The sequence below is a fragment of the Variovorax sp. SRS16 genome, assembly GCF_901827165.1.
Taxonomy (GTDB): domain Bacteria; phylum Pseudomonadota; class Gammaproteobacteria; order Burkholderiales; family Burkholderiaceae_C; genus Variovorax.
In genome coordinates, this window is record NZ_LR594666.1 from 2,016,008 (window position 1) to 2,070,663 (window position 54,656).

Sequence of the window (54,656 nt, forward strand, 5' to 3'; positions counted from 1 at the left end):
GCGCGTGCTGCTCGAACTCCACAACCACGTGCTCACCCAGGTGCTGAGCGCGCCGGCGATCGACTTCGACACTGTCTACGACGAGGCCATGGTTCATGCCGAACTGCTGCGGCCGATGATGGCCGACGTCTCGCGCGAGCTCAACGATGCGCACCGCGCGGGCGCCAACCTGTTGTTCGAAGGCGCACAGGGCACGCTGCTCGACGTCGACCATGGCACCTATCCCTACGTGACTTCCAGCAACTGCGTGGCCGGCAATGCGGCCGCCGGATCGGGCGTCGGTCCGGGCATGCTGCACTACATCCTCGGCATCACCAAGGCCTACTGCACGCGCGTGGGCGGCGGTCCGTTCCCGACCGAGCTCGACTGGGCCACGCCCGGCACCGTGGGCTATCACCTGAGCACCGTCGGCGCCGAAAAGGGCGTGACCACCGGTCGCAGCCGGCGCTGCGGCTGGTTCGACGCCGCGCTGCTCAAGCGCTCCGCGCAGGTCAACGGCCTGAGCGGCCTCTGCATCACCAAGCTGGACGTGCTCGACGGACTGGAAGAACTGCAGCTGTGCACCGGCTACGAGCTCGACGGCGAATACACCGACATCCTGCCGATGGGCGCCGACGAGATCGAGCGCTGCACGCCGGTCTACGAAAAGCTCGAGGGATGGAGCGAGAGCACCGTGGGCGTCACGCAGTACGACAAGCTGCCCATCAACGCGCGCCTGTACCTGCAGCGCATCGAGCAGGTCACGGGCGTGCCGATCCACATGGTGTCGACCAGCCCTGATCGCGATCACACCATCATGATGCGCCATCCGTACCTCGCGGACTGAACAGAACAACACCAGCAGGAGACATTCGCATGTTGACCGAAGACGGCAAGCACCTCTACGTGAGCTACGACGAGTACCACAACCTGATCGAGAAGCTCGCGATCAAGGTGCACCAATCGGGCTGGCAGTTCGACACCATCCTGTGCCTGGCGCGCGGCGGCATGCGGCCGGGCGACGTGCTGTCGCGCATCTTCGACAAGCCGCTGGCGATCATGTCGACCAGTTCCTACCGGGCCGATGCGGGAACGATCCAGGGCCATCTCGACATCGCGCGCTACATCACCACACCCAAGGGCGAGATCGCGGGCAAGGTGCTGCTGGTCGACGACCTCGCCGATTCCGGCCACACGCTGCACGCCGTGGTCGAGATGCTGCGCAGCAACTACAAGCCGATCACCGAGATGCGCAGCGCGGTGCTGTGGACCAAGGCGCTGTCCACCTTCACGCCGGACTACTCGGTCGAGTTCCTGCCGACCAACCCGTGGATCCATCAGCCCTTCGAGGGCTATGACGCGATGGGCGCCGAGAAGCTGCTGGAGAAGTGGTCGGTCTGACGGTCGACTAGCATCGCGGGATGCGCAAGCCCAACACCGACCTCATCCATCATCCCTACCGTCCGCCGGCGAATTTCGCGGCGCCCCAGCCTGGCGTGTTCAAGGCCTCGACGGTCTTCTTCGCCGACGTCGCCGCGATGCGTGCGCGCGACTGGAAGACCAAGGCCGGCTACACCTACGGCCTGCATGGCACGCCGACCACCTTCACGCTGGAAGAGCGGCTCGCGACGCTGGAAGGCGGCACCGAGTGCCTGCTGGTGCCGAGCGGGCTGGCGGCGATCACGCTGGTCGCGTTCGCGCTGCTCAAGACCGGCGACGAGGTGCTGATTCCCGACAACGCCTACGGCCCGAACAAGGCGCTGGCCACGGGCGAGCTGGCCAATTTCGGCATCAGCCACAGGCTCTACGATGCGATGGACCCGTCCGATCTCGCCGCCAAGCTGTCGGACCGCACCCGCCTGGTCTGGATGGAGGCCGCGGGCTCGGTCACGATGGAATTCCCGGACCTGCCCGCGCTCGTGGGCGTGTGCCGTGCGCGCGGCGTGATCACCGCGCTCGACAACACCTGGGGTGCCGGGCTGGCCTTCGCGCCCTTCGATTTCAACGGCAGCGGGCAGGGCGTCGACGTCTCGGTGCATGCGCTCACCAAGTACCCGAGCGGCGGCGGCGACGTGTTGATGGGCAGCGTCGTCACGCGCGACGAGCGCCTGCACCGGGCCCTGAAGCTCACGCACATGCGCATGGGCTTCGGCATCGGCGTCGGCGATGTCGAGATGCTGCTGCGCTCGCTGCCCAGCATGGCGCTGCGCTACCAGGCGCACGACCGCAGCGCGCGCGAGCTGGCGCGCTGGCTCGAAGGCCGCGAGGAGATCGCGCAGGTGCTGCATCCCGCGCTCGATGGTTCGCCGGGACATGCGCACTGGCTGCGCCTGTGCGGCGCGGCCGATCTGGCGGCCGGGCTGTTCTCGGTCGTCTTCGACGCCAGTTTCAGCAGCGAACAGGTCGACCGTTTCTGCGACAGCCTCGAGCTGTTCCGCCTCGGTTATTCGTGGGGCGGCCCGATCAGCCTGGTCGTGCCCTACGACATCGGATTGATGCGTGATGCGACGGTCGCCCGCTGGCCGCACAAGGGCACGCTCGTGCGCTTTTCGGTCGGCCTGGAGGACGTCGAGGACCTGCGCGCCGACCTGGAACAGGCCCTCGCGGCCCTCTGAACCGCGCCGGTTATCGCGTACAGTCGCATCAGTGCAGTCACCCGGACTGCCGCGCCCCCAAGGAGATGCAGTGGCAACACCAAATTACGGCTACGAGAAGCGCCAGAAAGAGCTTGCGAAGAAAAAGAAGAAGGAAGAGAAGCTGAGGGAAAAGGCCAACCGCAAGCTGGGGCCGAGCACCGATGGGCTGGCGCCGGGCGACCCGGAAACCGACGTGGCCTCGCTGGAGCGCGACCCGCCGACCGTACCGACGGAGCCGACCAAGAACGGTTGAGCCGCCATCCGCGGCACCGGCCGCAACAGACAGCCCGAACAAAGCCGCCCAGGCCATGGCCTGCGGCGGCTTTTTCGTGGCGCCTGCGACCCCGCTATCGGGGCAGCAGCTTGCGCAGCGCCGGCCAGACGTTGTCCAGCAGGCGCGGCTGCGCGGCGGCGATCGGATGGATGCGGTCGGCCTGGAACAGCGTCGCGGCATCGGGCGCATCCGCCACGCCCGCGAGCAGGAAGGGCACCAGCGCGGCCTTGGTGGCGGCGGCCACGTCCGCGAAGATCGCACCGAAGCGGCGCGTGTAGTCGCTGCCGTAGTTGGGCGGCACCTGGATGCCGACGATCAGCACCTGCGCGCCCGCGGCCTGGGCCGTCTTCGTGATCTGCAACAGGTTGTCCTGCGTGCTGGCGAGCGGCAGGCCGCGCAATGCATCGTTGGCGCCGAGTTCGAGCACCAGTTGCGTGGGCTTGTGCTGCGCAAGCAGGCTGGCCAGCCGCGCGCGCCCGCCCGAGGTGGTATCGCCGCTGATGCTGGCGTTGATCACGGTGGCCGCGATCTTCTGCTCCACCAGGCGCTTTTGCAGCAGTGGCACCCAGCCTTCGCCACGCTTGAGGCCGTATTCGGCCGACAGCGAATCGCCGAGCACCAGGATCACGGACGCCTTGCCGGACGCACTCGCAGCCAGGGCCGAGGCATCGACCCAAGACCCCGCAATGCCGCCCAGCGCGGCGGTCAAGATAAAGTGGCGTCGATTCACCAAGCGAAACCTTTCAATGTCCTCATTCCGACCCGATGGCCGATCCGAAGCAATTGTTGCCGTCGAGCACGTTTTCAAGTCGGTCACCGACTCTGCCGGCACGCTGGACATTCTGCAGGACATCGATTTCACCCTCGGCACGCGGGAGACTTGCGCCATCGTCGGCGCCTCCGGCTCGGGCAAGAGCACGCTGCTGTCGATCGTCGCCGGGCTCGACACGCCCACGCGCGGCACGGTGAAACTCGCCGGCGAAGACCTGTTCGCGATCGACGAGGACGAGCGTGCCGCGCTGCGCGCGCGCAAGGTCGGCTTCGTGTTCCAGAGCTTCCAGCTGCTCGGCAACCTGAGCGCGCTCGAGAACGTGATGCTGCCGCTCGAGCTCGCCGACCGCAAGGACGCGCGCAAGGCCGCGACCGAGATGCTCGGCCGCGTCGGCCTCGGCCAGCGCCTGGGCCACTACCCCAAGGTGCTCTCGGGCGGCGAGCAGCAGCGCGTGGCGCTGGCCCGCGCCTTCGTCGTGCAGCCGGCGCTGCTGCTGGCCGACGAGCCCACCGGCAGCCTCGACTTCGCCACCGGCGAGCAGGTGATGAAGCTGATGTTCGACCTGAACCGCGAACTCGGCACCACGCTCGTGCTCGTGACGCACGACCGCGGGATTGCCAGCCGCTGCGAGCGCCGCATCACGATCGATGCAGGCCATGTGAGCCTGGACGAGCACGCCGGGCCCGTCCAGGCTGCCGCTCGATAATCTAGGCATGTCTTCTCCCAAAGTGATCTTCGGCTTTCATGCCGTGGGCGTGCGCATCAAGACCGCGCCGAAATCGGTGATCGAGGTGCTGTTCGATGCCAGCCGGCGCGATGCGCGCATGCGGCAGTTCGTCGCGCGGGCGCAGGAAGCCGGCGTGCGGCTGGTCGAGGCCGACGGGCTGCGGCTGTCCAAGCTCAGCGGCAGCCATGGGCACCAGGGCGTTGCCGCGCGCGTGGAGCCGGTTGCGCAGACCCATTCGCTCGACGAACTGCTCGAAGGCCTCGAAGCCGCCGGCACGATGCCGCTGCTGCTGGTGCTCGACGGCGTCACCGATCCGCACAACCTCGGCGCCTGCCTGCGCGTGGCCGACGGCGCGGGCGCCCATGCGGTGATCGCGCCCAAGGACCATGCGGCCGGCATCAACGCCACGGTCGCCAAGGTCGCGAGCGGCGCGGCCGAGACGGTGCCTTACTTCATGGTGACCAATCTCGCGCGCACGCTGGGCGAGCTCAAGGAACGCAGCATCTGGTGCGTGGGAACCAGCGACGACGCACCCGGCACGCTCTACCAGTGCGACCTGAAGCGGCCCCTCGCGCTGGTGCTGGGCGCCGAGGGCGAAGGCATGCGGCAGCTCACGCGCAAGACCTGTGATGCGCTGATCAGCATTCCGATGGCGGGCGCGGTCGAGAGCCTGAATGTCTCGGTGGCGAGCGGCGTGTGCCTGTACGAGGCCATGCGCCAACGCACGGTCTGAGCACCCGGGCGGCGCGGCCTCAGCTGCCGTAGTGTTCGAGCGCCAGCGCGCGCAGCAGCTGCACCGCCAGCCGGCCGGGCCGCGTCGCCGGCCTGGCCTTCGGCACCGCCAGCACCAGCCGGTTGCGGATGGCCGGCGCGTAGATCGCGGCCGCGTGCAGCGGCTGGTCGTAGGTCCACAGCCGCAAGGCGCTGTTCGGCAGCACCGTGTGCGAGACGCCGCGCGCCACCAGCGACAGCACGGTCTGCACGGAGTCGACCTCGGCCACGATCGACAACGGCAGGCCGCGCGGCCGCGTGTAGGTCTCGAGCAGCTGCCGCAGTGCGTTCGGGCCGCTGGGCATCACCAGCGGCAGCGCCGCGACCTCGGCCAAGCGCATGCGGCGCGGCAGCGCCTTGGGTCCGATCAGCACCAGCGGCTCGCGCGTCAGCGTTTCCTCCTGCACCTGCGGCGAGTGCGGCGGATCGAACAGCATCGCCATGTCCAGCTTGCCGGCCACCAGCCATTCGCGCAGCCGGATGCTGAGGGCCTCGACCACGCTGATCACGGCATCGGGATAGGCCGCGCGAAAGCGCTCGATCAGGTCGGCGGTCAGCACGTGGGCCACGCGCGGCGGCAGGCCGATGGTGACGCGACCGCGCGGACTCGCCTGGCGCTCGCGCATGTCGGCGCGGGCGCGCTCGGCCAGCTCGAAGATGCCGCGCGCATGCGCGAGCAGGGCGTGCCCGGCCTCGGTCGGCTCGGCGCCGCGGCCGGTGCGCACCAGCAGCGCCTGGCCGACTTCCTGCTCGAGCAGCAGCACCTGCCGGCTCAGCGCCGGCTGTGACATGTGGAGCGCCGCTGCGCCGCGGCTGAAACTGCCGGCCGCGGCGACGGCGGCGAAATAGTGCAGGCGGGCGACGTCCATGGGTCATGCATCTTACGGATAGCTGATATTGGTGAAAAGCAAGTCGACGGCGCGCTTCGCCACCGCACAATGAAGCCAGCCCATCACCTGCGCCATGACCCGCGCCATCGCATGCAGACCACGCTGACCTACAACCGCCATCCTTCGACGCCTTCGCTGCGCCTGCCGCCGGGCGCCTGCGATGCGCATGTCCATGTGTTCGGGCCGGCCGCGCGCTTCCCGTTCGCACCCGAGCGCGGCAGCACGCCGGCCGATGCACCCAAGGAGACGCTGTTCGCGCTGCATCGCCAGCTCGGCATCGCGCGTTGCGTGATCGTGCAGTCGCTGGTCCATGGCTTCGACAACCGCGTGGTGGAAGATGCGATCGCGGCCGGCGGCGGCCGCTACCTGGGCGTCGCGCTGGTTCCGCTCGGCATCGACGATGCGGAACTGGCGCGGCTCGCGGCCGCGGGCTTTCGCGGCGTGCGCTTCCATTTCATGTCGCGCGGCGGTGGCGCGTCGGGCGTGGAGGACGTCGTCGCCTTCACGCGGCGGCTCGAGCCGCTCGGCATGCACCTTCAGCTGCACTTCGACGGCGCCCTGATCCACGCGCTGGCCGCGCCGCTCGCGCGCAGCGCGGTGCCGGTGGTGATCGACCACATGGCGCGCGTCGACGCATCGCTCGGCCCGGACCATGCCGACTTCGCGGCCCTGCATGCGCTGATGAAGAACCCGCTGTTCCGCGTCAAGGTCAGCGGCGTGGACCGCATCTCCGGTGAGCGCAGCTACGCCGACGGCGTGGCGCTGGCGCACATCCTGGTACGCGATTTTCCCGAGCGCTGTTTCTGGGGCACCGACTGGCCGCATCCGAACCACCATCACGTGCCGGACGATGGCGTGCTGGTCGATCGGCTGGCCGACATCGCGCCCGATGCCGCGCTGCGCGAGCAATTGCTGGTGCGCAATCCGCAAGACTTCTACCGTTTCGACCAATGAGTGCGGCGCTGTTTCAGCCCTCTGCGCGCCGGCTCGACGGCAAGGTTGCGCTCGTCACCGGCGCCGGCTCGGTCGGGCCCGGCTGGGGCAATGGCCGTGCGATCGCGGTGCGCTTCGCGCAAGAGGGCGCGCAGGTCTTCGGCGTGGACCGCGACAGCGATCGCCTCGCCGAGACCGTGGCGCGCGTGGCCGAGGCCGGCGGCGTGCTGGCCACTGCGACGTGCGACGTGACGGACAGCGAATCCGTCGCCGCCATGGTCCAGGCCTGCATCGCACGCTTCGGCCGCATCGACGTGCTGGTCAACAACGTCGGCGGCTCGGCCCGCGGCGGGCCGGTGGAGATGTCCGAGGCGGTGTGGGACGCGCAGGTCGACCACAACCTCAAGAGCGTGTTCCTCAGCTGCAAGCACGTGCTGCCGCACATGGTCGAACAGGGCGGCGGCGCGATCGTCAACCTGGCATCGACTTCCGGCCTGCGCTGGACCGGCTCGGCGCAGATCGCCTATGCATCGACCAAGGCCGCGGTGATCCAGTTCTCGCGTGTGCTGGCGGTGCAGTACGCAGGGCAGCGCATTCGCGTCAACACCGTGGTGCCGGGTCAGCTGCACACGCCGATGGTCGAGTCGCGCCTGGCCGGCCAGCGCGCCGGCGGCGACGTCGAGGCATTGCTGGCGCAGCGGCAGGCGCGCATCCCGCTGCCTTTCATGGGCGATGGCCGCGACAGTGCGGCGGCGGCGCTGTTCCTCGCGTCCGACGAGGCGCGCTTCGTGACCGGCACCGAGATCGTGGTCGATGGCGGAATGTCGGTGCGCTGCGACTGAACGCCGAACCAGACAACAACAAGGAAACTTTCATGAACCACCTGGGGCGCCTGCTGCGCCGGATCTCGCTGGGCCATCTGGCCCTCGCGCTCGCCGCCGCGGCCTGCATGCAGCCGGCGTTCGCGCAGGAAAAGATCACGCGCATCGTGGTCGCGTTTCCGCCCGGCGGCCCGGTCGACTTCGTGGCGCGCGCGCTGAGCGAGCAGCTCGGCAAGGCACTCGGTCAGCAGGTGATCGTCGAGAACAAGGCCGGCGCCAACGGCGCGATCGCGGCCGAGTACGTCTCGCGCGCCGCGCCCGATGCCGAGACGCTCTGGCTCACCAGCGTGGGCGCGGTGGCGATCAATCCCTCGCTCTACGACAAGCTGGCCTACGACCCGGCAAAGGATCTCACGCCGGTCTCGCTGGTGGTGCGCAATGTCGAGGTGCTGGTGGTGGGCGCCGATGCGCCTTACGCGACCGGCGCCGAGTTCGTGGCTGCGGCGAAGCGCAGCAAGCAGCCGTTGACGCTGGCTTCGTCCGGCACCGGCAGCGTGCCGCATCTGGCGATGGAGCTGTTGTCGGATGCCACCGGTACGCCGCTCCTGCACGTGCCGTACAAGGGCGCCGCCCCGGCCATCGCCGACGTGATCGCAGGCCACGTGGACGGCTTCTTCGGCGACATCCCGGGCCTCATCGGCCTGATCCGCGGCGGCAAGCTCAAGCCCATCGGCCTGGCCGCCGGCAAGCGCCATCCGCTGTTGCCGGACGTGAAGACCTTCGAGGAGATGGGCATCCATGGCGTCGATTCGGACAATTGGTATGCGCTGTTCGCCGCCAAGGGCACACCGGCGGCCGAGATCGCGCGCATGAACCAGGCGCTGCGCCGAGCGCTCGAGACGCCGTCGGTGATGAAGCGGCTGTCGGAGTCCGGCGCCGAGCCCGCGCCCTCGTCGCCGGCGGAACTGGCCGCGCTGCTCGCCAAGGATTCGGCCAAGTGGTCCGCCGTCGTGCGTGCCAAGAACATCAAGGCGGATTGAATGCGCATCGCACCCATCACCCCCGGCAGCCGGCCCGAACTCGCCGCGCAGGAAGCGCGGATCATGGCCGAGCGCGGCCGCATCTCGCCGCTCTACCAGGTGTTGCTGAACAGCCCGCCGGTGGCGCACGGCTGGGAGCAGATGCTGTCGGCGGTGCGCAACCGCAACAGCCTGCCCGCGCATCTGCGCGAGCTGGTCATCCTGCGCGTGGCCGTGCTCAATCGGGCCGACTACGAATTCGATGCACATGTGCCGCACGCGCTGGCGGCCGGCGTGCCGCAGGCCACTATCGACGACCTGCAGATGCAGCCGCTGCCGGACGCGATCGCGCTGTCGTGTGACGAGCGGCTGGCGCTGGAACTCACCGATGCGATGACGCGCGACATCGAGGTGCCCGATGCGCTGTTCGAGCGCGTGCGTGCCGCTTTCGATGCGCAGGCGCTGGTCGACCTGACGGCCACTGTCGCGGCCTACAACATGGTGTCGCGCTTCCTGGTGGCGCTGCACATCGGGCATTGAGCATGCCGACGAATGCCGCGCGGGTCCTGCTGCGCATCCGCACGGCGCGCGACGCCGAAGCGCGCATGGATGCCGACTGCCGCGCCTTCTGCGATGCCGCGCCGTTGCGGCTGGAGCGTGTTGCATGCGCTTCGGCATCGGCGATGGCGTATGTTTATCTGCAGCCGATGCAGGAGGTCGCGACCGGCGATCTTCCGGCGTTGGCCGAGGCCTTTGCCCAGCGCTGCGATTGGGCCGGCGAGGTGCTGGCTTCGCGGCTCGAGCCGGTGTTCGACGTGGCCGGCGCGTCGGTGGCCGAGCCGGCCGCCTTTCACTACGTCGTCGAGATGGACCCCGAGGCCGGCTGGATGCCTGAGCTCACGCGCTGGTACGACACCGAGCACATGCCGGGCCTGGCGGCCGTGCCGGGCTGCGTCCGTGCACGGCGCTTCCTCAACCAGGGTCATGGGCCGTTGTCGCTGGCTTGCTATGACCTCGTGTCGGAGGAGACCTTGGGCTCGCCGGCCTGGCTCGCGGTGCGCGCGACCGCATGGAGCGACATCGCGCGACCGCATTTCATGAACACGCGCCGCACCATATTCCGCGTGCCGCCGCACGCGGCCCGGACGGATTCGAGGACAACCTAGAGACTGGCGAATCCAGTGTCGCCGGTATGGTCGCGCGCGGCCCAGTCGCTGATCCAGTCCCGGGCCTTGCGCTCCAGCGCATCGCAGGCGCTCGCGGCATCCGGGAAGTGGCCGGACAAGGCGATGCGGCAGCTGTGGACGCCGTCGCGCCACAGGTCGGCATGGCCGGCGAGCTGGCCCTCGCTGGGCTGCGCCGTGAGGCAGATGCGGATTTCCCAGCCTTCGTGCTCGATCCGCTTGACCTCGTCGTCTTCGTCCATCGTTCCTCCAACCATGTTTTTCGATGCCCGACGGTCGCGGCGCGGACATGCTTGGGTCGGATCGTAGCGGCAGCCGAATGCCGCTGCCGGAAAAGTGCTACCTACAGCAAGGTGAAGAAGCGCATCACGACCTGCGCGGGATGCCGCACGCCCGCGCCGACGAACATGCGCTCCCCGATCCAGCGCAACGAGGGCGACGCCGTCTCGAAGCTCGGGCTGCACCGGAAGTAGATCTGTGCCGGGTCCACCGGTTCCCCGCGCAGCAGCGCCGCCATGACCTCGGGGGGTGCCGCGCGCACGGCGCGGTTGTGGACATAGATCAGATCACCGGCATCGGTCTCGAGGCCATAGCGCGCGTCGAGTTCCGACAGCGTGTCGGATGCGATCAGCTGGAAGTCAGTGCCGCCCGGCAGCACGCGGGCGCGCCATCCGTTCCCGTGCGCCTGGCCGCCCGTGATGGGGACGAGCCGGCGCAGGCCGCGCGCGCTTTGGCTCAACACCTGCGGCGTGCCGACCTCGACCGTCAGGTCGGCGAAATACGCGAGAGCAGGTGCGGCGAGAGGGTCGAGCCCCGGCACGGCTCAGGTCTTTGTCGTCTCGGCGCTCGCCTTGTCGAGCGCCGCCATGGTGTCGGCATCGAGCTGCAGGCGCGTGGCCGCCGTCAGCTCGTCGAGCTGCTTCACCGAAGAAGCGCTCGCGATCGGCGCCGTGATGCCCGGCCGGGCGATCTGCCATGCCAGCGCGACCTGGCCCGGCGTCGCGCCGTGCGCGTTGGCGGCGGCATCGAGCGCGCCGAGGATGCGCAGGCCGCGTTCGTTGAGGTACTTCTTCGTCGTGTTGGCGCCGCGCGCGCTCTTTGCGGCATCGGCCTCGGTGCGGTACTTGCCGGTCAGGAAGCCCGCGGCCAGCGCGTAGAAGTTGATGACGCCGACACCGCGCTCCAGGCACAGCGGCCCCAGCGCATCCTCGAACACCGCGCGGTCGTAGAGGTTGTAGAGCGGCTGCAGGCTCTCGTAGCGCGGCAGGCCGGTGCGCTCGGCCAGGTCGAGCGCCTCGGCCAGGCGCGGCGCCGTGTAGTTGGACGCGCCGATCGCGCGCACCTTGCCGGCCTTGATCAGCTCGGCATAGGCGCCGAGCGTGTCTTCGAGCGGCGTGTCGGCATCGTCGGCGTGCGACTGGTAGAGATCGATGTGGTCGGTCTTCAGCCGCCGCAGCGAGGCCTCGACCTCCTCTCGGATGTAGGCCGGCGAGAGTCCCTTGCGGCCGTCGCCCATCGCCATGCCGACCTTGGTCGCGAGCACCACGCGGTTGCGCTTGCCGGTCTGCCGAAGCCATTTGCCGATGATGGTTTCCGATTCGCCGCCGACATGGCCGGGCACCCAGGCCGAGTAGACGTTGGCGGTATCGACGAAGTTGAAGCCGGCATCGAGCCAGGCATCCAGCAGCCGGAAGGAGAGAGCCTCGTCGACGGTCCATCCGAAGACGTTGCCGCCGAAGGCGAGGGGCGAGACTTGCAGGCCGGAACGGCCGAGGGGGCGAAGCTGCATGGTGATGGGGTTCCTCTTGAAAGATCAGACAAAGCCGATGGCGCCGAGCAGCGCGCCCGCGCCCAGCAGCCAGAGCAGATGGAGCCGGGTGCGCCACACGATGAATGCCGCGACGCCGGTGAGCAGCCACAGATGCCAGGCCGGCGCGCCGCCCGCGCGGTTGCCCGTGGCCAGCACCCAGCCGGTCGCGACCAGCAGGCCGACCACGATCGGCGCCATGCCCTGCTTGAAGGCGCGCACGCCGCGCCGGGTGCGGTTGCGATGGGCCCAGCGGGTCGCGATGTAGGTCAGCGTGGTGCTGGGCACCATGATGCCGATCATCGTGACCGCGAGGCCGAACAGGCCCAGCAGCCAGGCGTGCGGGCCGGCGCCGATGCCGCCGGCCGCATTGAGGCCGACGTTCCAGCCCATCAGCGCCACGAACAACACGTTGGGTCCGGGCGCGGCCTGCGCGATCGCGATCGAGGAGGTGAACTGCGCATTCGTCAGCCAGCCGTGCTGGTCGACGAGGTAGCGGTTCATGTCGGGCACGGTGGTGATGGCGCCGCTGATCGACAGCAGCGACAGCAGCATGTACTGCGCGAAGAGCGCCAGCCAGTCCTGCCAGTGCATCACGATCGTCACGGGCCGATCTTTCGCCAGGTCCAGAGGCAGCTCGCGCCGCCCAGCACCAGCAGGATCCAGCCGAGCGGAACGCGCACGATCGCGATGGCGGCGAACGCCAGGGTGACCAGCGCCAGGCACACGCCGAAGCCGAGCGGGTGCCGGCGCATGGCCGGCACCAGTTTGACGCCGGTGGCCGCAATCAGGCCGCCCGCCACCGCGCCCATGCCGCGCAGGGCACCCGCGACCTGCGCGTTGTCGGCGTAGTGGCTGTAGAGCACGGCGAGCGCCAGGATCACGCACAGGGGCAGCGTCAGCATGCCGGCCACGGCGGTGACGGCACCGCGCAGTCCGAAGTGGCGGTCGCCGATCATCAGCGCGAGGTTGATCACGTTCGGCCCCGGCAGGACCTGGGCCACGGCCCAGTCCTCGAGGAATTCATCGGGCGTGAGCCAGCGCTTCTTCTCGACGATCTCGCGCTGCACGACGGCCAGCACGCCGCCGAAACCCTGCAGGGCCAGCCAGGTGAACGAAAGGAAGAGGTCGCGCAAGGACTCGGGTCGCGGGCGACTGACGGGCGCTGCTGCCGTGGGGAGGGTGGGAGCCGTCTGCATTGCCGCCGATTATCGCGGCGCCGCGTGACCGGCGACTGCGCGGGGACTCTGCCGACACACGCGGCCTGTGCATGCTGCGACACTCGGGCCATGCAGGCACGTGCACTCTACGATCTCTTCAAACAGGCCCTGTCTTCCTGGAAGGCCGACTATGCGCCGAGCATGGGCGCGGCGCTGGCCTACTACACGGTCTTTTCGGTGGCGCCGCTGCTGCTGATCGTGATCTCGGTGGCCGGCCTCGTGTTCGGCCAGGAAGCGGCGCGCGGCGAGATCATCACGCAGCTGTCGGGCCTGATGGGCGAGCAGGGCGCGCGGGCGGTGCAGGGCATGCTCGAGGCCGTCAACAAGCCGCGGGAGGGCATCGTCGCGACGGTCGTCGGCATCGGCCTCCTGCTGCTCGGCGCGACCACGGTGTTCGGCGAACTGCAGGATGCGCTCGACCGCATCTGGCGCGCCCCGGCGCGCGACGAAGGCAAGAGCCTCTTCAACGTGCTGCGCGTGCGCCTCCTGTCCTTCAGCATGATCATGGGCATCGGCTTCCTGCTGATGGTGTCGCTGGTGGCGAGCGCGGCGCTGGCGGCGCTCGGCAAGTGGTGGGCGCCGATCTTCGGCGGCTGGGCGATGCTGGCGCAGGCGGTCAACTTCGTCTTCAGCTTCGGCATGGTCACCGTGGGCTTCGCGATGATCTACAAGATCATGCCGCGCGTGCGGGTGCAGTGGCGCGACGTCTGGGTCGGCGCCGCGGTGACGGCGCTGCTGTTCGCGATCGGCAAGCACCTGATCGGCCTCTACATCGGCAAGAGCAGCGTCGCCTCGGGCTACGGCGCGGCGGGCTCGCTGGTGGTGGTGCTGGTGTGGGTCTACTACTCGGCGCAGATCTTCCTGCTGGGCGCCGAGTTCACCTGGGTCTATGCGCACAGCTACGGCTCGCTCAGGCACACCGAGCGGCCCGAGGCGGCGTCGACGCCGACCCGCGGCGAGCCGCCCGCGAGGCCGGCCGCCTGAGCGCCGCGCGGCCGGACAACGCTCAGCGCTGCGGCATGTCCTTGGTCGAATAGCCCAGGCTCACGGTGGCATCGTCAGGGATCGCGGGCATGGTCGCATTCCAGTCCTGCCAGGCCTGGCGCATCGCAGCCAGCCGCTCCGGATGCTTCTTGCCCAGGTTGGCGCGCTCGCGCTCGTCGCCCGGGATGTTGAACAGGTACTCGTTGCCGTCCACCTGCAGGTACTTCCAGTCGCCCTCGCGCAGCGCGCGCTGCCCGCGGTGGTTCATGCGCCAGTGCAGCGGGCGCGCGAAACGCTTCGTCGCATCGCGCAGCACCGGCATCAGCGACACGCCGTCCAGCGGATAGCCCGCATCGGGCGCCACGCCCGCCGCATCCAGCAGCGTGGCCGACCAGTCCATCGTCATGCAGGGCTGCGCGCTCTGGCCGCCGGATGCGATCACCTGGGGCCAGTGCGCGATCCACGGCACGCGGATGCCGCCCTCGGTCAGGTCCATCTTGCCGCCCACCAGCGGCCAGTTGTCCGAGAAGCGCTCGCCGCCGTTGTCGCTGGTGAAGACCACCAGCGTGTCTTCGGCGATACCGTGCTTCTGGAGCGCTGCCATGATCCAGCCGATGCCCTCGTCCATGTGATGGATCATGCGCCGGTAGGTGTGGATGTTGCCGCCGGCCAGGTCGAACAGGTTGTCCTTGATGGCCGGCGCCTTGGCTGCATCCTCGCGCGTCTCCCACGGCCAGTGCGGTGCGGTGTAGTGCAGGCTCAGGAAGAAGGGGGCTTGCTGCTGCGCCATGCGCTCGACGTAGTCCACCGCGCGGCGCGATAGCAGGTCGGTGAGGTAGCCGTCTTCCTGCTTGTCCTCCTCGCCGGACCACAGGTCGTGGCGGCCGGAGGAATCGCAGTGGGTGAAGTAATCCACGCCGCCCGACATCGGGCCGAAGAACTCCTCGTAGCCCGAGCGCAAGGGGCCGAAGGCCGGCGGAAAGCCCAGGTGCCACTTGCCGATGAGGGCGGTGCGGTAGCCCGCGTCGCGCAGCAGCGAGGGCAGGGTGGGATGCGCAGGCGGCAGGCCCAGCGACGTGCTGCCGCGGCTCTTGCTGTTGATCGGTTCCTCGGCCGCGCCGCGCAGGCGGTACTGGTAGCGCGCGGTCATGAGGGCGAAGCGCGTGGGCGAGCACACGGGCGAATTGGCATAGCCCTGCGTGAACTGGATGCCGTTGGCGGCCAGGCCGTCGAGCACGGGGGAGACGGGGCCGAAGGCCGCATCGCGGCCGCCGTAGCAGCCCAGGTCCGCGAAGCCGAGGTCGTCGGCCACGATGAAGATCAGGTTGGGGCGCTGGGGCATGGGGTGACTCAATCGGCTTTCATGCCGGTGGATTTGACGATCTTCCCATAGCGCACGCTGCTGGCCGCGAGACGGTCGGATGCGGCCTGGCCGGTCTCGCCGAGCGCCACCATGTCGAGGCTCGCCAGGCGGCTCTTGAGTTCCGGCGTCGCCAGCGCCGTCTGCAGGGCGCGGCGCAATGTCTCGACCACCGGCTCGGGCGTCGCGGCCGGCACCATCGCCATGTAGAGCACTTCGAACTCGAGGTTCTTGAGACCGAGCTCGCCGACCGTGGGCACGTCGGGCAGCAGCGGCGATCGCTGGCTGCCGGTAACGGCCAGCGGCTTCACCTTGCCGCTCTGCACCTGCGGAAACAACCCCGGCGTGGCGAGGATGCCCGCCTGCACTTCGTTCGACAGCAAGGCCAGCACGGCCGGCGCGTTGCCCTTGTAGGGCACGTGCGTGATCTTGGCGCCGGTCGCCTGGGCGAAGATCTCTGCCGCGATGTGGCCGGGGCTGCCGTTGCCGGCGGAGGCGAAGGTGACATCCTGCGTCTTGGCGCGGGCCACGAAGTCCGGCAGCGTCTTGACGCCGAGCGAAGGATTGACGCCGAAGGTCAGGCCCGAGGAGCTGAAGATCATCAGCGGCTTCAGGTCCTTCGGGGCGAAGGGCATGGACGCATAGAGGTGCGGATTGATGGTGACGGTGGTGTCGATGGTCAGCAGCACCGTGTAGCCGTCGGCCGGGCTCTTGGCGACGGCGTCCGCGCCGATGTTGCCGCCGGCGCCGGGACGATTTTCGACGACGAAGGGCTGCTTGAGCTCCTTGTTCAGCGGTACGGCCAGCGCGCGCCCCAGGATGTCGAGCGGACCGCCCGGCGGGAAGTTGGTGATGAACTTGACCGGCTTCGAGGGATAGGCGGCGTCGGCGCGGGCCGCGCCGGCGCCCAGGCTGCCGACGACGAAGGCCGCGCAGGCCAGCAGGCTGAAGAGGCGCTGCGGGCCGCGCAGGGAAGAGGGATGGGTCATGCGGGAGTCTCCGGGATCGATGGCCTGCCATGGCGAACGGGCGTCGTCGCGGCGACGTGCAGGCCACGGCACTTTAGAAGCTCGGCGGTGACGGCACAACTGAAAGCTGTTCTGCCTGCTATTCCTGCTTGTTATATTTGAAATCCTCATTCCAAGCGCCACGGATTTTCCAGCCATGAACTTTGCTCGCCTCAAGCTGCGCCATCTGCAGTGCCTCGCCATGGTGGCGCAGGAACGCAATCTGGTCCGCGCAGCCAAGGCGATGGCGCTCACGCAGCCCGCAGTCTCCAAGACCATCGCCGAGCTCGAGGACATCGTGGGCCGCCGGCTCCTGGTGCGGCGGCGCCGCGGCGTCGATCTGACGCCGGCCGGCGAGGTGCTGGTCCAGCATGCGGTGGCCACCTTGCGCGGGCTGCGCGAAGGATTGTCGCTGGCGCTGGACCAGCCGGAGGTCGATCAGATCCAGGTCGCGGTCGGTGCCTTGCCGAACATGGCGGCGGGCTTGCTGCCGGCGGCCGTCGCGTCGCTGACCGCATCGGAGCCCGCGCTGCGCGTGCGCGTCGTCAGCGGAACCAATGCGCAATTGATGACGCAGCTGCGGCAGGGCGAGATCGACCTCGTGCTCGGCCGGCTCGCGCAGGCTTCGGCCATGGTCGACCTGGCCTTCGAGCAGCTCTACAGCGAACCGCTGCTGCTGGTTGCGCGCCCCGCGCATCCGCTCGCCGCACTGCGCCGTCCGGCGCTCGATGCGCTGGCGGATTTTCCGCTGGTGGTGCCGGTCCACGGCACGCTCATTCGCGATACCACCGACGCCTTCCTGCTCGCGCGCGGCACGGCGCCGCCCCGGTGCGTCATCGAGGCCACCGACACCAGCTTCGTGCTGGGCCTGCTCCAGCGGACCGACGCGATCTGGTTCGCGCCCCAGGGCGCCGTCGATGCCGCACTGGCGCGCGGCGAGTTGTGCCGCCTGGCTTTCGATACCGCCAGCACGGAAGGTTCGGTCGGACTGACGACGCGCCGCGCCAGCGAACTCGGCGAAGGCGCGCGCCGGCTGATGGCGGCGGTGCATGGCGTGTTGCGCCAGTCCGCGCGGCCGGCCGCATCCGACCGGCCGAAAGCGCCGCGGCGTCCGCGCGCGCACTGAAGCGGGTCCGGATCCCCGGCATACTCGATCTTCGCCGCCCGAATGCCATGCCCGGAAAATTCTCGACCCCGCACAGCCGCCTTCGACTCGCCGGCGTCATCGTCCTGCTCGTGGGTCTGCTGGCCGCGCTGTGCGTCCATATCTCTGCCGCGGACTCGCCCGACACGAACGTCGGCGGCTACCGGATCGTGAACGGGCATGCCTATGCCGTGCCGTTCGACAGCTCGTCCGGCGAAGAACAGCAACTGGAACGCCTGGGCGGGAAGGCGGCGGTGTGGACCTATCGCTTCGATCGCTGGCTTGCGTCGCTCTGGCATGGGGAGCGCCTGGCCTGCACGCTGGCCGCGCTCTCCGCGATCATCATGCTCGCGTGTTTTCATGTCGCCGGCCTGATGGCCGTCGACCCTGACGCATAGGCGCCGGGCTGCCGCTCGCTTCAGCGCGCCGGTGCCAGCACGGGCTGGCGCGATTCCCTCGCCGCGAGCGCCCAGCGCGCCAGTTCGTCCGCCGGCATCGGCCGTGCGAAGAAATAGCCCTGGAACTCGTCGCAGCCCAGGCGCATGAGGATGTCGTGCTGGCCCTGGGTTTCGACGCCCTCGGCCACCACGGTGAGACTGAGCGCATGTGCCAGCCGGATCACTGCTTCGACCACGGCGCGCGCGTCTTCCTTCGTTTCCAGCTCCTGCACGAAGCTGCCGTCGATCTTGAGCTGCCGGGCCGGCAACTGCCGCAGATGGCTCAGGCTCGAATAGCCGGTGCCGAAATCGTCGATCGACAGGTACACGCCGATGAGCGACAAGCCCTCGAAGGTGCGCTTGGTGGCCGTGATGTCCTCCATCGCCACCGATTCGGTGATCTCGCACAAGAGCTGCGAGCGCAGCACGTCGTGCCGCCGCAGTGCCTCTTCCACCTTGTCGGCCAGGCCGCCTTCGCGCAGCTGCAGCGCCGACAGATTGATCGCCACCCGCATGTGCAGGCCCTGCTTGCTCCATGCGGCCACCTGCCGGCAGGCTTCGTCGATGATCCAGTCGCCCAGGCGCACGATGAGGCCGAAGCGCTCCGTCAGGTTGATGAACTCCGCCGGACCGACCAGCCCGCGCTGCGGATGGTTCCAGCGCACCAGCGCCTCCACGCCGCTGATCTGGTTGCGGCGCGCGTCGATCTTCGGTTGATAGTAGAGCTCGAACTGGTTGCGCTCGATCGCCACCCGCAGGTCGCTCAGGAGCTGGAGCTGGCCCGCGACGTCGACGCCCATCGACGACTCGAAGACGGCGTAGTTGCCGCCGCCGCCGCGCTTGGCCTGGCGCATGGCCGCGTCGGCATTGGCGACCAGCTTGCCCGGTTCTCCCTGGTCCGGATGGATCACGATGCCGATCGAGCACGCGATCTGCAACTGCTTGCCTGCGAGCTCGAAGGGCTGGGCCAGGGCCCGCAGAATGCGCTTGGCCATCTGCACGCAATCGGCGGTGTCCAGCACGCCTTCGAGCAGGACCAGGAATTCGTCGGCGCCGACGCGCGCCACCGTATCGCTGGCGCGTGCTTCGCGGCTCAGCCGGTCGGCCGTCGCGCGCAGGACCTGGTCGCCTGCCGCATGGCCGAAGGAATCGTTGATGGGCTTGAAGCCGTCGAGGTCCACGAACAGCACGGCGATCCGTTCCACGATCTGCACGTTGTTGGCGCGATTGATCCGCGTCAGTGCATGGCCGAGCCGATCCTCGAACAGCACGCGATTGGCCAGGCCGGTCAATGGGTCGCCGAGGGCGTGCTGCTGCAGCTCCTGGTTGGCGGATTGCAGCTGCGCGTTCGACTCCTGCAGCGAGCGCGTCAGCCGCATCGCGACGATCTGCAGCCGGGACTCCAGGATCGACGCATAGAGGATGCCGAGCAGCAGCACGCCGGTTCCCACGGCGACGACGGCCGCCAGCCCCTTGCCGTGGATGCCGTCGATGCTCAGGCACACCGAATCTGCCGGAAATTTGGCAGCGTCCATGCCGGTGAAGTGCATCGCGCAGACGGTGGTGGCCATCGTCAGCGCCGCAAGCAGATGGATGGACGGCCGCGGCAACTCGCGCATCTGCATCAGCCGGTGGAAGAGGGTCAGGATCACCGCCGAGGCGCCCACGGCGATCAGCAGGGACAGGGCCACGGTCGGCATGTGCCAGGCGATGCCGGGCTTCATGTCCAGCGCGGCCATGCCGATGTAGTGCATACCGCCGAGGCCCGCGCCCACGACCAGCGCGCCGGGCGCGATCAGGACGTCACCGGGCCGGCTGGCGATCCAGAGCGCGATGCCGGCCGCCGCCATCGCCGAGGCCCAGGACAGCGCCGTCATCGCCGCCGCCAAGCCCAGCGGGATGGGCAGCGAGAAGCCGAGCAGGCCGACGAACTGCATCGCCCAGATGCCGGTTCCCAGCACGAACGAGCCGGCCGCCCACCATGGAAGATTCAGCTCGCCCGAGGACGTCCTGGCGCGGCGCGCCAGATCGAGCGCGACGTAGAAAGTCAGGCTCGCGATGACCACCGAAGCCGCGATGAACCACAGGTCGTAGTGAGGGGTAAGAAGCATCGGCTCGGGGGTCACCAGGGGGAGTATCGTCGCAAGCGTCAAATTGTGAGGTGTGTTTCACGTTGTCGAAACGCGCGGGAACACACCGAGTACGAAGGAAGTTTTCGTTCGGCAACTATCACGGCTGCACCTTCGAGTATCGGCAGACTTTGCCGCAAATGTAGGCCGCGCGCCGGGGATTTCGTGCCCGAGGTGCGCAGGTTTCCGATGCAATTGCGTCAACCTGCACGTTGCAGGTCCAAGCCCGGCGACACCGTCAGCATCCCGCTCCGGCACATCGACCATCCTGATCGTGGCGCGTGGGGCGAACCACGCGGGCAGACCTCGCTGCCGGCCAGCTACCACAGCGGCCTCGATGCGGTGATCGCGGCCAACTGGCATTGAGCGCGCGTGGCCTGCTGCGGCGCTGGTCTTCTCAGACCAGCGTCGCCCGGCGCACCGCCAGTTCCCATTGCGCCATCGCCTCGTCGGCCCTGGCGCGGCTCATCGTCGGCATGAAGCGCCGCTCGACGCGCCACAGCTTCGACAGCTGGGCTGCATCGCCGTACACGCCGGTCGACAGGCCCGCGAGGTAGGCCGCGCCCAGCGCCGTGGTCTCGGTCACCTCGGGCCGCACCACCGGAATCCCCAGCAGATCGGCCTGGAACTGCATCAGCAGATCGTTGACGGCCGCGCCGCCATCGACGCGCAGCTCGGCCACCGGCGTGCCTCCCGCGGCGACGGCATCGCGGCTCATGGCCTGCAGCAGTGCGGCGCTCTGGTAGGCGATGCTTTCCAGCGCGGCGCGCGCGATGTGGGCGAGCGTCGTGCCGCGCGTCAGGCCGGTGATGGTGCCGCGCGCGTCGGCGTTCCAGTAGGGCGCGCCGAGGCCGGTGAAGGCGGGCACCATCATCACGCCGCCCGCATCGGACACGCTCTCGGCCAGCGACTGCACCTGCGCGCTGCCCTGGATCGCCTTGAGGCCGTCCCGCAGCCATTGCACCACCGCGCCGCCGACGAACACGCTGCCTTCCATCGCGTACTGCGGCTGGGCGCTGGTCTGCGCCGCGCTGGTCACGAGCAGGCCGTTCTGCGAGGGCTGAAAGGCCGCGCCCGTGTGCATCAGCAGGAAGCAGCCGGTGCCGTAGGTGTTCTTGGCCATGCCGGCCTCGAAGCAGGCCTGGCCGAAGAGGGCGCTCTGCTGGTCGCCCGCGACGCCGCCGATGGGCAGGCTGCGGTCGAGGAGATGCGCATCGGTGTCGGCGAAGTGCGCACTCGAGGGCTTCACCTGCGGCATCAGCGAGGCGGGAATGTCCAGTGCCTTCATGAGCTCGGCATCCCATTGGTTGTCGTGCACGTTGAACAGCATCGTGCGCGAGGCGTTGCTCACGTCGGTGACGTGCACCTTGCCGCCGGTCAGCTGCCAGATGAGCCAGCTGTCGATGGTGCCGAAGGCCAGCTCGCCGCGGTCGGCCGCGGCGCGCGCGCCGGGCACGTGGTCGAGCAGCCAGCGCAGTTTGGTGGCCGAGAAGTAGGCGTCGATCACGAGACCGGTCTTCTCGCGGATGGTGTCGGTCATGCCGTCCTCGCGCAGCCGCGCGCACAGCGGTTCGGCACGGCGGTCCTGCCAGACGACGGCGTGATGCACCGGATGGCCGGTCTTGCGGTTCCACAGCACCGTGGTCTCGCGCTGGTTGGTGATGCCGATGGCGTGGATGTCGCTCGCCTTCAGCGCGGCCTTGGCGAGCACCTCGCGCGCGGTCGCGAGCTGGTGAGTCCAGATCTCCATCGGATCGTGCTCGACCCAGCCGGGCTGCGGATAGATCTGCGTGAGTTCCTTCTGCGCGATGGCGACGATGCGGCCCTCGCGGTCGAAGACGATGCTGCGAGAGCTCGACGTGCCCTGGTCGAGGGCGAGCAGGTAGGTCATGACGAAAAATCCTTCAGGGTTCGCGAGCAATATCGCAGCGCACCTGCGCCTCTTCCAGCAACGCGGGAAAGGGCGGCGGCGGCTCCGCGTCGGTGAACAGGCGGTCGATCTGCGACAGCTTCGCCACCTCGATCATCGCCGGCCGGTTGAACTTGCTGGCATCGGCCGCGAGCCAGACCTCGCGCGCCTGCGCGATGATGGTCTGCGCCACCTTCACCTCGCGCAGGTCGAAGTCGCGCAGCGTGCCGTCGGCCTCGATGCTCGACACGCCGATGAGCGCGATGTCGACCTTGAACTGGCGGATGAAATCCACCGTCGCCTCGCCCACGATGGCGCGGTCGCGCAGCCGCACCGAGCCGCCGGCCACGATCACTTCGCAGGCCGGGTTGCCGCTCAGGAGGGTCGCCACGTTGAGGTTGTTGGTGATCACGCGCAGGCCGGTGTGGCGCAGCAGCGCCTTGGCGATCGCCTCGGTCGTGGTGCCGATGTTGAGGATCAGCGAGCAATCGTTCGGCACCTGTGCCGCCACCGCGCGCGCGATGCGCGCCTTGCCTTCGGCATGCAGCGTCTCGCGCTGCTGGTAGCCGATGTTCTCGATGGTCGAACTGGGCATGCGCACGCCGCCGTGGAAGCGCGTCAGATGGCCCTCGTCGGCGAGCCGTTGCACGTCGCGGCGCACGGTCTGCAGCGTGACGCCGAGCATCTCGGCCAGTTGCTCGACCGTGACCGAACCCCGCACGCGGACGGTATCGAGCAGCTTGATCTGGCGGGGATTGGAGTTCATCGAGAGGGGGCGGCCGGGCGCTTGCTCACTTTAGAACGAAAAGAAACGAATGGACTCAAGGGAAAACACGAAGGAAAATCGCGCCCTAAGGAATCAAGATGAGCGAATACGAAAATTATTCGAGCGCAAAGGGCCACCCAGCCCGCAGGCCCACCCACCTCCACCTCGTGAGCGCCAACCCTCCCTCCCCATCCGCCGGCGTGACCGATTGCGACGTGCTGATCGTCGGCGGCGGCATCAACGGCTGCGGCATCGCGCGCGATCTCGCGGGCCGCGGCTGGCGCGTCGTGCTGTGCGAGAAGGACGACCTGGCCGCGCACACCTCGTCGTCTTCCACCAAGCTGATCCATGGCGGGCTGCGCTATCTCGAGTACTACGAGTTCTCGCTGGTGCGCAAGGCACTGCAGGAGCGCGAGGTGCTGCTGCGCAGCGCGCCGCACATCATGGCGCCGCTGCGTTTCGTGATGCCGCACGATCCGTCGATGCGGCCGGCCTGGATGGTGCGCATCGGTCTCTTCATGTACGACCATCTCGCCAGGCGCGAAGTTCTTCCCGGCTCGCGCTCGGTCGACCTGCGCCGCCATGCGGCGGGCGCGCCGCTCAAGCCGCAGTTCAAGCGCGGCTTCATCTATTCCGATGGCTGGGTCGACGACGCGCGGCTGGTGGTGCTCAATGCGCTCGATGCGCGCGCGCGCGGCGCCGAGGTGCTGACCCGTACGCGCTGCGTCAGCGCGCAGCGCGATGCCCGGGGCTGGACCGCCGAGCTCGAAGGGCCCGCCGGCCGGCGCATGGTGCGCGCGCGGGCCGTGGTCAATGCCGCGGGGCCATGGGCCGAATCCTTCCTGCGCGGCGTGGCGCATCCGGCGCAGGGCGAGGCGCTCGCGACGCGGCATTTGCGCCTCGTCAAAGGCAGCCACATCGTGGTGCCGCGCCTGTTCACGCACGACCACGCCTACATCTTCCAGAACCCCGACAAGCGGATCATCTTCGCCATTCCCTACCAGGACGACTTCACGCTCATCGGCACCACCGACATCGAGCTGCATGGCGACGATCCGGGCGCGGCCCGCATCGCCGATGACGAGATCGACTACCTGTGCACGCAGGCCAGCCGCTATTTCGAAAAACCCGTGCAGCCGTCCGACGTGGTCTGGACCTACTCCGGCGTGCGCCCCCTGCTCGACGACGATTCGGGTGATCCGTCGGCCGTGACGCGCGACTACATGCTCGAGTCGAACACCACGGCGGCGCCGCTGCTGTCGGTCTGGGGCGGCAAGATCACCACCTTCCGCAAGCTGGCGGAGGATGCGTCCGACGAGATCGGCAGGATGCTCGGCGAGTCGCGCCCCGCGTGGACCCATGGCGCCTTCATGGCCGGCGGCGATCTCTCGGGCTGGATCGGCGCCCGCACGCAGGGCTCGCGGCCCGGCGACGAGTTCGCGCGTTTCGTGGAAGCGGTGCGCGCCCGGTATCCGTGGCTCGATGCCGCGCTTGCGCAGCGGCTCGCGCGGGCCTACGGCGCGCGCATCTCGGAAGTGATCGGCGACGCGCGATCGATGGCCGACATGGGCGCGGCCGTCGCGCCCGGGCTTCACGAGCGTGAACTGCGCTATCTGCAGGACCAGGAATGGGCCGTGAGCGGCGAGGACGTGCTCTGGCGCCGATCGAAGCTCGGGCTGCACATCACGCCGGCGCAGCGCGATCAGGTGAGCGCCTGGATGCAGGCCCATGGGGCGGCCCGGGCAGCGCAGATCGCCCACTGATGCGCGCGTGGCGCTGCGGGCGCCTTCTTGCTAAGGCCTGGCGTCCCCGGCATCGGCGGCAGGGCTGCGGCTGAACGTGCTGTCGATCGCCGCCTGCAGATTGATGCGCGCCTGCGCCTCGCGCGCCGCGCGGATCGCGGCCGTCTGGTAGAGCGGCCGGCGCTCGATGAAGCGCGAAAGGATGCCGCGCCGGCGCGGCTCGAACACCGCCGGCGGTATGTGGGCGTACTCGGCGCGGATCTGGTGTTCGTATTGCGCGAAGCGGGCCGGCGCGGCGCCGAGGATCGAGAGGTCGATGTCGATCAGCAGTTCGGCATCGCGGCCCTCGGGTACCGCGTTGTGCTGCGTCGCCATCACCAGGGCATGAACGCGCTCCGCCACCTCGGCCGGCAATCCCGCTGCGCCGAGCACATCGCGTGCCCAGCCGGCGCTCAGGGCCTCGTTGTCGTGGCCCTGCACGTCGTAGATCGCATCGTGGAACCACAGCGCCAGCGCCACCTCGGCCGGCCGTTCGGCCGCCGCGCGATGCAGTGCCAGCAGCGCGAGGCATTCGCCCAGGTGCTGCAGCGTGTGGTAATGGCGCTGCGGCTCGCCGTAGCGCGCCATCAGCTCGGGCAGCAATGCGCCGGGTGCGTCGGCGCCGAGCTCCCGCCAGGCCTCGGTCCACGCGGCATGCAGTGCGGCCGTGTCCATCGTCATTGCTCTATCGCGGCGCGCACTTCGCGCCCGAGTTCGATCACGGACATCGCGTAGTAGCTGCTCCAGTTGTAGCGCGTGATGACATAGAAGTTCTTCGTGCCGGCCACGTAGCTCGGCGGGTCGTCACCGTTCTGCAGTTCGACCAGCGCGAGCAATCCCGGGTAGCGCAGCGCATCGCCGTCGAGCACCGCGCCGCCGGCCACGAAGCTGTCGGCGCTGAAGGTCGGAACGATGTCCGGCGCCAGCAGCACGGCTTTCTGCAGCCGCGCGATGTCGAAGCGCACGGGGAAGATCGGCGGCACGCCAGGCTTCCAGCCGAAGGCCTTGAAGTAGTTGGCGACGGAACCGATCACGTCGGCTGCGTCGTTGACCAGGTCGATGCGGCCGTCGCCGTCGAAATCGACCGCGTACTTCGCGATGCTGCTCGGCATGAACTGCGGCATGCCCATCGCGCCCGCATAGCTGCCCACTGGCGCCATCGGGTCGCCGGCAGTACGGCTCTCGATGCCGAGAAAGCTTTCGAGCTCGCTGCGGAAGAAGGCCTGCCGCTCGGCCGCGCGCGGATGCGCCTGCGGAAAATCGAAGGCGAGGGTGGCCAGCGCATCGATCACGCGGAAGTTGCCCATGTTGCGGCCATAGATCGTCTCGACGCCGACGATGCCGACGATGATCTCGGGCGGCACGCCGTACTCGGCCTCGGCCCGCGCGAGCGTGTCGGCATTGTTGCGCCAGAAGCGCACGCCGGCCGCGATGCGCACCGGATCGATGAAGCGGCTGCGGTAGATGGCCCAGTTCTTCGGCGTGCCCGTCGGCGCCGGCAGCATCAGCCGCGGCACGTTGGGCAGCATGCGCGCGGCGCCGATGGTGGCGCGCACCTGATCGCGATCGAGGTTGCGCCGTGCGGCGACCTCGTCAGCGAACTGCATGGCGTCGTCGCGGCTCGCATACGCAACGCCGCCGCGCACCACGTTGCTGCGCGTGCCGGACCCGCTCTGCGCCGAAGAAGCGGATGGGGAGAGAAGAAGGCCGGCTGCCGCCAGCATCAGGGCGATCGAAAGAACGTTCGGAAGAGGGCGTCGCATCGTCCCGATTGTGCCGTCCGTTCCGGCTCGGCCCGCGGCGGTCACTCGGTGTTTCAGCGCGGCCAGGCGAGCCGACGGAATTCGGCGCGCAGCGCGGACAGCGCCGCGGCCGGCGTCCTCGCGTAGCGCTGGGCCTCGAGCCGCAGCAGCCAGTCCTGCAGTGGCCGTGCGCTGTCGCCGAAGCGTTCGGCCACGCGGGCGGCCATCTGCCGCGGTGGCATCGCTTCCGGTACTTCGATGCCGGCGCGCCGCAGCCGCGCGCGCGCCTGCCCGAGCAGGCGCAGCCAGGGGTCGTGCTGGCTGCGTTCCCACAAGGTCCAGCCGGCGCCCGCGAGGCTGACCACGACCAGCAGCGCGAGCAGCACCGTCGCGAGATCCATCAGGCTGGGCGTCTCGAAGCCGAGGTTCTTCAGCAGATCGAGCTGGCGGCTCTGCGTGTAGTTGAGCACCCATTGGTTCCAGCCATTGTTGACGGCGTCCCAGGCGGCGCGCAGGTTCTGCGCGAGCGTCGGGCTCATGGCGTCGATCGCGCCCGAGAACAGGCCCGGCGCGGGTGCGAGCCGGCGGAACTGGCCCACGCGATCCGGCGAGATCGCGCCGGTCGGATCGACGCGCACCCAGCCCGCGCCGTCCTCCCACACCTCTGCCCACGCGTGCGCATCGCTGTGCCGCAGCACCCAGTAACGGTCGACGCCGTTGATCTCTCCGCCCTGGTAGCCGGTGACGATGCGCGCCGGGATGTCGAGCGCGCGCATCAGCACCACGAAGGCCGATGCGATGTGCTCGCAGAAGCCGGCCTTGCGATCGAACCAGAACGCGTCGGCCGTGTCGTCGCCGTAGACGCCGGGGTCGAGCGTGTAGCTGTAGCCGCCGGTGCGCAGACGCTGCAGCACAGCCTGCACGAAGGCGGAGGTCGTGGCGCCGGCGAGTGCGGGGTCGCTGCGCATCTGGGCGGCCAGTTGGGCCGTGCGCGGATTCGAGCCGGGCGGCAGCGCGAGGTAGGGCTGCAGCGCGGCCGTGCGGCCTGTCGGTCCGCTCAGGAACCGGGTGTAGCTCTCGGCGCTGTAGCGCACCAGATCGCCGATCGGACGATTGGCGAGCCATTGCAGGTCGCTGGTGCCGAACACGCGGTAGCCCGGCAGTTCGGGCTTGATCGGCGTGGCGTCCAGTGTCAGCAGCCAGGGCCGGTTGCTGGGCTCGAGCGTGACCTCGTAGCGCACGGGCTCGCCGTCCACGCGCAGGTTGAGCGGCATGAAGGCGTTCTCGAACAGCGGCGCGGCGGTCCATGTGCGGCCGTCGAAGTTCGACAGCACCGGACCGCGGAAGTACAGGTTGCGCTGCGCCGGCACGGGCCCTTCGAACTTGATGCGCGCCGCGATGCCGTCGTCGAGCGCGAGCTGGGCGATGGCGCCCACGCGCATCGAGTTGGACAGGCCGGAGCGGCCGGTCATGGTGTCGTTCGGCGTGCCCCAGAGCGGCGCCATGCGCGGGAACAGCATGAACAGCACCAGCATGATCGGCGCGCCGAGCAGCGCCATCCAGCCGGCGGTGCGCGCGGCCTGCGCGAGCGGCGGCTTGCCGACCGGCATGTGCGCATTGACGAGCGCGGTCAAGAGGCCCAGCAGCGCCAGCAGCATCGCAAAGGCGGTGGGCAGCGATTGCGAGTAGAAGAAGTTGGTGAGCATCGTGAAGAAGCCCAGGAAGAAGATCACGAAGGCATCGCGCCGCGCACGCAACTCGAGCGTCTTGAGCGCCAGCAGAATCACCACCAGGGTGACGCCGGCATCGCGGCCGAGCAGCGTGCGGTGGGTGGCATAGGTGGCGATCAGGGTGATGGCCAGCAGGGCGGCACGCCACCATTTGCCGGGCAGCGGCCTGGCTTGCACGGCCAGGGTGCCGCGCCAGATGAGGACGACGACGGTGAGGCCGCTGCACCACCAGGGAAGGTTGGGCAGTTGGGGAAGCAGGAGCAGGGTGATGACGGCAAGGAGGAAGAGGGTGTCCCTCGCGTCTCTGGGCAGGGCCTGGAGCCGGGTCGCAAGCTTCATGAACATAGCGCCAGCACCTCCAGGCACTTTCTCTTGTGCCCTTCCCCTTGCGACGGGGCCACGCTGCGGCTTCCGATCCGCACGCCATACGTCACGCCGAGCCGATCTGCCATCAACACCCACGCACAGACTCTCGACAGCCGCGCCTCGAAATCAGGCAATCCCGCGAGCTGCGCGTCCAGCCAGAGCTCCTGCTGGCGCGTCTGCTGCGTGTCCCTGCTCACGAGCTCCTCGGACCCCACCGCCTGCGCCCGGGCGGCTCGCTTCCAGACCACGAGCTTGAGCGGATCGCCGCGCCGATAGGCCCGCACGCCGTCGTACTCGCCCGCCACCTGGGCCTGCATCGGCGCCGAAGCCGGCTCCCCATCCAGCGGTTCGCCGGGCGGCAGCGGCGGCGGATTCGATTCGGGCGCGGGGTACACCAGCACCCGCGAGGCCGGCCGCCACACAGTCCACACGCGGAAGGTGCCGAGCGGAAAGCGGGTCTCGGCCGTCAGCGTCGGGACCGGATGAAGACCACGCCGCTCGGGCTTGAACGCCACTTCCACGGTGGTGCTCCCTTGCGCCGGCACATCGCTCCACGACCATTGCCCGCTGTGCCGCACCGCCATGCCGATGCCGTAGCGCGTGCTGCGCCGCGCGTTGTGCAGCACCACGCGAAGCACCGCCGCAGTGCCCGCGTACTGTGCCTCCGGCGCGGCCAGGTGCAGTGCCAGGCCGCGCAGCGTGCCGTGGCACACGTGCATGCCGACGGCCACGCTGCCGGCCAGGAGGAAGGTCAGCAGGTAGCCGAGATTGAGCTGGTAGTTGATCGACGCGATCAGCAGCAGCAGCAGCGTCGCCGCCAGCATCCAGCCGGCGGGCGTGGGCACGATGTAGACGTTGCGCTGCGTGAGTTCCAGCGTGTCCGAAGGCGGGCGGCGCGACAGGAACCAGCGGTCGATGCGCGAGCGAAGCGCCGCCGCGATCATGGCCGACCGTGGCTCATGGCAACGGCACGGCGGCCGCCATTGCCCGCACCTGTTCGACCGCGCCGCGGCCCGCATCGCCGACCGGCGTGAGGCGGTGTGCGATGGTCTGCGGCAGGATGGCCTGCACGTCGTCCGGCGCCACGTAGTCGCGGTTGCCAAGCAAGGCCTGCGCCTTGGCTGCGCGCAGCACCGCGATGCCGGCACGCGGCGACAGGCCCTGCAGGAACCAGCGGCCCGAGCGTGTCGCGGCGATCAGGTCCTGCACATAGTTGAGCAAGGGCTCGGCCGCATGCACCTGCAGCACGCGCTGCTGCAGGGCGGTGAGCTCGCCCGCCGTCAGCAGCGCGGGCAGGGAGGCGAGCAGCTCGCGCCGGTCGGCGCCGGCGAGCAATTCGCGCTCGGCCGCGCGGTCGGGATAGCCGAGCGAGATGCGCATCAGGAAGCGGTCGAGCTGCGACTCGGGCAATGCGAAGGTGCCGAGCTGGTCGTGCGGGTTCTGTGTCGCGATCACGAAGAAGGGCGTGGGCAGCGGGCGCGTCTCGCCTTCGATCGTGACCTGCTTTTCCTCCATCGCCTCGAGCAGCGCGCTCTGGGTCTTGGGGCTCGCGCGGTTGATCTCGTCGGCCAGCAGCACCTGCGCGAAGATCGGCCCGGGATGGAACACGAAGGCCTGCTGGCCGCGGTCGTAGATCGCGACGCCCGAGAGGTCGCCCGGCATCAGGTCGGCCGTGAACTGGACGCGCGAGAACTGCAGCCCGAAGGTGTGCGACAGCGCATGCGCGAGCGTGGTCTTGCCGACACCCGGAACGTCCTCGATCAAGAGGTGGCCGCCGGCCAGGAGGCAGGCCACGCAGTCGCGCACCTGCGCCTCCTTGCCCACGATCACCGTGTTAAGCTGACCGAGCAAACTGGCGAGCTTCGCGGCGACGTCCATTTTTGTATCCATATGCAAACAATACCGTAAGCCCGCAGCCGCGTCCGGCGTGGGGCCACGGCGTGATCGATCCATGGGCAAAACCGGCTATTTCACACACCGCGACTGCTGGAAACACGACATGGGCGCGGGCCATCCGGAGTGCCCTGCGCGCCTCGATGCGATCGAGGACCGGCTGCTCGTCACCGGCGTCGGCGATGCGCTCGAACGCGGCGAGGTGCCGATCGCCACGCTGCCGCAGATCACCCGCGCCCACAGTGTCGAACACATGGAGCACCTCGAGGCGCTGAGCCAGCGCCTGATCGAGGATGCGCCCGCCGGTGGTCCCGACCACGCGCAGCTCGATCCCGACACCACGCTCACCCGCTTCACCGTGCTGGCGGCGCGCCGCGCGGCGGGTGCCGCGATCGCGGCGACCGATGCGGTGATCGCCGGCGAACTCGCCAATGCGTTCTGCGCCGTGCGCCCGCCGGGGCATCACGCCTGTCGCGACAAGGCGATGGGCTTCTGCTTCTTCAACAACATCGCCATCGCGGCGCGCCATGCGATCGAGGTGCATGGCCTGGAGCGCGTCGCGATCGTCGACTTCGACGTGCACCACGGCAACGGCACCGAGGACATCCTTCGCAACGATCCGAAGGTGCTGATGGTGGGCTTCTTCCAGCATCCCTTCTATCCGTACAGCGGCACCGACCATCCGGCGCCGAACATGCTCAACCTGCCGGTGCCGGCCTACACCCGCGGCATGGACGTGCGCGAACTCATCGAAGCCTGCTGGATGCCGCGGCTCGAAGCCTTCAGTCCGCAGATGATCTTCGTCAGCGCCGGCTTCGACGCCCACCGCGACGACGACCTCGGCCAGCTGCGCCTCAACGAGAGCGACTTCGCCTGGATCACCGAGCGCATCGTCGAGGTGGCAAAGCGGCATTCGCAGGGCCGCATCGTCTCGATGCTGGAAGGCGGCTACCACCTTGATGCGCTGGCGGCGAGCGTCGAAGCGCATCTGCGGGTGCTGGCCGATCTCTAGCACTGCAATGAACCTCGACGACTTCATCCGCCGTCTTCAGGAGATCCACGCGCAGAACGTGTGGATCGAACTCGCCGCGCTGGTGGCCTGCGTGGGCATCGCCTGGGCCGTGTGCCGCTGGTTCGGCCGCGACCAGCCCAAGGACTCGATCTGGTTCGGCGAGCGCACTTTCGACGGCCTGCTGTTCCCCTTGCTCGCGCTGTTCCTGACCGACATGGCGCGGCGCTTCCTGTTCGATGTCCAGCCGGGGCTGGTGCTGCGCATCGCGGTCTCGGTGTTCCTGTCGCTCGCGGCCATCCGCCTGTTCGCGCGTGTGCTGCGGGCCGTGTTCCCGTCTTCGGGGATGGTGCGGCTGATCGAGCGCACCGTCTCGTGGCTGGCATGGATCGCGGCCGTGCTGTGGATCGTCGGCCTGCTGCCGGCGGTGCTGGCCGAGCTGGAGGACATCACGCTGGCCTTCGGCAAGACCCACGTGAGCCTGCGCACGATCCTCGAAGGCACGCTGTCGGCCGGCGTGGTGCTGGTGATCTCGCTCTGGATCGCCACCACCATCGAGAAGCGCATCCTGAGCACCGCGGTGACCGACCTGTCGATGCGCAAGGTGGCGTCGAATGCGCTCAGGGCGATCCTGCTGCTGATCGGCCTGTTGTTCGCGCTGTCGGCCGTGGGCGTCGACCTCACGGCGCTGTCGGTGCTGGGCGGCGCGCTCGGCGTCGGGCTGGGCTTCGGGCTGCAGAAACTGGCGGCCAACTACGTGAGCGGCTTCGTGATCCTGCTCGAGCGCGCGATTCGCATCGGCGACAACGTCAGGGTCGACGGCTTCGAGGGCCGCGTCACCGACATCAAGACGCGCTACACGCTGGTGCGCGCGGGCAACGGACGCGAGTCGATCGTGCCCAACGAATCGCTGATCACCAGCCGGGTCGAGAACCTGTCGCTGGCCGACCTCAAGTTCAACATCACGACCAGCATCGTGGTCGGCTACAAGAGCGACGTGGCGCAGGTGCAGAGCATCCTGTGCGCGGCGGCCACCGTGCAGCCGCGCGTGCTGGGCGAGCCGGTACCGGTGGCCTACCTGACCCAGTTCGCGCCCGACGGGCTCGAGTTCACGCTCAACTTCTGGGTCGCCGACCCGGCCAAGGGCCGCGACAACGTGCGCTCGGCCATCAACATCGCGATCCTCGAAGGCCTGCGCGCGGCGAAGATCGACATTCCCTCTCCGCAGCGCGTGCTGCGCATCGAGTCCTTGGCCGGCGGCGAGGCCTCCGCTTTGCCCGCTCCTCTATAATCGTTAAAAAAAGCACGATCGTTCTTTTTCTTTGCACGCGACCCCGGTGATGGAATGAGGCAAGCCCGCGCAGAGGGTGGCGCCTAAAATCCTCGGTTGCTTTGCACACCCCGGTTTTCAATTCAATGGAGTCAAGCCAATGAAGGTCCTGGTCCCCGTCAAGCGGGTCGTCGATTACAACGTCAAGGTGCGCGTCAAGAGCGACGGCACCGGCGTGGACATCGCCAACGTCAAGATGAGCATGAACCCCTTCGACGAGATTGCCGTCGAAGAAGCCGTGCGTTTGAAAGAGAAAGGCGTCGTCACCGAAGTCATCGCCGTCTCGTGCGGCGATGCCAAGTGCCAGGAAACCCTGCGCACCGCCATGGCCATCGGCGCCGACCGCGGCATCCTGGTCGAGACCAGCGAGGAACTGCAGCCCCTGGCCGTCGCCAAGCTCCTGAAGGCCCTGGTCGACAAGGAACAGCCCGGCCTCATCATCCTCGGCAAGCAGGCCATCGACGACGATGCCAACCAGACCGGCCAGATGCTCGCCGCACTGGCCGACCTGCCGCAGGCCACCTTCGCCAGCAAAGTCGAAGTCAACGGCGACAAAGTCAACGTCACCCGCGAAGTCGACGGTGGCCTCGAGACATTGCAGCTGAGCTTGCCCGCCGTCATCACCACCGACCTGCGCCTCAATGAGCCGCGCTACGTGACGCTGCCCAACATCATGAAGGCCAAGAAGAAGACGCTCGATGTCTTCAAGCCCGAGGACCTCGGTGTCGACGCCAAGCCACGCCTGAAGACCCTCAAGGTCGCGGAGCCCCCCAAGCGCGGCGCCGGCATCAAGGTGCCCGACGTTGCCACGCTGGTCGACAAGCTCAAGAACGAAGCCAAGGTGATCTGAGGAAGACTGACATGACCGTACTTGTTATTGCCGAACACGACCACGCCACCCTCAAGCCGGCGACCCTCAACACCGTGACGGCCGCCATCGCCTGCGCCAGCGGCGACGTCCATGTGCTGATCGCTGGTGCCAACGCCGCCGAAGCCGCCAAGGCCGCCGCCCAGGTCGCCGGCGTCGCCAAGGTCATCGTGGCCGACAGCGTCAGCCTGAAGGACAACCTCGCCGAGAACGTTGCCGCGCAGGTGCTGGCTATCGCCCAGAACTACAGCCACATCCTGTTCCCCGCCACCGCCAACGGCAAGAACGTCGCCCCGCGCGTGGCCGCCAAGCTCGATGTCGCGCAGATCAGCGACATCACCAAGGTCGATGCACCCGACACCTTCGAGCGCCCCATCTATGCGGGCAATGCCATCGCCACCGTGCAGAGCGGCGATGCGATCAAGGTAGTGACCGTGCGCACCACCGGCTTCGATCCCGCACCCGCCACCGGCGGCAGCGCGAGCGTCGAGAACGCCGAAGGCGTGGCCGACTCGGGCAAGAGCAGCTTTGTCGGCAGCGAGATCGCCAAGAACGACCGGCCCGAGCTGACCTCGGCCAAGATCATCGTCAGTGGCGGGCGGGCCTTGGGCAGTGCCGAGAAGTTCACCGAGGTCATGACCCCGCTGGCCGACAAGCTCAATGCGGGCCTGGGCGCGAGCCGCGCCGCAGTGGACGCGGGCTACGCACCGAACGACTGGCAAGTGGGCCAGACGGGCAAGATCGTCGCGCCGCAGCTGTACATCGCCTGTGGCATCTCGGGGGCGATCCAGCATCTGGCGGGGATGAAGGACTCCAAGGTGATCGTGGCGATCAACAAGGACGAGGAGGCGCCGATCTTCAGCGTCGCCGACTACGGGCTGGTGGCGGACCTGTTCACGGCGGTGCCGGAACTGGTCAAGGCGCTGTAAGAGGCCTTCGTCGAATCCAAGAGAGGGCATCGTTCGCGATGCCCTTTTCGTATCTGCCGAACCAGGAGACCCACATGAGCTACATCGCCCCGATCAAGGACATGCTGTTCGACATCGAACATCTCGCAAACATCGCGCAGATCGCGCAGATCCCCGGCTTCGAGGACGCCGGCCTCGAAACCGCGCAGGCGGTGCTCGAGGAATGCGCGCGCTTCAACCAGGACGTGGTCGCGCCGCTGAACGTGGCGGGCGACCGGGATCCGTCCTCGTTCAAAGACGGCAAGGTCAGCACCACGCCGGGCTTCAAGGAAGCCTTTGCGCAGTACGTCGCGGGCGGCTGGCAGGGCCTGCAGCATCCGGCCGACTTCGGCGGCCAGGGCCTGCCCAAGACCATCGGCGCGGCTTGCGGCGAGATGCTCAACTCGGCCAACATGAGCTTCGCGCTGTGCCCGCTCTTGACCGACGGCGCGACCGAGGCGCTGCTCACGGCCGGCTCCGATGAACTCAAGGCCACCTACCTCGAGAAGCTCGTGAGCGGCCAGTGGACCGGCACCATGAATCTGACCGAGCCGCAGGCCGGCAGCGACCTGGGCCTGGTGCGCAGCCGCGCCGAACCGCAACCCGACGGTACCTACAAGGTCTTCGGCACCAAGATCTTCATCACCTACGGCGAACACGACATGGCCGAGAACATCGTGCACCTCGTGCTCGCGCGCGTCACCGGCGCGCCCGAGGGCGTGAAGGGCATCAGCCTGTTCGTGGTGCCGAAGTTCCTCGTGAACAAGGATGGGTCGCTGGGCGATCGCAACGACGTGCATTGCGTGAGCATCGAGCACAAGCTGGGCATCAAGGCCAGCCCGACCGCCGTGCTCCAGTACGGCGACCACGGCGGCGCCGTGGGCTACCTCGTCGGCCAGGAGAACCGCGGCCTCGAGTACATGTTCATCATGATGAACTCGGCGCGCTACGCGGTGGGCATGCAGGGCATCGCGATCGCCGAGCGGGCCTACCAGCACGCGGTGGCCTATGCCAAGGACCGGGTGCAAAGCCGGCCGGTCGACGGTTCCCTGAATGCCAGCGCGCCGATCATCCACCACCCCGACGTGAAGCGCATGCTGATGACCATGCGTGCCTACACCGAAGGCTGCCGTGCGATGGCGAGCGTCGCTGCAGCCGCGTACGACGCCACGCACCATCATCCCGATGCCGACACGCGCCGGCAGAACCAGGCCTTCTACGAATTCATGGTGCCGCTGGTGAAGGGCTACAGCACCGAGATGAGCCTCGAAGTGGCGTCGCTCGGCGTGCAGGTGCATGGCGGCATAGGCTTCATCGAGGAGACCGGCGCGGCGCAGTACCTGCGCGATGCCAAGATCCTGACGATCTACGAAGGCACGACGGCGATCCAGGCCAACGACCTCGTGGGCCGCAAGACCGCGCGCGACGGCGGCCAGACCGCGAAGGCGATCGCCGCGCAGATCGAGCAGACCGAGGCCGAGCTCGTCAAGCGCGACAGCGCCCAGGCGCGCGCCGTGGGCCGGCGCCTGAAGGCGGCGCGCGAAGCCTTCGTAGACGTGGTGGGCTTCGTGGCTGGCCAGACCAAGGCCTCGCCCAATGCGGTGTTCGCAGGCAGCGTGCCCTACCTGATGCTGGCCGGCAACCTGGTGGCCGGCTGGCAACTCGCGCGCTCGCTGCTGGTGGCCGAGGATCTTGCCAAGGCCGGCACCGACGTGCCCTTCATGAACGCCAAGGTCGCGACTGCGCATTTCTATGCCGAGCACATCCTCAACAAGGCGCCGGGCCTGCGCGACAGCATCGTCGAGGGCGCCGCGAGCGTCACGGCGCTGGCGATCGACGCCTTCTGACACGCGCGCGCCGGGCCTTCGCTTTTCACAATCTTCCGAGAGACGACCGAATCATGTCCAAGCTTCCTGCGGTGCTCGCGAACCTGCCGCTGCCCATCATCGGCTCGCCGCTGTTCATCATCAGCAATCCCAAGCTCGTGGTCGCACAGTGCAAGGCTGGCGTGGTGGGTGCGATGCCGGCGCTCAACGCCCGCCCGGCCTCGCAGCTCGACGACTGGCTGGCCGAGATCACCGAAGAACTCGCCGCCCACGACAAGGCCCATCCCGACCGGCCCGCCGCGCCCTTCGCGATCAACCAGATCGTTCACAAGAGCAACGACCGGCTCGAGCACGACATGGAGATGGTCGTGAAGTACAAGGTGCCGATCGTCATCACCTCGCTGGGCGCGCGCACCGACGTCAACGATGCGGTCCACGGCTACGGCGGCATCACGCTGCACGACATCATCAACAACAGCTTCGCACGCAAGGCGATCGAGAAGGGTGCCGACGGCGTCATCGCGGTGGCGGCCGGTGCCGGCGGCCATGCGGGCGTGAAGAGCCCGTTCGCGCTGATCCAGGAAATCCGCCAATGGTTCGACGGGCCGCTCGTGCTGTCGGGCGCCATCGCCACCGGCGGCGCGGTGCTTGCGGCGCAGGCCATGGGCGCCGACCTGGCCTACATCGGCACCGCTTTCATCGCGACCGAGGAAGCGCGCGCCAGCGATGCCTACAAGCAGGCCATCGTCGACGGCAACTCGGACGACATCGTCTACTCGAACCTCTTCACCGGCGTGCATGGCAACTACCTTGCGCCCAGCATCGTGGCCGCCGGCATGGATCCGGCCAACCTGCCCGAGGGCGACGTGAAGACCATGAACTTCGGCGGCGGCGAAGGCAGCAAGGCCAAGGCCTGGAAGGACATCTGGGGCTCGGGCCAGGGCATCGGCGCGGTGACCGAGGTCGCGAGCGCCGCCGCCTTCGTCGAGAGGCTCAGGCGCGAGTATTTCGAAGCGCGGCGCCGCCTTGCACTCTGACGCCGCGGCCATGCCGGAGCCCCGGACGGCGTCGGGGCGCATGCCGCTGCTCGATGCGGTGAAGGGGCTGGCCTGCGTGATGATCGTCTGGCATCACCTCTCGCGCTACGGGCCGATGCCGGTGGTTGCATCGCCGCTCGCACCCGGCCTGTTCGACTGGCTGTCGCAGAACGGCCGGCTCGCAGTGCAGGTGTTTCTGGTGCTGGCCGGCTTCCTCGCGGCAGGCAGCCTCGCGCCCGATGGCGCGATGCGCGTGGATCGGCCGTGGGCCCGTGTGTTCCAGCGCTACGGCCGGCTGGCGATGCCCTACCTCGCAGCGCTTACTTTCAGCGTGCTGGTCGCTGCGCTGGTGCGGCCCTGGCTCGACGACGAAGCCGTGCCGGGCGCACCGGGACTGATGCAGTTGCTGGCGCATGGCCTGCTGCTGCAGGACCTGCTCGGCTACGAGGCGCTGTCGACCGGCGTCTGGTATGTGGCGATCGACTTCCAGCTCTTCGTGCTGGCGCTGGCGGCGATTGCGTTGTCGGAGCTGATGCAGCGGCGTTGGTCGGTGCGGCCCGAGCGCTCGCGCTGGCTGGTGGTGGCACTCGTGATGGCGCTGGTCATGGCCTCGCTGGCGGTGTTCAACCGCGAAGAGGTGCTCGACGTCACGGCCTTCTATTTCTTCGGCTCCTATGGCCTGGGCATGCTGGTGTTCTGGATCGGCCGCGCCACGCGGCGCAGCACCTGGCGCTTCGCGATGCTGCTGCTGGCGCTGATGGGCGGCGCGGCGCTGGCACTCGAATGGCGCAGCCGCATCGCCGTGGCGCTGGTCACGGCGCTCGCCGTGGCGCTGGTGCAGCATCGTGACGGCCTTGCGCCGGCGGCATGGCCGCGCATCGGCGCGCCGCTGGTGCGGCTCGGGCGCATTTCGTATTCGCTGTTTCTCATCCACTTCCCGGTGTTGCTGCTGGTGAGCGCGGTGGTCAGCCGCTTCGCGCCCGCCGGACCCTGGGTCGATCTGCTGGGCCTGCTGGCGACCTTCGTGCTGTCGATCGCGGCCGCGGCGCTGCTGTACCGGTGGGTGGAATCGCGGCCCGCCACCTGGCGCGCCGTGCTGGGGTTGTTCGCAGCGCTGCTGGTCTGCGGCGCGATCGTCTCGGTCTAGCGCGGGCGCGACGCGGCGCCGAGGGCGTTCGCGTAATGCGCCGAAAAGCGCGCGGCCACCGAGTCCCAGTCGTAGCGTTTGGCGCTGTGCTGGGCTGCGTTCGACATCGCCTCGCAGCGCGGCGCATCGAGGCTTGCGATCTCGCGCACCACGGCCAGATCGCCGGCGCCGCCGTCGAAGTCGAGGAAGAAGCCGTTGACGGCGCGCTCGACGAAACCGTTGATCGGCTTCATGTCGCGGCAGACCACGATCTTGCCGGCCGCCATGGCTTCGAGGATGCCGACGCCGAAGCCTTCGTACTCGCTGCCGGTGATGAAGACGGTGCGGTCCTGCAGTTCCTGCATCAGCGCCGCATCCTCGATGTAGGGATGCATGCGGATCGAGCCGCCGAGCTGCAGGGCTTCGATCTTCGCCTTGAACGATTCGCCCAGATGGTCGAAATCGGGGCCGGCGATCAGCAGGTCGATGGCGATGCCATGGTCCCGCGCCAGCGCGACGGTGTCGATCACGGCGTCGATGCGCTTGTTGGCGGACCAGCGGCCCCAGTAGATCCACCTCGTCGGATCGGCCGCGCCGGTGCGGCGTCCGTTCTGGAATTTCGCATAGGCGATGCCGTTCTCGCACTTCTCGACCCGGTCCGAGAAGCGGCTGAAATAGGCGGTGTCCGATTCGCTGCTGCCGAGGATCCGGCGGTAGTGGCCCAGCAGGCGCCGCATCAGCACATGCTCGTGCAGCCACTTGATGGCCGGGTACTTCTGCGTGTGATGAAAGCCGCCGTGCGTGCTGAGCACCGCAGGAATGCGGCCGGCCTGCAGCAGCACGTTGCCGGTGATCATCATCAGCTGCGGGTCGTGCACATGCAGCAGGTCGTAGCCCGCGGCCAGGCGGCCGAAGCCGCGCGCGTAGCCGGCCAGGCGATTGCCGAGCACCGGCACCCGGTACACGTCGAGCCCGTCGTGCCGGCTCACCGAGAACGCCGGATGGTTGGCCGAGACGTGCGCCACGTCGACCTGGATGCCCGGGCCGCCGGTTCGCATCGCCAGTTCGCGCACCACCGACTCGATGCCCCCGACTTCGGGGAAATAGGTCGGTGTGATCGAAAGGATCTTCATGGCGCGCGGTTTCAGCCGGCCTGCACGTCGATGGCACGTCCCAGTTTGGCGCTTTGCGCCAGGGCTTCGATCGTGGCGGCGATGTCGATGCTGGCCGCGGCCGCGCGCGCGATGCCGTCGAAGTCGCGCCGCGCGATGACGGCTGCAAAGGCCTCGGCCGCGAAGCGGAAGCCGCTGCCGGTGGCCGACTGGAGGTTTTCGAAGGGGACGGTGCCGGCCGTGCCGCGCCGCAGCCGCAGCTGGCTGGGCAGGTAGCCGTGGGCATCGCCGGCGGGCTCGGCGCTGGTGTGATTCAGGAACTCGGTTTCGATCGTGCCTTGCGTGCCGGCGATCATGGCGCGCCGATGCATGGCGCTGTCCATCGCGCAGTCGAACTGCGCGCGCCGCCCGTCAGCGTAGAACAGCGTGGCTGCGAGGCTGATGTCCACGCCGCTGTCGGCCCAGCTCGCGTCGGCCTGCACGCGCTGCGGCGCACAGCCCATGACGAGGCGGATCAGGCTCAGCGGATAGCTGCCCGCATCCAGCAGCGCGCCGCCGCCGAGTTCGGGGTTCATGCGGATGTTGCCCTGCGGCTTGGCAAGGTTGAACCCGAAGCTCGCCTGCACCGAGCGCACCGTGCCGATCGCGCCCTCGCGCAGCAGCGCGAGCATGTCGCCGGTCTGCGGCTGGAAGTAGTAGGGGTAGGCTTCCAGCAGCATGACGCCATGCCGCGCAGCCGCATCGAACATCGACCGCGCCTCGGCCGCGCCCAGTGCCAGCGGCTTCTCGCACAGCACGTGCTTGCCGGCTTCGGCCGCCCGGATGGCCCATTCGGCATGCAGGCTGTTGGGCAGTGGAATGTAGATGGCATCGATGTCGGGGTCCGACAGCAGCGCTTCGTAAGTGCCGTGGTGCCGGCCGATCGCATGGTCGGCGGCAAAGGCGGCCGCGGTCTCCGCATTGCGGCTCGCGACGGCGTCGACGCGCACCTTGCGGCTGGGCGCGACGTCGCGCGCGAACTGCCTGGCGATGTTGGCGCAGCCGAGGATGCCGATGCGCAGGGCGGAAGAGGTGGACCGGGTTGTTTTCAAGTGGCTATTCCTGTCGAGAGGCGCTTCGTCGCAATATGAATTTATTCTCCCATGCTCAGCCGCTGCCGGGCTTGCGGGCATTCATCGCCAACGCGCAAGCAGCGTGGAATGACCAACGGATGGGCCGACCGTCTCCGCCACCCGCGACCCCAGGGCGCGGAGGCGAGCGGCGCCATGCGCGCGGTGCGGCTGGCTCGAGGGGGCGCCGTGCCGGGACGCTGCCTCCTGAGCAGCGCAAAAGCGCCGGGCACGGCTGGAGGCGAGACGCCGCCTATTCCCAGGGCGTGGGCGCGGGGACCTCGCAGGCTGGCTCGACGTCGATGCTCTTGAAGTCGGCCGGCGACACGATCTCCAGGTATTCCATGTCGAGCGAGTAGTCGAACAGGTAGTGCCGGATGCCGGGGCGCTGGTGCACCACATCGCCGGCTTCGACCAGCGTCTCCTGGTCCTCGTACATGAAGCGGGCCCAACCCTTCACCATGATCACGATCTGGAAGTCCGCCTCGTGCCGGTGCCAGCCGGTGCCCGCTTCAGGTGCCATGTTGGCCTTGACCAGGTGCGCGATCACCTTGCCGTGGGTTGCCTCGGCGATGCCCAGGTCGCGGTAGAGAAAGAAATCGCGCAACCCGCCCGGGACGAACGCGGTGTCGCCGGGCTTGACGTGGGAGAACTTCGTGTCGGTGCGGTCCAGCATGTGTGCTCCTTCGGGGGTGGAATGCTGCGCTGCGCACGCATAAAGCGTTCCCGAAGGCATCGCGACCACGCAGGGCTGCAGCCCCTGCTCGGAGATAATTGCTGCCTATGAGCGGCAACACCTTCGGACATCTCTTCGCGGTCACCAATTTCGGCGAATCGCACGGCCCTGCGATCGGCTGCGTCATCGACGGCTGCCCGCCCGGCATGGCGCTCAGCGAGGCCGACATCCAGGGCGACCTCGACCGCCGCCGCCCCGGCACCAGCCGCCATGTGACCCAGCGCAACGAGCCCGACGCGGTGCAGATCCTGAGTGGCGTGTACGAAGGCAAGACCACCGGCACGCCGATCGCGCTGCTGATCCAGAACACCGACCAGCGCAGCAAGGACTACGGCCAGATCGCGCAGCAGTTCCGGCCCGGCCATGCCGACTTCACCTACTGGAAGAAGTACGGCATTCGCGATCCGCGCGGCGGCGGCCGCTCGTCGGCCCGGCTCACGGCGCCGATGGTCGCGGCCGGCGCGGTTGCCAAGAAGTGGCTGTTCGAGCGATACGGCACGGTGTTCCGCGGCTGCATGGCGCAGATCGGCGAGATCGTCATTCCCTTCGAGAGCTGGGACCACGTGGCGGCCAATCCCTTCTTCGCGCCGGTGGCCGATGTCTCGCACCTGGAGGCCTACATGGATGCGCTGCGCAAGGCCGGCGATTCGTGCGGTGCGCGCATCCGCGTGACCGCGTCGAAGGTGCCGGTCGGCCTGGGCGAGCCGCTGTTCGACAAGATGGACGCCGACATCGCCTGGGCGATGATGGGCATCAATGCGGTCAAGGGCGTCGAGATCGGCGCCGGCTTCGACAGCGTCGTGCAGCGCGGCACCGTGCATGGCGACTCGATCACGCCCGAAGGCTTCGTCACCAACAACGCGGGCGGCACGCTCGGCGGCATCACCACGGGCCAGGATCTGGAGGTGGGCATCACCATCAAGCCGACCAGCTCGATCATCAGTCCGCGCCAGTCCATCGATGTCAACAACCAGCCGGTCGAGGTCGTCACCAAGGGCCGCCACGACCCCTGCGTCGGCATTCGCGCGACCCCGATCGCCGAGGCGATGCTGGCACTGGTCGTGATGGAACATGCGCTGCGCCACCGCGCCCAGTGCGGCGACGTGAACGTGCAGGCGCCGGCGGCGCCGCCCACCGGCGATGCGCCGTCGCCGCAGGCGTCGTTTCTCTGAGCCTGGGTGCGTGCGGGGTTGACGCTGCCGCTGTCGATCTCCAAAGTAAGGAGTCCTTACTTGAGGAATTTCCGATGCTTGCCAAGATGACTTCCAAAAACCAGCTCACGCTGCCGCGCAGCGTGACGGACGAGATCGGCGCCACGGACTACTTCGATGTCGAGGTGCGCGATGGCCAGATCGTGCTGACGCCGGTGCGCATCCAGCGTGGCGATGCGGTGCGCGCCAAGCTGGCTGCATTGGGATTGACCACCGAGGACGTGCGCGATGCGGTGGACTGGGCGCGGCAAGGCGCCGAGTCGCCCGTGCTGGCGGCCGCTGAACCCGGTGCCGTCCACGGCGCTTCGCGCCCCAAGCCATCCGCTGTGTCTTCGCGCAAGCCAAAGCGCAAGGACTGACCGGGTGGCCGTGCCGGCCTGCCACAATCCCTTCGATCTGCCGTTCCTGCAGCTGGCCGCCGCAGGCAAGGCGATACTGGTCACCGGCGATCGCGATCTGCTCGTGCTGGCAGGCGCTGCAACATTCCCCATCGTCGGCATCGAGGCGTTCATCGCGCAACGATGACCCGGCCGGCGCAGCCAGGCCCCTTCGGGAAACACCGCGGATCCGGCTTTGCCGGTCCGCCGGTGTTTCCCCCTGCAAGGGGGGGGCAGAGCCGCACGAAGTGGGCGTGGCTGGGGGTTCAATCGATTTCAGCGCGGCGCGGCATGTCGGCCCCGCGGCGCGAGCAGGTGATCGCGGCTGCCCGCGCAGCGAAGTGCAGCAGCGCGCCGAGCGACACCGTGTCGAGGTTCGACAGAGCCTCGGGCGTCAGCGCATCGTGCTCGTCCAGCCAGGTGAGCAGCGCGGCCTGGAAGGTGTCGCCGGCACCGACGGTATCGACCACCTGCGTCTTCGGCGACGGCGCATCGGCCTGCGCCGCTCGGGTCCATGCGCTCGCGCCCTGACCACCGCGCGTCACCGCCACCAGCGCCGCGCCCTGCGCGAGCCAGCGCGCCGCGACCTGTTCCGGCGTTTCGGCCGGGTAGAGCAGGCCCAGGTCCTCGTCGCTGACCTTGACCAGGTGCGCGAGCGAGACCATCTGCTCGACCACCGTGCGCCAATGCATGAGGTCCGGATCGACATTGAGCCGCACGTTGGGGTCGTAGGCGATCAGCCGCTGCGCGCGCTCGCGTGCCGCCAGCGCGCGCAGGGCGCTGCCGACCGGCTCGACCGCGAGCGCGTAGGAGCCGAACTGCAGCACCCGCGTCGCCGGCGGCAGCGCGGGCAGCGTGTCGGTCGTGATCTGGCGGTCCGCCGCGCCGTTGCCGTGGAAGGCGTAGCGCGGCACGCCGTTGGCATCGACACTGACGACGCTGAGCGTGCTCGGCGCGTCGTTGCGCAGCACCAGCGAAGTGTCCACGCCCTCGGCACGCAGCGAGGCCAGCAGCCGCTCGCCGGGCGCATCGGTCGACAGTCCGGCCAGGAAGGCCACCGGCCGCGCCAGCCGCGCCAGCCCCTGCGCCACGTTGAGCGGCGAACCGCCGATGCGCGCGTCGAGCGTCAGGCCGGTCGGCGTCGATGCGCCCACGTAGACATCCATCAATGCTTCGCCGCAGACCACGAACATTTGCTGTCCTTTCGAATTGCACCGCCCGGTATTGTCGCCCGCGCCGACGCGCAGACCCCGCTCGGGACGCTGCGGCGGCGATAGGGTAAAAACGCGGGGTCCGGCGCCCGCGCGTTCGTCCTGCCGCCGCGCATCCCGAACGCTGCCCGAGCCCGCCGCGTCGCGCTTCGCCTCCCGTTTCAAGAAACCAAGGAAAGTATTTCCATGACCTCCGCCTCTTCCTCCACTCCCTACACCGACACCCGCCTGCTGATCGACGGCCAATGGGCCGATGCCGCCAGCGGCAAGACCCTCGACGTGGTCAACCCCGCCACCGGCAAGGCCATCGGCAAGGTCGCCCATGCCGGCATCGTGGACCTCGACCGCGCGCTCGCCTCCGCCCAGCGCGGCTTCGAGGCCTGGAAGAACACGCCGGCGCCCACGCGCGCCACGACGATGCGCAAGGCCGCGGGATTGATCCGCGAGCGCGCCGACACCATTGCCGCGCTGCTGACGCAGGAGCAGGGCAAGCCGCTGGCCGAGGCGCGCGGCGAGGTGCTCGCGGCGGCCGAGATCATCGAATGGTTCGCCGACGAAGGCCGCCGTGTCTACGGCCGCATCGTGCCCTCGCGCAACCTCGCGGTGCAGCAGCTGGTGCTGAAGGAAGCGGTGGGGCCGGTGGCGGCCTTCACGCCGTGGAACTTTCCGGTCAACCAGATCGTTCGCAAGCTCGGCGCGGCGCTCGCGACCGGCTGCTCCTTCCTCGTGAAGGCGCCCGAGGAAACGCCGGCGTCGCCGGCCGCGCTGCTGCAGGCCTTCGTCGATGCGGGCGTGCCGCCCGGCACCGTGGGACTGGTGTTCGGCGACCCGGCCGAGATCTCGAATTACCTGATCGCGCACCCGATCATCCGCAAGGTCACCTTCACCGGCTCGACGCCGGTCGGCAAGCAGCTCGCCGCGCTGGCCGGCGCGCACATGAAGCGCGTCACCATGGAGCTCGGCGGCCACGCGCCGGTGATCATTGCCGAGGACGCCGACGTGGCGCTGGCCGTGAAGGCCGCGGGCGCCGCCAAGTTCCGCAATGCCGGGCAGGTCTGCATCTCGCCGACCCGCTTCCTGGTGCACAACAGCCTGCGCGAGGAGTTCTCGCGCGCGCTGGTCAAGCATGCCGAAGGCCTCAAGCTCGGCGATGGCCTGGCCGAAGGGACGACCCTCGGCCCGCTGGCCAATTCGCGCCGCCTCACGGCCATGGCAAAGGTGATGGACGACGCGCGCGCCAAGGGCGCCAAGATCGCGACCGGCGGCGAGCGGGTCGGCGACGCCGGCAACTTCTTCGCGCCCACCGTGCTGACGGATGTGTCGCTCGATGCCGATGTGTTCAACAACGAGCCCTTCGGCCCGGTCGCCGCGATCCGCGGTTTCGACACGCTGGAAGAGGCGATCACCGAAGCCAACCGCCTGCCTTTCGGCCTGGCGGGCTACGCCTTCACCAAGTCGATCAAGAACGCGCACCTGCTCGGCCAGCGCCTCGAGCTCGGCATGCTGTGGGTCAACCAGCCCGCGATGCCTTCGGCCGAGATGCCTTTCGGCGGCGTGAAGGATTCGGGCTACGGCTCGGAAGGCGGCCCGGAAGCGCTGGAGTCGTACCTCGTGACCAAGGCGGTGTCGATCCTCGGGGTTTGATCCGGCCCTAGATCAGATTGCGCATCGCCTGCGCCGTCTCGCGCAGCACGGGCAGCACGCGGGCGACGGCGTCCTCGCTGCTTTCGTGGCCCATCGGCATCGTGATGTTGAGCGCGCCCACGAGCTCGCCGCGCCGATCGCGCAGCGGCACGGCGATGCCGCGCGAGTTGAGGTCGAGCTGCTGCTCCGACAGCGCCCAGCCCTGGGCGCGGATGCGCGCCAGTTCGAGCTTCATGCGTTCCTTGCTGGCGATGGTGTGCGAGGTGTAGATGGCGAGCTCGCGCGTGGCCAGCCAGCTCGCCAGCGCCTCGTCGCTGCGCATCGCCAGCATCAGCATGCCGGCGGCCGTCACCTGCGCGGGCACGCGGGCGCCCAGCACGTAGCCGGTGCTCATGCTGCGGTTCGGGCCGTTGCGCGCGATGTAGACCACCTCGTCGCCATCCATCACGCTGAGGTAGGCGATCTCGTGCGTGCCCGCCGCCACGCGCTGCAGGAAGGGCTGCACGATGCGCGGCAGCCGCGCCGATTCGAGGTAGGACTGGCCCAGCCGCAGCACCCGCGGCGTCAGCCAGAACAGCTTGCCGTCGCCCGCCACATAGCCCATGTGCTGCAGCGTCAGCAGATAGCGCCGCGCCGCGGTGCGCGTCATGCCGGTGCGCTGGCCGGCTTCGCTCGCGGTCATGCGCGGATGCGCGTCGTCGAAGGCCTCGATGACGGCGACGCCGCGTTCCAGGCCGGCGATCCAGTCGCGCTTGTCGAGCCCGGCGGGGGTGGGGAGGGTGGCTGTTTTCATGTCCGGACCTGGGCGATGCTGAATGAAGCACCTGTCTTTTTATCAAGGGAAAACCCTTGATTCGTTCAATGATCGATCGGAAGAGTTCGACGACCGATCATGTCGCACGGGTTTCGCTTTATCGCCTCCAGCGCGGGATCTAGAGTAGCGCAGCTTCCTTCCGACCTGCGCGATTGCCGAACAACCTTGAAGCGAGACCAGCACCCATGTTTCCCTCCATCGCGGGCAGTACCGCGCTGTACCTGCTTCCCGGCGACCCGGTCACCAATGTCCGCTTGCCGCGCATGTTCAACAGCGTGTTCGAACGTTTCGGCATCGACGCCGTGATGGCGCCGGTGCAGGTCGCCCGGCGCGACCTCGCAGTGTTCGTCAAGGCCGCCTTTCTCGCGAGGAATGTGCGCGGCATGGCGATCGCGCCGCCGCACAAGCCGCTCCTGGTTGATCTGCTCGACGGCTGCGGTCTGTTCGGCCGCGTGGCGGGCTCCGTCAACGTGGTGCGCCGCATCGAGAACGGCGAGCTCGAAGGCGATCTGTTCGACGGCGAAGGGCTGCTCGGCGCGCTCGATCACTACCACATCCCTTACCGCGGCAAGCGGGTGCTGATCCTCGGCGCCGGCGTGAGCGCGGCGGCGATCGGCGTGGCGCTGGCCGAAGGCGGTACGGTGAATGGCGCGGAGCACATCGCCTTTCACGATGTCGAGGCCGGCAAGGCGGCCGGTGTCGCGGCCAAGCTCGATGCCTTCTTCGATGCGTCCAGCGTCGCGGTCGACAGCAGCGATCCGGCTGGCTACGACCTGGTCGTCAATGCCACGCCGCTGGGCCTGGGCGAGGACGATGCGTTGCCGCTCGACGTGGCGCGCATGGAGCCGCATGCGGCGCTGTTCGACATCCTGCTGCGCAACCAGCCGACGCCGCTGGTGCGTGCGGTGCGGTCGCGCGGCCTCAATGCGCAGGCCGGCTTCGAGATGCTGGTGCAGCAGATGGCGCACTACCTCGACTTCTTCGGCCACCGCGATGCGGCGCACGGCGTGCGCGGCGATGCGGATTTTCTGCGCGAGCTGATCTATCCGGCCGCGATGGCGGGCGAGATCCGGCATCCACTGCGCTACCACTCGGCCAGCGTGGCCTGAGCGGCGAAGCTTCACCACGGGGATTCCATGGCCATCGCCATCGACCGCTTCGGCTTCAACACCGTCACCATGGGCGGCGAACTCGGTCACAAGCTCGACTGCATGAAGGCCGCCGGCTTCGCGGGCGTCGAGCTGTGGGCGCGCGACCTCATCAACCATCCGGCCGGCGTCGAGAAGGCCGCCGAGCTGGTGAAGGCCAGCGGCCTCAAGGTCACCGACTTCCAGCCGCTGCGCGACTTCGAGTGCGCACCCGACGCGATGCGGCCGCACCGCCTCGAGATGGCACGCGAGCAGCTGCGCCAGATGGCACTGGTCGGCACCGACCTCTTGCTCGTGTGTTCGACCACCAGCCCGCTCGCCATCGACGATCCCGAACGCGCCGCCGAAGACCTGCGCACGCTGGCCACGCTCGCCACGCCGCTGGGCATCCGCATCTGCTACGAGGCGCTGTCCTGGGGTCGCCACGTCAATCGTTGGCACCAGGCCTGGGACATCGTGCGCCGCTGCAACCGCGAGAACGTCGGCCTCAATCTCGATGCCTTCCACATGTCGGTGCACGGCGACGACACGCCCGAGACGCTGGCGCAGCTGGCCGCGGTGCCGATCGACAAGGTCTTCCTGGTCCAGCTGGCCGACTATTTCTTCGAGTACAGCGATCGCCAGGCCGACATGATCGAACTCGCGCGCCACCAGCGCCTCTTTCCCGGCGAAGGCCTGCACGATGTGCGCGACCTCGTGCAGCTGCTCGAGGACAAGGGCTACCGCGGCCACTACACCTTCGAGGTGTTCAACGACGACTACGTCAATTCCGACCCGATGGTGATCGGCCAGCGCGCCATGAAGAGCGCGCGCTGGATCAGCGAGTCGCACGTGGCCGGCAGCGCCATCGATTGATTGAAGCAGAGGACCCATGATTTCCGGCAAGACCACCCTCATCGCCCATCTCGGCTATCCGACCGAGAGCTTCAAGGCGCCCATGATCTACAACCCCTGGTTCGACAGGCAGGGCATCGACGCCGTCGTGGTGCCGATGGGCTGCAAGCCCGAGGACTATCCCGGCGTGCTCGCGTCGCTGTTCCGGCTCACCAACCTGCGCGGCGCGCTGGTGACCATGCCGCACAAGATCACCACGATGTCGCTGGTCGACGAGGTCACGCCGACGGCAAGGATCGCGGGCGCCTGCAATGCCGTCCTCAAGCGCCCGGACGGCACGCTGCTGGGCGACCAGTTCGACGGCGCCGGCTTCGTGCGCGGCGTGCTGCGCAAGGGCCGCGCGCTGGCAGGCGCGCGGGTGCTGGTCTCCGGCTGCGGCGGCGTGGGCTCGGCCATCGCGGCCTCGCTGGCGGCGGCCGGCGTCGCGCACCTGTCGCTCTTCGACGCCAGCGCCGCATCGGCCGATGCGCTCGCGGGCCGCCTGCGCGTGCACTATCCGGCGCTGACGGTGGGCACCGGGTCGAAGGATCCCGCCGGCCACGACGTGGTCGTCAACGCCACGCCGCTCGGCATGAAGGAGGGCGATCCGCTGCCCTTCGACATCGCGCGCATCGCGCCGGCGACCTTCGTCGGCGAGGTGGTGATGAAGTCCGAGTACACGCCGCTGCTGCGCGCTGCGCGCGACAAGGGCTGCGCGGTGCAGGTCGGCACCGACATGCTGTTCGAGATGATCCCTGCCTACCTCGAATTCTTCGGCTTCGGCACTTCGACGGCCGAGGAACTGCGCGGCGTGGCGCAGATCGCGTACTGACAAGGGGACAGCGGCACCATGAGCATTTTCGAAGGTTTTCTTTCCACGTCCGAAACGCTGGCCGCGTTCAGCGACCGCAATTTCGTCGACGCCATGCTGCGCTTCGAGGCGGCGCTGGCGCGTGCGCAGGCGCAGCTCGGGCTGATCCCCGAGTCGGCCGCGCAGTCGATCATCGGCAGCTGCAAGGTCGAGCTGTTCGACGTCGCCAAGATCGTGCGCGACAGCGGCCGTGCCGGCAGCGTCGCGATACCGCTGGTCAAGAACCTCAAGGATGCGGTGGGCGTGTTCAACGCCGACGCCGTGCCCTTCGTGCATTTCGGCAGCACCAGCCAGGACGTGATCGACAGCGCGATGGCGCTGGTCACGCGCGAGGCGGTGGCGCTGGTCGATGCCGACCTGCACAAGGCCGTGCAGGCGCTGCTGCGGCATGCCGAGCGCTATGCCGCGACGCCGATCCTGGCGCGCACCCTGATGCAGCCGGCCTCGGTGACGAGCTTCGGCTTCAAGTGTGCGGGCTGGGCGGCGCCGCTGGTGCGCAGCCGCGCGCGGCTGGCCGAGGCCGCGCGCCGCGCGCTGCAGCTGCAGCTGGGCGGCGCGGTCGGCACGCTGGCGCAGATGAAGGGGCAGGGCCCGGCGGTGCGCCAACGCATGGCCGAGGAACTGGGCCTGCACGATCCGGGCGCGACCTGGCACACGCAGCGCGACGAATGGGTCGCGCTCGGCTGCGAGCTGGGCCTGATGGTCGGCAGCCTGGGCAAGATCGCCACCGACATCGCGCTGATGGGCCAGTACGAAGTGGCCGAGCTCGCCGAGCCCAGCGAGCCCGGCCGCGGCGGCTCGTCGGCCATGCCGCACAAGCGCAATCCGGTCGCCTCGATGGTCGCGCTGGCGGCTGCGCATCGTGCGCCGCAGCGCGTGGCCGCGCTGCTGGCCGCGATGCCGCAGGAACACGAACGCGCGCTCGGCGCCTGGCAGGCCGAGCTGGCCGAGTGGCCGCAGCTGCTGATGTCCGCGCACGGCAGCGTGCGCGCGCTCGCAGGGGCTTTGCCCGGGCTGCAGGTGGACGCGGCGCGGATGCGCTCCAATATCGATCGCCTGCGCGCCGAGCTGCCGCGCGAGGCCGCCGACGAATGGTTCGATCCCGCGCTGGCGGCGCATGCCGCCGACATCACCGTGGCGCTGGTGAAGGACCTGCAAGCCCAACTCGATCCACGGAACACCGCACGATGACCGCACCCGCCGCACCGCCCGACGACTACCAAGCCGGGCTTCTCAACCGCCGCCGCGTGCTCGGCGACGCCTGGGTCGACAAGTCGCTCGCCAACCGCAATGACTTCAACAGCGAGTTCCAGGAACTCATCACGCGCCATGCGTGGAACGACATCTGGGGCCGGCCCGCGCTGGGCGACAAGACGCGCCGCTTCATGGTGCTGTCGATGATGCTCGGCATCCATGCGTACGAGGAGTTCGCGATGCACGTGCGCGCCGCGCTCGACGGGCCGCCCGAATCGCGGCTCACGCCCGAGGACGTCAAGGAAGTGATCATCATGGCCGCGATCTACTGCGGCGTGCCGGTCGCCAACCATGCCTTCGGCATTGCCACCGGCATCCTGCGCGAAAAGGGCCTGCTGGCGGAATCGCCGAAGTGAGCACGGTGGCCGCGCAGCGCGGCATCCCGCTCGCGCTGCTGCTGCCATTGCTCATGGCCGCGCAGCCGGTGGCCACCGACAGCTACCTGCCGGCGCTGCCGTCCATCGCCCGCGAGCTGGGGTCGGCCAGCGCGAGCCTCACCGTCTTCGTGCTCGCCTTCGGCCTCGGCCAGCTGCCCTGCGGCCCGCTGGCCGATCGCTGGGGGCGCCGGCCCGTGCTGCTCACCGGTCTCGCGTGCTATGCGTTGGCCGCCGCATGCTGCGCGCTCGCGCCGGGCATTCCGATGCTGGTGGCCGGCCGTGCGCTGCAAGGCTTCTCGATGGCCGCGATCCTGGTGTGCGCGCGGGCCGCGGTGCGCGATGTCTATCCGGCGTACGAAGGGCCGCACGTGATGGCGCGCGCGCTCACCGGCCTCGGCGTGGTGGCCCTGATCGCGCCGGTGCTGGGCGCCTATGCGGTGCAGGGCGCGGGCTGGCGCTGGGTGCTCGGCGGCATGGCGGTGTATGCGCTGGTGCTCTGGGGCATGTGCCTGCGCGGCTTCGACGAAACGCGCCCGCCGCACGCCGGTGCCACGGCGCCGCGCGGCAGCCTGCGCGCGGTCTTCGCGAGCCAGGGCTTTCGTGCCTGGTCCTCGGTGTCCGCGGTCACCTACGGCGGACTGTTCTGCTTTCTGCTGTTGTCCCCGATGGTCTACATCAGCTACCTCGGCCTGTCGCCGGGCTGGTACGGATGGATTCCGGCCGGCGGCTCGCTGGTCTATATCTTCAGCACCACGCTGTGCCGTCGGCTGTTGCGGCGCCATGGCGCGGTGCGGGCCGTGCAGCTCGGATCGATGCTCAGCCTGGGCGGCCCGCTGGTGCAGGCGCTGGGCTGCTGGCTCGAGCCGCTGTCGGCATGGCCGCTGCTGCTGGGCCACGGCCTCTACTGCATCGGCCATGGCATCCATCAGCCCTGCGGGCAGGCCGGCGCGGTCGGCGACCTGCCGCATCTCGCCGGCCGCGCGGTGTCGTGGTCGGGCTTCGGCATGATGGCGGTCGCGTTCATCGTCGGCCAGATCGCGGCCAGCTTCGTCGACCCCGCGATGAGCCACGGCGCCTGGCCGATGGTGCTGCCGATGGTGCTGGCCGGCGCTACGCTGGTGCTGATCGCCTTCGGATGGCTGCCGCGTCTGCCACACTCGCATCCAAGAAAGGAAACCCCATGACCCGCTTGAATGTCGTCCGCGAGGGCGAAGGCCCGATCGTCGTGCTCAGCCATGCGCTGGGCTGCGACCTGCGCATGTGGGACGGCGTCGCCGCCATCCTGTCGCGCGCCCACACGGTGCTGCGCTACGACCACCGCAACCACGGCGGCTCCGAGGTGGTTGCCGGTCCGCTCACGGTGCAGGCGCTGGCCGACGATGCGGCCGAGCTGATCGCGCGCGAAGCCGACGGCGAGCCCGTGCACTTCGTCGGCCTCTCGATGGGCGGCATGGCGGCACAGGCGCTGGCGCCGAAGCATGCGGCGCTGCTCAGGAGCGTGGTGATCGCCAATTCCTCGGCCCACTATCCCGATGCGGCGCCGTGGCGCGCACGCGTGCAGACGGTGCGAGCGCAAGGCGTGGCGGCGATCGCGGATGGTGCCGTGTCGCGCTGGCTGACGCCGGAATACGTCGGCACGCCCGAGGGCGCGGAGGCCGCGCGCAGGCTGCACGACACGCTGGTGCACACCGATGCGGCGGCCTATTGCGCGAGCTGCGATGCGGTGGCCGCGATCGACTTCCGCGACAGCAACCACCGCATCGCGGCGCCTACGCTGGTGATCGCCGGCACGCGCGACGAGGCCACACCGCCTTCGATGTCCGAGGCGATCGCAGCGGCCATTCCCCATGCGCGGCTGGCCGCCATCGATGCCGCGCATCTGAGCGCGGTCGAACGTCCTGTGGAGTTCACGCAGCTCTTGATCGACTTCTGGCGCAGCCTCTGACGACTGCGACGGCAGTGGGGTGATCGCCGCGGCCGCGGTTGAAAGACGCGCGGCCGACCCCATCATTCAGGCTTGCTCCTTCCTTCAGAGACCCCCGCCATGACCTCCCGCCTCAAGATCGATTTCGTCTCCGATGTGTCCTGCCCGTGGTGCGCCGTCGGCCTCGGCGCGCTGGAAGCCGCGCTCGAACGCGTGGCGCCCGACGTGACCGCCGAGTTGCACTTCCAGCCCTTCGAACTCAATCCGCAGATGCCGCCCGAAGGCCAGGATGCCTTCGAGCACCTGAACCAGAAATACGGCAGCACGCGCGAGCAGCAGGCGCAGTCGCGCGCCGCCATCCGCGCGCGCGGTGCCGCGGTGGGCTTCGCGTTCCGCGAGGAAGGGCGCTCGCGGGTCTACAACACCTTCGATGCGCACCGGCTTCTTCACTGGGCCGAACTCGAAGGCGCGGACAAGCAGATGGCGCTCAAGAAGGCGCTGCTCAAGGCCTGCCACACCGATGGCGAGAATCCGTCCGACCCCGCGCTGCTGGTGCGCCTGGCCGCCGAATCCGGGCTCGATCCGCAACGTGCGCGCGCCATCCTCGAGAGCGACGAGTACGCGGCCGAGACCCGCGAACGCGAGCGCCTCTACACCGATGCCGGCATCCATTCGGTGCCCGCCATCATCATCGACAACCAGCACCTGATCTCGGGCGGCCAACCGGTCGAGGTGTTCGAGCGCGCGTTGCGGCAGATCGCCGGCGCTGCACCGGCCACCCTGTCCGCAGCCTGACGCACGGCATGTAAAGCCGGTCAACCGCGGGCGCGACCGGGCGATTGATGGCGCATGGCCCCGGCATCGCGGGCCGGGAGCCCCGATGAAGATTCCCCGACTTTCAGCCGCCGCGTCTGTGTTGGCGATGACCGCCATGCTGCTGGCCGCCTGCGCGGCGCGGCCGGACCTCGGCCCGCCGCCGAAGGTCTCGGCCAGCGGCGAGGCCGCGCAATTGCGCTGGCTCGACCGCGTCACCTGGGGCGCCGATGCACGCGACGCGCAGCGGCTCGCGCGCCTGGGTCTGCCTTCCTGGTTGCAGCAGCAGTTGCATCCGGGGCCCGCGGTGCTGCCGGCCGAGGCGCAAGCGCAGATCGACGCGATGACGATCTCCCGCACGCCGGTCGATCAGCTGGCCGTGGCGCTGGAAGCGCAGCGCGTCGCCGCCGACGCGCTGACCGACGACGACCAGAAGAAGGCCGCGCGCCAGGCCTGGCAGCAGGAACTCACGCGCCTGATGCGCGAGGCGCAGCAGCGCTTCGTGCTGCGTGCGCTGTACTCGCCGAACCAGCTGCAGGAGCAGATGACCTGGTTCTGGATGAATCACTTCAACATCGATGCGCGCAAGAACAACCTGCGCGTGCTGGTCGGCGACTACGAGGAGAACGCCATCCGCCCGCATGCGCTCGGCAGGTTCCGCGACCTGCTCGGCGCGACACTGCACCACCCGGCGATGCTGCGCTACCTCGACAACGCGCAGAACGGCGCCGGCCACATCAACGAGAACTATGCGCGCG

At 68.9% G+C, this 54,656-nt stretch carries 58 protein-coding genes (2 of these 58 running past the window's edge); 36 read left to right on the forward strand and 22 right to left on the reverse strand.

The features are described from left to right. From E5P2_RS09785 to E5P2_RS09800, 4 genes are all read left to right on the forward strand, one after another. A protein-coding gene (locus E5P2_RS09785) for an adenylosuccinate synthase (RefSeq protein ID WP_162566902.1) crosses the window boundary here: on the forward strand, positions 1–826 show its 3' portion. 506 nt of this gene lie to the left of the window's left edge; only the last 826 of its 1,332 coding nucleotides appear in the window; the start codon falls outside the window, past its left edge; it ends in the stop codon at positions 824–826. 29 nt (positions 827–855) lie between these two features. Next, a complete protein-coding gene (locus E5P2_RS09790; RefSeq protein ID WP_162566903.1) occupies positions 856–1,380 on the forward strand; it encodes a phosphoribosyltransferase in 525 nt (174 codons plus the stop codon). 20 nt (positions 1,381–1,400) lie between these two features. After that, complete coding sequence (locus E5P2_RS09795; protein ID WP_162566904.1) at positions 1,401–2,594, forward strand: PLP-dependent transferase; 1,194 nt, start codon at positions 1,401–1,403, stop codon at positions 2,592–2,594. 70 nt (positions 2,595–2,664) lie between these two features. Further along, on the forward strand, positions 2,665–2,868 hold the full coding sequence (locus E5P2_RS09800; protein WP_162566905.1) for a hypothetical protein: 204 nt from the start codon (positions 2,665–2,667) through the stop codon (positions 2,866–2,868). Positions 2,869–2,962: 94 nt separating this feature from the next. On the opposite strand, the gene E5P2_RS09805 is transcribed toward E5P2_RS09800, so the two are convergent. After that, positions 2,963–3,601: an arylesterase gene (locus tag E5P2_RS09805; RefSeq protein WP_174259931.1), complete on the reverse strand. Its 639-nt coding sequence runs from the start codon at positions 3,599–3,601 to the stop codon at positions 2,963–2,965. Positions 3,602–3,635: 34 nt separating this feature from the next. Here E5P2_RS09805 and E5P2_RS09810 point away from each other — a divergent pair, with 34 nt between their 5' ends. Together E5P2_RS09810 and rlmB are read left to right on the forward strand one after the other, a co-directional pair. Continuing rightward, positions 3,636–4,367, forward strand: coding sequence for an ABC transporter ATP-binding protein (locus E5P2_RS09810; protein WP_162566906.1), 732 nt, complete (start codon positions 3,636–3,638; stop codon positions 4,365–4,367). A 7-nt stretch (positions 4,368–4,374) separates the two neighbouring features. Further along, positions 4,375–5,121: a 23S rRNA (guanosine(2251)-2'-O)-methyltransferase RlmB gene (rlmB, locus tag E5P2_RS09815; protein WP_162566907.1), complete on the forward strand. Its 747-nt coding sequence runs from the start codon at positions 4,375–4,377 to the stop codon at positions 5,119–5,121. 19 nt (positions 5,122–5,140) lie between these two features. Here the strand turns inward: rlmB and E5P2_RS09820 are convergent, their stop codons facing one another. Then, positions 5,141–6,028: a LysR family transcriptional regulator gene (locus E5P2_RS09820; protein WP_162566908.1), complete on the reverse strand. Its 888-nt coding sequence runs from the start codon at positions 6,026–6,028 to the stop codon at positions 5,141–5,143. A 69-nt stretch (positions 6,029–6,097) separates the two neighbouring features. On the opposite strand from E5P2_RS09820, the gene E5P2_RS09825 reads away from it, so the two are divergent. From E5P2_RS09825 to E5P2_RS37690, 5 genes are read left to right on the forward strand one after another with little or no spacing between them, the layout of a single operon-like run. Continuing rightward, positions 6,098–7,003 carry an amidohydrolase family protein gene (locus E5P2_RS09825; protein WP_443083512.1) on the forward strand — a complete coding sequence of 302 codons (906 nt, stop codon included), beginning with the start codon at positions 6,098–6,100 and terminating at the stop codon, positions 7,001–7,003. Next, complete coding sequence (locus tag E5P2_RS09830) at positions 7,000–7,824, forward strand: SDR family NAD(P)-dependent oxidoreductase (RefSeq protein WP_162566909.1); 825 nt, start codon at positions 7,000–7,002, stop codon at positions 7,822–7,824. Before E5P2_RS09825 ends, E5P2_RS09830 begins: the two co-directional genes overlap by 4 nt. Positions 7,825–7,856: 32 nt before the next feature. After that, the gene (locus E5P2_RS09835; RefSeq protein WP_162566910.1) at positions 7,857–8,843 is read left to right on the forward strand and encodes a Bug family tripartite tricarboxylate transporter substrate binding protein; all 987 of its coding nucleotides are present in this window, start codon (positions 7,857–7,859) and stop codon (positions 8,841–8,843) included. Then, positions 8,844–9,362, forward strand: coding sequence for a carboxymuconolactone decarboxylase family protein (locus tag E5P2_RS09840; RefSeq protein WP_162566911.1), 519 nt, complete (start codon positions 8,844–8,846; stop codon positions 9,360–9,362). Between the two features lie 2 nt (positions 9,363–9,364). Further along, the gene (locus E5P2_RS37690; RefSeq protein WP_232080639.1) at positions 9,365–9,988 is read left to right on the forward strand and encodes a hypothetical protein; all 624 of its coding nucleotides are present in this window, start codon (positions 9,365–9,367) and stop codon (positions 9,986–9,988) included. On the opposite strand, the gene E5P2_RS09850 is transcribed toward E5P2_RS37690, so the two are convergent. From E5P2_RS09850 to E5P2_RS09870, 5 genes are all read right to left on the reverse strand, one after another. Next, positions 9,985–10,248, reverse strand: coding sequence for a hypothetical protein (locus E5P2_RS09850; protein ID WP_162566912.1), 264 nt, complete (start codon positions 10,246–10,248; stop codon positions 9,985–9,987). The genes E5P2_RS37690 and E5P2_RS09850 overlap by 4 nt on opposite strands. A 101-nt stretch (positions 10,249–10,349) precedes the next feature. Beyond that, entirely contained in the window at positions 10,350–10,826 is a 477-nt protein-coding gene (locus E5P2_RS09855) for a DUF3237 domain-containing protein (RefSeq protein ID WP_162566913.1), read from the reverse strand. A 3-nt stretch (positions 10,827–10,829) separates the two neighbouring features. Then, complete coding sequence (locus E5P2_RS09860; protein ID WP_162566914.1) at positions 10,830–11,795, reverse strand: aldo/keto reductase; 966 nt, start codon at positions 11,793–11,795, stop codon at positions 10,830–10,832. 24 nt (positions 11,796–11,819) lie between these two features. After that, positions 11,820–12,407 carry a chromate transporter gene (locus tag E5P2_RS09865; RefSeq protein ID WP_174262719.1) on the reverse strand — a complete coding sequence of 196 codons (588 nt, stop codon included), beginning with the start codon at positions 12,405–12,407 and terminating at the stop codon, positions 11,820–11,822. A gap of 8 nt (positions 12,408–12,415) precedes the next feature. Continuing rightward, positions 12,416–13,012 carry a chromate transporter gene (locus E5P2_RS09870; RefSeq protein WP_162566916.1) on the reverse strand — a complete coding sequence of 199 codons (597 nt, stop codon included), beginning with the start codon at positions 13,010–13,012 and terminating at the stop codon, positions 12,416–12,418. A gap of 90 nt (positions 13,013–13,102) precedes the next feature. Between E5P2_RS09870 and E5P2_RS09875 the strand changes: the two genes are divergently transcribed. Beyond that, a complete protein-coding gene (locus E5P2_RS09875) occupies positions 13,103–14,017 on the forward strand; it encodes a YihY/virulence factor BrkB family protein (RefSeq protein WP_162566917.1) in 915 nt (304 codons plus the stop codon). A gap of 22 nt (positions 14,018–14,039) precedes the next feature. Here E5P2_RS09875 and E5P2_RS09880 read toward each other — a convergent pair whose 3' ends face one another. Both E5P2_RS09880 and E5P2_RS09885 read right to left on the reverse strand, forming a co-directional pair. After that, on the reverse strand, positions 14,040–15,359 hold the full coding sequence (locus tag E5P2_RS09880) for a sulfatase family protein (RefSeq protein WP_162566918.1): 1,320 nt from the start codon (positions 15,357–15,359) through the stop codon (positions 14,040–14,042). An 8-nt stretch (positions 15,360–15,367) separates the two neighbouring features. Next, entirely contained in the window at positions 15,368–16,366 is a 999-nt protein-coding gene (locus tag E5P2_RS09885) for a Bug family tripartite tricarboxylate transporter substrate binding protein (RefSeq protein ID WP_162566919.1), read from the reverse strand. 175 nt (positions 16,367–16,541) lie between these two features. Here E5P2_RS09885 and E5P2_RS09890 point away from each other — a divergent pair, with 175 nt between their 5' ends. Both E5P2_RS09890 and E5P2_RS09895 read left to right on the forward strand, forming a co-directional pair. Next, complete coding sequence (locus E5P2_RS09890; protein ID WP_162566920.1) at positions 16,542–17,510, forward strand: LysR substrate-binding domain-containing protein; 969 nt, start codon at positions 16,542–16,544, stop codon at positions 17,508–17,510. 47 nt (positions 17,511–17,557) lie between these two features. Further along, positions 17,558–17,926 (forward strand): hypothetical protein, encoded by a 369-nt coding sequence (locus tag E5P2_RS09895; RefSeq protein ID WP_162566921.1) that lies wholly within the window; start codon positions 17,558–17,560, stop codon positions 17,924–17,926. Between the two features lie 20 nt (positions 17,927–17,946). On the opposite strand, the gene E5P2_RS09900 is transcribed toward E5P2_RS09895, so the two are convergent. Next, positions 17,947–20,076 (reverse strand): putative bifunctional diguanylate cyclase/phosphodiesterase, encoded by a 2,130-nt coding sequence (locus E5P2_RS09900; protein ID WP_162570424.1) that lies wholly within the window; start codon positions 20,074–20,076, stop codon positions 17,947–17,949. A 207-nt stretch (positions 20,077–20,283) separates the two neighbouring features. Between E5P2_RS09900 and E5P2_RS09905 the strand changes: the two genes are divergently transcribed. Continuing rightward, a complete protein-coding gene (locus tag E5P2_RS09905) occupies positions 20,284–20,460 on the forward strand; it encodes a hypothetical protein (protein ID WP_162566922.1) in 177 nt (58 codons plus the stop codon). 31 nt (positions 20,461–20,491) lie between these two features. Here E5P2_RS09905 and glpK read toward each other — a convergent pair whose 3' ends face one another. Further along, complete coding sequence (gene glpK, locus E5P2_RS09910; protein ID WP_162566923.1) at positions 20,492–21,985, reverse strand: glycerol kinase GlpK; 1,494 nt, start codon at positions 21,983–21,985, stop codon at positions 20,492–20,494. Positions 21,986–21,998: 13 nt separating this feature from the next. After that, positions 21,999–22,769 carry a DeoR/GlpR family DNA-binding transcription regulator gene (locus E5P2_RS09915; protein ID WP_162566924.1) on the reverse strand — a complete coding sequence of 257 codons (771 nt, stop codon included), beginning with the start codon at positions 22,767–22,769 and terminating at the stop codon, positions 21,999–22,001. Positions 22,770–22,867: 98 nt separating this feature from the next. Here E5P2_RS09915 and glpD point away from each other — a divergent pair, with 98 nt between their 5' ends. Beyond that, positions 22,868–24,532 carry a glycerol-3-phosphate dehydrogenase gene (gene glpD, locus E5P2_RS09920; RefSeq protein ID WP_162566925.1) on the forward strand — a complete coding sequence of 555 codons (1,665 nt, stop codon included), beginning with the start codon at positions 22,868–22,870 and terminating at the stop codon, positions 24,530–24,532. 30 nt (positions 24,533–24,562) lie between these two features. Here glpD and E5P2_RS09925 read toward each other — a convergent pair whose 3' ends face one another. Genes E5P2_RS09925 through E5P2_RS09945 form a run of 5 tightly spaced genes read right to left on the reverse strand, consistent with a single transcriptional unit; the run spans position 24,563 to position 30,266 of the window. Further along, positions 24,563–25,225: an HD domain-containing protein gene (locus E5P2_RS09925; RefSeq protein ID WP_162566926.1), complete on the reverse strand. Its 663-nt coding sequence runs from the start codon at positions 25,223–25,225 to the stop codon at positions 24,563–24,565. Positions 25,226–25,227: 2 nt separating this feature from the next. Next, entirely contained in the window at positions 25,228–26,313 is a 1,086-nt protein-coding gene (gene mltB / locus E5P2_RS09930; RefSeq protein WP_162566927.1) for a lytic murein transglycosylase B, read from the reverse strand. A gap of 53 nt (positions 26,314–26,366) precedes the next feature. Further along, entirely contained in the window at positions 26,367–28,361 is a 1,995-nt protein-coding gene (locus tag E5P2_RS09935; RefSeq protein WP_162566928.1) for a transglutaminase TgpA family protein, read from the reverse strand. Next, a complete protein-coding gene (locus E5P2_RS09940; RefSeq protein WP_162570425.1) occupies positions 28,358–29,329 on the reverse strand; it encodes a DUF58 domain-containing protein in 972 nt (323 codons plus the stop codon). Before E5P2_RS09940 ends, E5P2_RS09935 begins: the two co-directional genes overlap by 4 nt. 16 nt (positions 29,330–29,345) lie before the next feature. Then, entirely contained in the window at positions 29,346–30,266 is a 921-nt protein-coding gene (locus E5P2_RS09945; protein WP_162566929.1) for an AAA family ATPase, read from the reverse strand. 73 nt (positions 30,267–30,339) lie between these two features. Between E5P2_RS09945 and E5P2_RS09950 the strand changes: the two genes are divergently transcribed. From E5P2_RS09950 to E5P2_RS09980, 7 genes are all read left to right on the forward strand, one after another. Continuing rightward, complete coding sequence (locus E5P2_RS09950; protein ID WP_162566930.1) at positions 30,340–31,293, forward strand: histone deacetylase family protein; 954 nt, start codon at positions 30,340–30,342, stop codon at positions 31,291–31,293. A 7-nt stretch (positions 31,294–31,300) separates the two neighbouring features. After that, the gene (locus tag E5P2_RS09955; protein ID WP_162566931.1) at positions 31,301–32,581 is read left to right on the forward strand and encodes a mechanosensitive ion channel family protein; all 1,281 of its coding nucleotides are present in this window, start codon (positions 31,301–31,303) and stop codon (positions 32,579–32,581) included. 139 nt (positions 32,582–32,720) lie between these two features. Next, entirely contained in the window at positions 32,721–33,470 is a 750-nt protein-coding gene (locus tag E5P2_RS09960) for an electron transfer flavoprotein subunit beta/FixA family protein (protein WP_162566932.1), read from the forward strand. 11 nt (positions 33,471–33,481) lie between these two features. Then, positions 33,482–34,417, forward strand: coding sequence for an electron transfer flavoprotein subunit alpha/FixB family protein (locus E5P2_RS09965; RefSeq protein ID WP_162566933.1), 936 nt, complete (start codon positions 33,482–33,484; stop codon positions 34,415–34,417). A gap of 74 nt (positions 34,418–34,491) precedes the next feature. Continuing rightward, entirely contained in the window at positions 34,492–36,282 is a 1,791-nt protein-coding gene (locus E5P2_RS09970) for an acyl-CoA dehydrogenase (RefSeq protein WP_162566934.1), read from the forward strand. Positions 36,283–36,335: 53 nt separating this feature from the next. Next, entirely contained in the window at positions 36,336–37,298 is a 963-nt protein-coding gene (locus E5P2_RS09975; protein ID WP_162566935.1) for an NAD(P)H-dependent flavin oxidoreductase, read from the forward strand. A gap of 10 nt (positions 37,299–37,308) precedes the next feature. Next, positions 37,309–38,445, forward strand: coding sequence for an acyltransferase family protein (locus E5P2_RS09980; protein ID WP_232080640.1), 1,137 nt, complete (start codon positions 37,309–37,311; stop codon positions 38,443–38,445). On the opposite strand, the gene E5P2_RS09985 is transcribed toward E5P2_RS09980, so the two are convergent. From E5P2_RS09985 to E5P2_RS09995, 3 genes are all read right to left on the reverse strand, one after another. Then, complete coding sequence (locus tag E5P2_RS09985) at positions 38,442–39,557, reverse strand: glycosyltransferase family 4 protein (protein WP_162566936.1); 1,116 nt, start codon at positions 39,555–39,557, stop codon at positions 38,442–38,444. The genes E5P2_RS09980 and E5P2_RS09985 overlap by 4 nt on opposite strands. 11 nt (positions 39,558–39,568) lie before the next feature. Continuing rightward, positions 39,569–40,627, reverse strand: coding sequence for a Gfo/Idh/MocA family protein (locus E5P2_RS09990; RefSeq protein WP_232080641.1), 1,059 nt, complete (start codon positions 40,625–40,627; stop codon positions 39,569–39,571). Between the two features lie 271 nt (positions 40,628–40,898). Continuing rightward, positions 40,899–41,321, reverse strand: a complete 423-nt coding sequence (locus tag E5P2_RS09995) for a cupin domain-containing protein (RefSeq protein ID WP_162566938.1) — start codon at positions 41,319–41,321, stop codon at positions 40,899–40,901. 107 nt (positions 41,322–41,428) lie between these two features. Between E5P2_RS09995 and aroC the strand changes: the two genes are divergently transcribed. From aroC to E5P2_RS10010, 3 genes are all read left to right on the forward strand, one after another. Further along, complete coding sequence (gene aroC / locus E5P2_RS10000; protein ID WP_162566939.1) at positions 41,429–42,553, forward strand: chorismate synthase; 1,125 nt, start codon at positions 41,429–41,431, stop codon at positions 42,551–42,553. A gap of 86 nt (positions 42,554–42,639) precedes the next feature. Continuing rightward, entirely contained in the window at positions 42,640–42,951 is a 312-nt protein-coding gene (locus E5P2_RS10005; RefSeq protein ID WP_232080642.1) for an AbrB/MazE/SpoVT family DNA-binding domain-containing protein, read from the forward strand. 4 nt (positions 42,952–42,955) lie between these two features. Then, on the forward strand, positions 42,956–43,117 hold the full coding sequence (locus tag E5P2_RS10010) for a hypothetical protein (RefSeq protein ID WP_197908475.1): 162 nt from the start codon (positions 42,956–42,958) through the stop codon (positions 43,115–43,117). 118 nt (positions 43,118–43,235) lie between these two features. Here the strand turns inward: E5P2_RS10010 and E5P2_RS10015 are convergent, their stop codons facing one another. Further along, on the reverse strand, positions 43,236–44,162 hold the full coding sequence (locus E5P2_RS10015; protein WP_162566941.1) for a carbohydrate kinase family protein: 927 nt from the start codon (positions 44,160–44,162) through the stop codon (positions 43,236–43,238). Between the two features lie 204 nt (positions 44,163–44,366). Between E5P2_RS10015 and E5P2_RS10020 the strand changes: the two genes are divergently transcribed. After that, on the forward strand, positions 44,367–45,824 hold the full coding sequence (locus tag E5P2_RS10020) for an NAD-dependent succinate-semialdehyde dehydrogenase (RefSeq protein WP_162566942.1): 1,458 nt from the start codon (positions 44,367–44,369) through the stop codon (positions 45,822–45,824). Between the two features lie 7 nt (positions 45,825–45,831). On the opposite strand, the gene E5P2_RS10025 is transcribed toward E5P2_RS10020, so the two are convergent. After that, positions 45,832–46,617: an IclR family transcriptional regulator domain-containing protein gene (locus E5P2_RS10025; protein ID WP_162566943.1), complete on the reverse strand. Its 786-nt coding sequence runs from the start codon at positions 46,615–46,617 to the stop codon at positions 45,832–45,834. Positions 46,618–46,823: 206 nt separating this feature from the next. Between E5P2_RS10025 and E5P2_RS10030 the strand changes: the two genes are divergently transcribed. The 9 genes from E5P2_RS10030 to E5P2_RS10070 form a co-directional block, all read left to right on the forward strand. Next, complete coding sequence (locus tag E5P2_RS10030) at positions 46,824–47,747, forward strand: shikimate dehydrogenase family protein (protein ID WP_162566944.1); 924 nt, start codon at positions 46,824–46,826, stop codon at positions 47,745–47,747. 27 nt (positions 47,748–47,774) lie between these two features. Then, on the forward strand, positions 47,775–48,641 hold the full coding sequence (locus E5P2_RS10035; RefSeq protein ID WP_162566945.1) for a sugar phosphate isomerase/epimerase family protein: 867 nt from the start codon (positions 47,775–47,777) through the stop codon (positions 48,639–48,641). 16 nt (positions 48,642–48,657) lie between these two features. Next, the gene (locus tag E5P2_RS10040) at positions 48,658–49,491 is read left to right on the forward strand and encodes a shikimate dehydrogenase family protein (protein WP_162566946.1); all 834 of its coding nucleotides are present in this window, start codon (positions 48,658–48,660) and stop codon (positions 49,489–49,491) included. An 18-nt stretch (positions 49,492–49,509) separates the two neighbouring features. After that, a complete protein-coding gene (gene pcaB, locus E5P2_RS10045; RefSeq protein WP_162566947.1) occupies positions 49,510–50,721 on the forward strand; it encodes a 3-carboxy-cis,cis-muconate cycloisomerase in 1,212 nt (403 codons plus the stop codon). Next, complete coding sequence (locus E5P2_RS10050) at positions 50,718–51,140, forward strand: carboxymuconolactone decarboxylase family protein (RefSeq protein WP_162566948.1); 423 nt, start codon at positions 50,718–50,720, stop codon at positions 51,138–51,140. The genes pcaB and E5P2_RS10050 overlap by 4 nt, the downstream gene beginning before the upstream one ends. Positions 51,141–51,193: 53 nt before the next feature. After that, complete coding sequence (locus E5P2_RS10055) at positions 51,194–52,345, forward strand: MFS transporter (RefSeq protein WP_162570427.1); 1,152 nt, start codon at positions 51,194–51,196, stop codon at positions 52,343–52,345. Beyond that, positions 52,342–53,106: an alpha/beta fold hydrolase gene (locus tag E5P2_RS10060; protein ID WP_162566949.1), complete on the forward strand. Its 765-nt coding sequence runs from the start codon at positions 52,342–52,344 to the stop codon at positions 53,104–53,106. Before E5P2_RS10055 ends, E5P2_RS10060 begins: the two co-directional genes overlap by 4 nt. 99 nt (positions 53,107–53,205) lie before the next feature. Beyond that, positions 53,206–53,880: a DsbA family oxidoreductase gene (locus E5P2_RS10065; protein WP_162566950.1), complete on the forward strand. Its 675-nt coding sequence runs from the start codon at positions 53,206–53,208 to the stop codon at positions 53,878–53,880. Positions 53,881–53,965: 85 nt separating this feature from the next. Then, positions 53,966–54,656 carry the 5' end (the start) of a DUF1800 domain-containing protein gene (locus E5P2_RS10070; protein WP_162566951.1) on the forward strand. Its footprint extends 872 nt past the window's final position, so 691 of the gene's 1,563 nt are visible here — the first part of the coding sequence; it begins with the start codon at positions 53,966–53,968; its stop codon lies beyond the right edge, outside the window.

What these genes read in the sequence shown, in the direction of transcription:
- E5P2_RS09980 (WP_232080640.1), top strand. Translation starts at nt 37,309, where the DNA reads ATGCCGGAGCCCCGGACGGCGTCGGGGCGCATGCCGCTGCTCGATGCG.
- E5P2_RS10035 (WP_162566945.1), top strand. Translation starts at nt 47,775, where the DNA reads ATGGCCATCGCCATCGACCGCTTCGGCTTCAACACCGTCACCATGGGC.
- E5P2_RS09865 (WP_174262719.1), bottom strand. Translation starts at nt 12,407, where the DNA reads ATGCACTGGCAGGACTGGCTGGCGCTCTTCGCGCAGTACATGCTGCTG.
- aroC (WP_162566939.1), top strand. Translation starts at nt 41,429, where the DNA reads ATGAGCGGCAACACCTTCGGACATCTCTTCGCGGTCACCAATTTCGGC.
- E5P2_RS10030 (WP_162566944.1), top strand. Translation starts at nt 46,824, where the DNA reads ATGTTTCCCTCCATCGCGGGCAGTACCGCGCTGTACCTGCTTCCCGGC.
- E5P2_RS10040 (WP_162566946.1), top strand. Translation starts at nt 48,658, where the DNA reads ATGATTTCCGGCAAGACCACCCTCATCGCCCATCTCGGCTATCCGACC.
- glpK (WP_162566923.1), bottom strand. Translation starts at nt 21,985, where the DNA reads ATGACCTACCTGCTCGCCCTCGACCAGGGCACGTCGAGCTCTCGCAGC.
- E5P2_RS09895 (WP_162566921.1), top strand. Translation starts at nt 17,558, where the DNA reads ATGCCCGGAAAATTCTCGACCCCGCACAGCCGCCTTCGACTCGCCGGC.
- E5P2_RS09850 (WP_162566912.1), bottom strand. Translation starts at nt 10,248, where the DNA reads ATGGACGAAGACGACGAGGTCAAGCGGATCGAGCACGAAGGCTGGGAA.
- E5P2_RS09995 (WP_162566938.1), bottom strand. Translation starts at nt 41,321, where the DNA reads ATGCTGGACCGCACCGACACGAAGTTCTCCCACGTCAAGCCCGGCGAC.
- E5P2_RS09795 (WP_162566904.1), top strand. Translation starts at nt 1,401, where the DNA reads ATGCGCAAGCCCAACACCGACCTCATCCATCATCCCTACCGTCCGCCG.
- E5P2_RS09875 (WP_162566917.1), top strand. Translation starts at nt 13,103, where the DNA reads ATGCAGGCACGTGCACTCTACGATCTCTTCAAACAGGCCCTGTCTTCC.
- E5P2_RS09840 (WP_162566911.1), top strand. Translation starts at nt 8,844, where the DNA reads ATGCGCATCGCACCCATCACCCCCGGCAGCCGGCCCGAACTCGCCGCG.
- E5P2_RS10020 (WP_162566942.1), top strand. Translation starts at nt 44,367, where the DNA reads ATGACCTCCGCCTCTTCCTCCACTCCCTACACCGACACCCGCCTGCTG.
- E5P2_RS09790 (WP_162566903.1), top strand. Translation starts at nt 856, where the DNA reads ATGTTGACCGAAGACGGCAAGCACCTCTACGTGAGCTACGACGAGTAC.
- E5P2_RS09825 (WP_443083512.1), top strand. Translation starts at nt 6,098, where the DNA reads ATGAAGCCAGCCCATCACCTGCGCCATGACCCGCGCCATCGCATGCAG.
- E5P2_RS10005 (WP_232080642.1), top strand. Translation starts at nt 42,640, where the DNA reads ATGACTTCCAAAAACCAGCTCACGCTGCCGCGCAGCGTGACGGACGAG.
- rlmB (WP_162566907.1), top strand. Translation starts at nt 4,375, where the DNA reads ATGTCTTCTCCCAAAGTGATCTTCGGCTTTCATGCCGTGGGCGTGCGC.
- E5P2_RS09935 (WP_162566928.1), bottom strand. Translation starts at nt 28,361, where the DNA reads ATGAAGCTTGCGACCCGGCTCCAGGCCCTGCCCAGAGACGCGAGGGAC.
- E5P2_RS09830 (WP_162566909.1), top strand. Translation starts at nt 7,000, where the DNA reads ATGAGTGCGGCGCTGTTTCAGCCCTCTGCGCGCCGGCTCGACGGCAAG.
- E5P2_RS09960 (WP_162566932.1), top strand. Translation starts at nt 32,721, where the DNA reads ATGAAGGTCCTGGTCCCCGTCAAGCGGGTCGTCGATTACAACGTCAAG.
- E5P2_RS09880 (WP_162566918.1), bottom strand. Translation starts at nt 15,359, where the DNA reads ATGCCCCAGCGCCCCAACCTGATCTTCATCGTGGCCGACGACCTCGGC.
- E5P2_RS09860 (WP_162566914.1), bottom strand. Translation starts at nt 11,795, where the DNA reads ATGCAGCTTCGCCCCCTCGGCCGTTCCGGCCTGCAAGTCTCGCCCCTC.
- E5P2_RS10025 (WP_162566943.1), bottom strand. Translation starts at nt 46,617, where the DNA reads ATGAAAACAGCCACCCTCCCCACCCCCGCCGGGCTCGACAAGCGCGAC.
- E5P2_RS09925 (WP_162566926.1), bottom strand. Translation starts at nt 25,225, where the DNA reads ATGGACACGGCCGCACTGCATGCCGCGTGGACCGAGGCCTGGCGGGAG.
- E5P2_RS09900 (WP_162570424.1), bottom strand. Translation starts at nt 20,076, where the DNA reads ATGCTTCTTACCCCTCACTACGACCTGTGGTTCATCGCGGCTTCGGTG.
- pcaB (WP_162566947.1), top strand. Translation starts at nt 49,510, where the DNA reads ATGAGCATTTTCGAAGGTTTTCTTTCCACGTCCGAAACGCTGGCCGCG.
- E5P2_RS10050 (WP_162566948.1), top strand. Translation starts at nt 50,718, where the DNA reads ATGACCGCACCCGCCGCACCGCCCGACGACTACCAAGCCGGGCTTCTC.
- mltB (WP_162566927.1), bottom strand. Translation starts at nt 26,313, where the DNA reads ATGCGACGCCCTCTTCCGAACGTTCTTTCGATCGCCCTGATGCTGGCG.
- E5P2_RS10015 (WP_162566941.1), bottom strand. Translation starts at nt 44,162, where the DNA reads ATGTTCGTGGTCTGCGGCGAAGCATTGATGGATGTCTACGTGGGCGCA.
- E5P2_RS09950 (WP_162566930.1), top strand. Translation starts at nt 30,340, where the DNA reads ATGGGCAAAACCGGCTATTTCACACACCGCGACTGCTGGAAACACGAC.
- E5P2_RS10065 (WP_162566950.1), top strand. Translation starts at nt 53,206, where the DNA reads ATGACCTCCCGCCTCAAGATCGATTTCGTCTCCGATGTGTCCTGCCCG.
- E5P2_RS09975 (WP_162566935.1), top strand. Translation starts at nt 36,336, where the DNA reads ATGTCCAAGCTTCCTGCGGTGCTCGCGAACCTGCCGCTGCCCATCATC.
- E5P2_RS09905 (WP_162566922.1), top strand. Translation starts at nt 20,284, where the DNA reads ATGCAATTGCGTCAACCTGCACGTTGCAGGTCCAAGCCCGGCGACACC.
- E5P2_RS09955 (WP_162566931.1), top strand. Translation starts at nt 31,301, where the DNA reads ATGAACCTCGACGACTTCATCCGCCGTCTTCAGGAGATCCACGCGCAG.
- E5P2_RS10055 (WP_162570427.1), top strand. Translation starts at nt 51,194, where the DNA reads ATGGCCGCGCAGCCGGTGGCCACCGACAGCTACCTGCCGGCGCTGCCG.
- E5P2_RS09885 (WP_162566919.1), bottom strand. Translation starts at nt 16,366, where the DNA reads ATGACCCATCCCTCTTCCCTGCGCGGCCCGCAGCGCCTCTTCAGCCTG.
- E5P2_RS09835 (WP_162566910.1), top strand. Translation starts at nt 7,857, where the DNA reads ATGAACCACCTGGGGCGCCTGCTGCGCCGGATCTCGCTGGGCCATCTG.
- E5P2_RS09945 (WP_162566929.1), bottom strand. Translation starts at nt 30,266, where the DNA reads ATGGACGTCGCCGCGAAGCTCGCCAGTTTGCTCGGTCAGCTTAACACG.
- E5P2_RS09870 (WP_162566916.1), bottom strand. Translation starts at nt 13,012, where the DNA reads ATGCAGACGGCTCCCACCCTCCCCACGGCAGCAGCGCCCGTCAGTCGC.
- E5P2_RS37690 (WP_232080639.1), top strand. Translation starts at nt 9,365, where the DNA reads ATGCCGACGAATGCCGCGCGGGTCCTGCTGCGCATCCGCACGGCGCGC.
- glpD (WP_162566925.1), top strand. Translation starts at nt 22,868, where the DNA reads ATGAGCGAATACGAAAATTATTCGAGCGCAAAGGGCCACCCAGCCCGC.
- E5P2_RS09965 (WP_162566933.1), top strand. Translation starts at nt 33,482, where the DNA reads ATGACCGTACTTGTTATTGCCGAACACGACCACGCCACCCTCAAGCCG.
- E5P2_RS09985 (WP_162566936.1), bottom strand. Translation starts at nt 39,557, where the DNA reads ATGAAGATCCTTTCGATCACACCGACCTATTTCCCCGAAGTCGGGGGC.
- E5P2_RS10060 (WP_162566949.1), top strand. Translation starts at nt 52,342, where the DNA reads ATGACCCGCTTGAATGTCGTCCGCGAGGGCGAAGGCCCGATCGTCGTG.
- E5P2_RS09810 (WP_162566906.1), top strand. Translation starts at nt 3,636, where the DNA reads ATGTCCTCATTCCGACCCGATGGCCGATCCGAAGCAATTGTTGCCGTC.
- E5P2_RS09970 (WP_162566934.1), top strand. Translation starts at nt 34,492, where the DNA reads ATGAGCTACATCGCCCCGATCAAGGACATGCTGTTCGACATCGAACAT.
- E5P2_RS09820 (WP_162566908.1), bottom strand. Translation starts at nt 6,028, where the DNA reads ATGGACGTCGCCCGCCTGCACTATTTCGCCGCCGTCGCCGCGGCCGGC.
- E5P2_RS09915 (WP_162566924.1), bottom strand. Translation starts at nt 22,769, where the DNA reads ATGAACTCCAATCCCCGCCAGATCAAGCTGCTCGATACCGTCCGCGTG.
- E5P2_RS09890 (WP_162566920.1), top strand. Translation starts at nt 16,542, where the DNA reads ATGAACTTTGCTCGCCTCAAGCTGCGCCATCTGCAGTGCCTCGCCATG.